Annotated in this window: 44 protein-coding genes and 2 riboswitches (1 of these 46 only partly in view); of the genes, 35 read left to right on the plus strand and 9 right to left on the minus strand. The window is 44.4% G+C overall.

All coding sequences use genetic code 11. The features are described from left to right. Positions 1–169: 169 nt before the first annotated feature. The 8 genes from AC4EHK_RS00285 to katG all read left to right on the plus strand — a co-directional run bounded on the left by AC4EHK_RS00285 (position 170) and on the right by katG (position 10,163). Positions 170–1,159, plus strand: a complete 990-nt coding sequence (locus tag AC4EHK_RS00285; RefSeq protein ID WP_490976803.1) for a LacI family DNA-binding transcriptional regulator — start codon at positions 170–172, stop codon at positions 1,157–1,159. A 90-nt stretch (positions 1,160–1,249) separates the two neighbouring features. Then, entirely contained in the window at positions 1,250–2,230 is a 981-nt protein-coding gene (locus AC4EHK_RS00290) for a substrate-binding domain-containing protein (RefSeq protein ID WP_490976804.1), read from the plus strand. A 64-nt stretch (positions 2,231–2,294) separates the two neighbouring features. Then, positions 2,295–3,809 (plus strand): sugar ABC transporter ATP-binding protein, encoded by a 1,515-nt coding sequence (locus tag AC4EHK_RS00295; RefSeq protein ID WP_490976805.1) that lies wholly within the window; start codon positions 2,295–2,297, stop codon positions 3,807–3,809. Further along, complete coding sequence (locus AC4EHK_RS00300; protein WP_490976806.1) at positions 3,802–4,776, plus strand: ABC transporter permease; 975 nt, start codon at positions 3,802–3,804, stop codon at positions 4,774–4,776. Before AC4EHK_RS00295 ends, AC4EHK_RS00300 begins: the two co-directional genes overlap by 8 nt. A gap of 11 nt (positions 4,777–4,787) precedes the next feature. Next, a complete protein-coding gene (locus AC4EHK_RS00305; RefSeq protein ID WP_490976807.1) occupies positions 4,788–5,846 on the plus strand; it encodes a Gfo/Idh/MocA family protein in 1,059 nt (352 codons plus the stop codon). Between the two features lie 153 nt (positions 5,847–5,999). Further along, positions 6,000–6,776 (plus strand): alpha/beta hydrolase, encoded by a 777-nt coding sequence (locus AC4EHK_RS00310; RefSeq protein WP_490976808.1) that lies wholly within the window; start codon positions 6,000–6,002, stop codon positions 6,774–6,776. A gap of 208 nt (positions 6,777–6,984) precedes the next feature. Then, positions 6,985–7,623, plus strand: a complete 639-nt coding sequence (locus AC4EHK_RS00315; RefSeq protein ID WP_490976809.1) for a Yip1 family protein — start codon at positions 6,985–6,987, stop codon at positions 7,621–7,623. A 293-nt stretch (positions 7,624–7,916) separates the two neighbouring features. Beyond that, on the plus strand, positions 7,917–10,163 hold the full coding sequence (katG, locus tag AC4EHK_RS00320; protein ID WP_490976810.1) for a catalase/peroxidase HPI: 2,247 nt from the start codon (positions 7,917–7,919) through the stop codon (positions 10,161–10,163). 97 nt (positions 10,164–10,260) lie between these two features. Here katG and solA read toward each other — a convergent pair whose 3' ends face one another. Further along, positions 10,261–11,430, minus strand: coding sequence for an N-methyl-L-tryptophan oxidase (gene solA, locus AC4EHK_RS00325; protein ID WP_490976811.1), 1,170 nt, complete (start codon positions 11,428–11,430; stop codon positions 10,261–10,263). A 224-nt stretch (positions 11,431–11,654) separates the two neighbouring features. Continuing rightward, positions 11,655–11,759, plus strand: a riboswitch (SAM riboswitch). A 189-nt stretch (positions 11,760–11,948) separates the two neighbouring features. Between solA and mmuM the strand changes: the two genes are divergently transcribed. The 10 genes from mmuM to AC4EHK_RS00375 all read left to right on the plus strand — a co-directional run bounded on the left by mmuM (position 11,949) and on the right by AC4EHK_RS00375 (position 25,454). After that, positions 11,949–12,884 (plus strand): homocysteine S-methyltransferase, encoded by a 936-nt coding sequence (gene mmuM, locus AC4EHK_RS00330; protein ID WP_490976812.1) that lies wholly within the window; start codon positions 11,949–11,951, stop codon positions 12,882–12,884. A 92-nt stretch (positions 12,885–12,976) separates the two neighbouring features. Then, a complete protein-coding gene (locus tag AC4EHK_RS00335) occupies positions 12,977–13,762 on the plus strand; it encodes a nucleotidyltransferase domain-containing protein (protein ID WP_490976813.1) in 786 nt (261 codons plus the stop codon). A gap of 423 nt (positions 13,763–14,185) precedes the next feature. Then, on the plus strand, positions 14,186–15,286 hold the full coding sequence (locus AC4EHK_RS00340; protein ID WP_490976814.1) for a diguanylate cyclase: 1,101 nt from the start codon (positions 14,186–14,188) through the stop codon (positions 15,284–15,286). Positions 15,287–15,448: 162 nt separating this feature from the next. Continuing rightward, the gene (locus AC4EHK_RS00345; RefSeq protein WP_490977899.1) at positions 15,449–15,901 is read left to right on the plus strand and encodes a helix-turn-helix domain-containing protein; all 453 of its coding nucleotides are present in this window, start codon (positions 15,449–15,451) and stop codon (positions 15,899–15,901) included. A gap of 180 nt (positions 15,902–16,081) precedes the next feature. Further along, entirely contained in the window at positions 16,082–16,579 is a 498-nt protein-coding gene (locus tag AC4EHK_RS00350) for an LURP-one-related/scramblase family protein (protein ID WP_490976815.1), read from the plus strand. A gap of 103 nt (positions 16,580–16,682) precedes the next feature. Next, positions 16,683–18,257, plus strand: a complete 1,575-nt coding sequence (locus AC4EHK_RS00355; RefSeq protein WP_490976816.1) for a histidine kinase N-terminal 7TM domain-containing diguanylate cyclase — start codon at positions 16,683–16,685, stop codon at positions 18,255–18,257. Between the two features lie 179 nt (positions 18,258–18,436). Next, complete coding sequence (locus AC4EHK_RS00360; protein WP_490976817.1) at positions 18,437–20,344, plus strand: PTS mannitol transporter subunit IICBA; 1,908 nt, start codon at positions 18,437–18,439, stop codon at positions 20,342–20,344. A 96-nt stretch (positions 20,345–20,440) separates the two neighbouring features. Next, positions 20,441–22,528 (plus strand): BglG family transcription antiterminator, encoded by a 2,088-nt coding sequence (locus tag AC4EHK_RS00365; RefSeq protein ID WP_490976818.1) that lies wholly within the window; start codon positions 20,441–20,443, stop codon positions 22,526–22,528. 6 nt (positions 22,529–22,534) lie between these two features. Then, complete coding sequence (locus tag AC4EHK_RS00370) at positions 22,535–23,683, plus strand: mannitol-1-phosphate 5-dehydrogenase (RefSeq protein WP_490976819.1); 1,149 nt, start codon at positions 22,535–22,537, stop codon at positions 23,681–23,683. Positions 23,684–23,954: 271 nt separating this feature from the next. Beyond that, entirely contained in the window at positions 23,955–25,454 is a 1,500-nt protein-coding gene (locus AC4EHK_RS00375) for a malate:quinone oxidoreductase (RefSeq protein ID WP_490976820.1), read from the plus strand. Between the two features lie 162 nt (positions 25,455–25,616). Here the strand turns inward: AC4EHK_RS00375 and AC4EHK_RS00380 are convergent, their stop codons facing one another. The 4 genes from AC4EHK_RS00380 to glcT form a co-directional block, all read right to left on the minus strand. Next, positions 25,617–26,159, minus strand: a complete 543-nt coding sequence (locus AC4EHK_RS00380; RefSeq protein WP_490976821.1) for an ECF transporter S component — start codon at positions 26,157–26,159, stop codon at positions 25,617–25,619. A gap of 146 nt (positions 26,160–26,305) precedes the next feature. After that, entirely contained in the window at positions 26,306–27,115 is an 810-nt protein-coding gene (locus AC4EHK_RS00385; protein ID WP_490976822.1) for an endonuclease/exonuclease/phosphatase family protein, read from the minus strand. A gap of 94 nt (positions 27,116–27,209) precedes the next feature. After that, entirely contained in the window at positions 27,210–29,246 is a 2,037-nt protein-coding gene (gene ptsG, locus AC4EHK_RS00390; RefSeq protein ID WP_490976823.1) for a glucose-specific PTS transporter subunit IIBC, read from the minus strand. A 167-nt stretch (positions 29,247–29,413) separates the two neighbouring features. After that, positions 29,414–30,256 (minus strand): glucose PTS transporter transcription antiterminator GlcT, encoded by an 843-nt coding sequence (gene glcT / locus AC4EHK_RS00395; protein ID WP_490976824.1) that lies wholly within the window; start codon positions 30,254–30,256, stop codon positions 29,414–29,416. A 329-nt stretch (positions 30,257–30,585) separates the two neighbouring features. On the opposite strand from glcT, the gene AC4EHK_RS00400 reads away from it, so the two are divergent. Then, positions 30,586–31,467 carry a Cof-type HAD-IIB family hydrolase gene (locus AC4EHK_RS00400; protein WP_490976825.1) on the plus strand — a complete coding sequence of 294 codons (882 nt, stop codon included), beginning with the start codon at positions 30,586–30,588 and terminating at the stop codon, positions 31,465–31,467. An 85-nt stretch (positions 31,468–31,552) separates the two neighbouring features. Here the strand turns inward: AC4EHK_RS00400 and AC4EHK_RS00405 are convergent, their stop codons facing one another. Further along, positions 31,553–32,812 carry a YeeE/YedE family protein gene (locus tag AC4EHK_RS00405; protein WP_490976826.1) on the minus strand — a complete coding sequence of 420 codons (1,260 nt, stop codon included), beginning with the start codon at positions 32,810–32,812 and terminating at the stop codon, positions 31,553–31,555. A 475-nt stretch (positions 32,813–33,287) separates the two neighbouring features. Between AC4EHK_RS00405 and mnmH the strand changes: the two genes are divergently transcribed. From mnmH to AC4EHK_RS00465, 12 genes are all read left to right on the plus strand, one after another. Further along, positions 33,288–34,346 carry a tRNA 2-selenouridine(34) synthase MnmH gene (gene mnmH, locus AC4EHK_RS00410; protein ID WP_490976827.1) on the plus strand — a complete coding sequence of 353 codons (1,059 nt, stop codon included), beginning with the start codon at positions 33,288–33,290 and terminating at the stop codon, positions 34,344–34,346. 348 nt (positions 34,347–34,694) lie between these two features. Then, on the plus strand, positions 34,695–37,850 hold the full coding sequence (locus tag AC4EHK_RS00415; protein WP_490976828.1) for a DEAD/DEAH box helicase: 3,156 nt from the start codon (positions 34,695–34,697) through the stop codon (positions 37,848–37,850). A gap of 95 nt (positions 37,851–37,945) precedes the next feature. Beyond that, positions 37,946–38,560, plus strand: a complete 615-nt coding sequence (locus tag AC4EHK_RS00420; protein WP_490976829.1) for an NUDIX hydrolase — start codon at positions 37,946–37,948, stop codon at positions 38,558–38,560. A 146-nt stretch (positions 38,561–38,706) separates the two neighbouring features. After that, positions 38,707–39,780: a branched-chain amino acid aminotransferase gene (locus tag AC4EHK_RS00425; protein WP_490976830.1), complete on the plus strand. Its 1,074-nt coding sequence runs from the start codon at positions 38,707–38,709 to the stop codon at positions 39,778–39,780. Between the two features lie 341 nt (positions 39,781–40,121). Beyond that, the gene (locus AC4EHK_RS00430) at positions 40,122–41,327 is read left to right on the plus strand and encodes a multidrug effflux MFS transporter (protein WP_490976831.1); all 1,206 of its coding nucleotides are present in this window, start codon (positions 40,122–40,124) and stop codon (positions 41,325–41,327) included. A 148-nt stretch (positions 41,328–41,475) separates the two neighbouring features. Then, positions 41,476–42,909, plus strand: a complete 1,434-nt coding sequence (locus AC4EHK_RS00435) for an alkaline phosphatase (RefSeq protein WP_490976832.1) — start codon at positions 41,476–41,478, stop codon at positions 42,907–42,909. A 25-nt stretch (positions 42,910–42,934) separates the two neighbouring features. Next, positions 42,935–43,579, plus strand: a complete 645-nt coding sequence (locus tag AC4EHK_RS00440; protein WP_490976833.1) for a DUF4352 domain-containing protein — start codon at positions 42,935–42,937, stop codon at positions 43,577–43,579. 224 nt (positions 43,580–43,803) lie between these two features. Beyond that, positions 43,804–44,805 (plus strand): hypothetical protein, encoded by a 1,002-nt coding sequence (locus AC4EHK_RS00445; protein ID WP_490976834.1) that lies wholly within the window; start codon positions 43,804–43,806, stop codon positions 44,803–44,805. Between the two features lie 278 nt (positions 44,806–45,083). After that, positions 45,084–46,520: a carbon starvation CstA family protein gene (locus AC4EHK_RS00450; RefSeq protein ID WP_490976835.1), complete on the plus strand. Its 1,437-nt coding sequence runs from the start codon at positions 45,084–45,086 to the stop codon at positions 46,518–46,520. 126 nt (positions 46,521–46,646) lie between these two features. After that, positions 46,647–47,894, plus strand: a complete 1,248-nt coding sequence (locus tag AC4EHK_RS00455) for a TerD family protein (RefSeq protein WP_490976836.1) — start codon at positions 46,647–46,649, stop codon at positions 47,892–47,894. Positions 47,895–48,316: 422 nt separating this feature from the next. Next, positions 48,317–49,087, plus strand: a complete 771-nt coding sequence (gene proB, locus AC4EHK_RS00460; protein ID WP_490976837.1) for a glutamate 5-kinase — start codon at positions 48,317–48,319, stop codon at positions 49,085–49,087. Between the two features lie 28 nt (positions 49,088–49,115). Beyond that, positions 49,116–50,393 (plus strand): glutamate-5-semialdehyde dehydrogenase, encoded by a 1,278-nt coding sequence (locus AC4EHK_RS00465; protein ID WP_490976838.1) that lies wholly within the window; start codon positions 49,116–49,118, stop codon positions 50,391–50,393. 48 nt (positions 50,394–50,441) lie between these two features. On the opposite strand, the gene AC4EHK_RS00470 is transcribed toward AC4EHK_RS00465, so the two are convergent. Together AC4EHK_RS00470 and mgtE are read right to left on the minus strand one after the other, a co-directional pair. Then, positions 50,442–50,855 (minus strand): DUF4395 domain-containing protein, encoded by a 414-nt coding sequence (locus AC4EHK_RS00470; protein ID WP_490976839.1) that lies wholly within the window; start codon positions 50,853–50,855, stop codon positions 50,442–50,444. 76 nt (positions 50,856–50,931) lie between these two features. Further along, complete coding sequence (mgtE, locus tag AC4EHK_RS00475; protein ID WP_490976840.1) at positions 50,932–52,290, minus strand: magnesium transporter; 1,359 nt, start codon at positions 52,288–52,290, stop codon at positions 50,932–50,934. A 125-nt stretch (positions 52,291–52,415) separates the two neighbouring features. Then, positions 52,416–52,504, plus strand: a riboswitch (cyclic di-GMP riboswitch). 46 nt (positions 52,505–52,550) lie between these two features. Here mgtE and AC4EHK_RS00480 point away from each other — a divergent pair. The 4 genes from AC4EHK_RS00480 (at position 52,551) to AC4EHK_RS00495 (ending at position 56,306) form a co-directional block, all read left to right on the plus strand. Beyond that, a complete protein-coding gene (locus tag AC4EHK_RS00480) occupies positions 52,551–53,420 on the plus strand; it encodes an amidase (protein WP_490976841.1) in 870 nt (289 codons plus the stop codon). A 187-nt stretch (positions 53,421–53,607) separates the two neighbouring features. Next, positions 53,608–54,654: a HEAT repeat domain-containing protein gene (locus AC4EHK_RS00485; RefSeq protein ID WP_490976842.1), complete on the plus strand. Its 1,047-nt coding sequence runs from the start codon at positions 53,608–53,610 to the stop codon at positions 54,652–54,654. After that, positions 54,651–56,090, plus strand: coding sequence for a glycosyltransferase family 2 protein (locus AC4EHK_RS00490; RefSeq protein ID WP_490976843.1), 1,440 nt, complete (start codon positions 54,651–54,653; stop codon positions 56,088–56,090). The genes AC4EHK_RS00485 and AC4EHK_RS00490 overlap by 4 nt, the downstream gene beginning before the upstream one ends. 72 nt (positions 56,091–56,162) lie before the next feature. Further along, complete coding sequence (locus AC4EHK_RS00495; protein WP_490976844.1) at positions 56,163–56,306, plus strand: hypothetical protein; 144 nt, start codon at positions 56,163–56,165, stop codon at positions 56,304–56,306. Between the two features lie 209 nt (positions 56,307–56,515). Here the strand turns inward: AC4EHK_RS00495 and AC4EHK_RS00500 are convergent, their stop codons facing one another. Beyond that, positions 56,516–57,671, minus strand: partial view of a hypothetical protein gene (locus tag AC4EHK_RS00500; protein WP_490976845.1) — the end only. It continues 2,048 nt past the right edge of the window; 1,156 of the gene's 3,204 nt are visible here — the last part of the coding sequence; its start codon lies beyond the right edge, outside the window; its stop codon occupies positions 56,516–56,518.

The raw sequence follows: 57,671 nt of genomic DNA on the forward strand, positions 1-57,671 counted from the left end.
TACCGTCATGTAAACCATTACATTCTTAACATATAGAAAAATTCGCTCTAAATCAATGATTTTTTCATTAAAAATTCTTTGTTGACAGATAATTCAGAATAATTTATGATGAAAATGTAATCGATTTCATTTCAACGCATGCGTGTCGTGTCAGAAAGAAGGAAGCAATATGGCAAACATCCAACAAGTGGCCAAGCGTGCAGGGGTCTCAGTTGCAACCGTCTCTCGGGTGCTCACCGGAAAAAATATTGTTACAGCAAAAACCAAGCAGAAGGTGGAGGAGGCGATCCAATCCTTAAATTATGAGCCAAGCATGCTGGGCCGAAACTTGCGGAATTCGGAAAGCCGCATTGTGCTGATCCTGATTCCGACCATTTCCAATCCATTTTATTTTGAAATCATCAAAGGAATCGAGAACATGGCACTCAGCCAAAACTACAGTATTTTGTTATGTGAAACGGATTCGAAGCCCGAAAAAGAGGAAATCTATTTCGACTTGCTGCGGAAGAAGATGGCGGATGGCATTATTTCAATGGATCCCGCTGTGAACGTAGAGACCTTGAAAGAACTGGCCGAAAACTACGCCATTATCCAATGCAGCGAGTATGGCGGCGGCATTGGCATTCCATACGTCACCATCGACAGCGAAGAAGCATCGTACCGTGCAGTCAAGCATCTCATCCAAATGGGACATCAAAAAATTGCGCTGATGAATTCAGATGAAAAGTTCCTCTATGCGCGTGAGCGGCGAATGGGGTACGAGCGGGCGCTCCAAGAACACGAGATTCCGTTCAATCCGGATTATGTTCTCTATACGCAAGAATTGGGTTTTGAACAAGGCCAGCAGGCGCTGAAGAAAATTCTGAAACTGAAAGATCGGCCAACAGCAGTGTTTGCCGTATCAGATTTATTGGCAATCGGTGCCCTTAAAGAAATTAATGCTGCGGGCCTCCATGTACCAAATGATATCGCAGTAGCCGGTTTTGATAACATTGATTTTTCCAATATGACCAATCCGGCACTGACCACAGTGGCTCAGCCAATGTATAAGATGGGAACCGTGGCAGCGCGGATGCTGATCGAGAAAATACAAGGAAAACCGGTAGACAGCGTCGTGCTTGGCTATGAATTGGTCGTCCGGGAATCGACTACCGGATAAGGTGGTTGAGATGGGCGCGCTGATTTTAGCCTTTAATGTAACCGTTTACATCTGCAGGAGAGCTTTAAAAAAACTGAAGGGGTGGATAAAGTGAAGAAGTTATGGATCATTTTATTGTCTTTCATCACCATTTTTGTATTGGCAGCATGCGGCGAGGAGGCAACAGAGGATGCCGTTTCGACCGATGAAAACGGAGGAGACGAACAATTGACAATCGGCATCTCTCTTCCTTCGGCAACACATGGCTGGATGGGAGCATTAATTGAAAGTGCAGAACAACAGGCAATGGAGCTGCAGGAAAGTGAAGGCATTGATTACGTCATGACCAATGCCGCCGACCCGAATACGCAGGCAAATGATGTGGACGATTTGATTGCACAGGAAGTGGACGTGATTGTCATGCTGCCGATCGAATCTGCGGCGTTGAGTCCAGTGGGGCAAAAAATTAAAGATGCAGGCATCCCATTGGTCATCGTTGACCGGGAACTTGAAAATGATGCAGCAACGGTAGTCGTTAAAGGAGACAATGAAGGAATTGGCGTCAATGCTGGAAAATATTTTGTGGAACAATTGAACGGCGAGGGCAAAATTGTGGAGATTACTGGTCCTCCAAGTTCGGTAACCGAACAGCGAGGTGCTGGATTCCAAGAAGCTGTTGCTGGCGAGCCAGGAATGGAGATCATCGCATCTCAAAGCGGAGACTTTTCTACGGAGACTTCCTTGGAAGTCATGCAAAACATTTTGCAGGCCAACCCAGAAATTGATGCCGTCTTTACACAGGATGATGGCATGGCGTTAGGTGTCTTGCAAGCCATTGAAGAGGCCGGCCGTACCGATATCCAATTTGTCACGGGCGCAGGTGGAGCGAAAGGCGTCTTTGAAGATATCCAAAACGACGGGCTCATGAAAGCGACTTTCCTTTACTCGCCGACGATGGTAGAAGATGCGGTAACGATCGCAGCCGATCTTGCACAGGGCGAAGAACCGGCTGAATCGATGGTCGTGAAAGAAGCGACGCAAGTAACAAGTGAAAACGTAGAAGAATATTACGATCCAGATTCGAAATTTTAAACGGACTGCCAGGAAATGCAGTGGAGTCATTGCATTTCCTCTTTTCCTATAAGGAGGTACCGACATGTCTTCCAATCCCTTTGTAACAATGACCAATATTGAAAAATCGTTTAACAGCGTGCCGGTGTTGAAAAAGGTAACGCTGGAAGTGGAACAAGGTGAAATCCATGCGCTGCTTGGAGAAAATGGGGCAGGCAAATCAACGCTGATGAATATTTTAGGCGGTGTCCACCAACCGGACAATGGACAAATTTTTGTCAAAGGAAAAGAAATCAGCATGGCCAGTCCGCATGTTTCACAGGCGCAGGGCATCAGCTTTATTCACCAGGAACTGAATATGGTCGGCGACTTGAAAGTGTATGAAAACATGTTTCTAGGTTCAGAAATTCGCAATAAAATCGGATTTTTGAACGTGGAAGAAATGTGCCGCCAAACCCGGGAAATTTTAGCGGAACTTGGCGTATCCATCAATCCGAAAGAGTATGTCCGCAACCTGGCAACTTCCTACAAGCAATTGATTGAGATTTCAAAAGCTTTGCTGCACAAGTCTCAATTGATCATCATGGATGAACCGACGACCTCGCTCGCCGAACATGAAGTCAGCCGGCTATTTGAACTGATGCGCAACTTGAAAAAATCCGGTGTTTCCATCATTTATATTTCGCATAAGTTAAAGGAAATCCAGGAAGTATGCGACCGCTACACGGTTTTGCGGGATGGCCAACTGGTCAAGACGGATGTCATGGAACATGAAAACCTGGAAGTGATCACCAAGCTGATGGTAGGGAAATCCATTTCACAGGAGCGGTATGTGCATGAACATAGCTTTGGAGACATGGCATTGGAAGTCCAAGGCTTGACGAGTGCCGGCTTGTTCAAAGACATCAATTTTACTGTGCAAAGAGGACAAATAGTAGGATTTACGGGCCTGGCGGGAGATGGCCGAACAGAACTTTTTGAAAGCTTGTTTGGCTACCGGAAAAAATACGCGGGTACGATAAAAGTGAAGGGCCAAGTTGTGAAGATTAATCATCCGCGAAAAGCGCTGCAGGCGGGACTGGGCTATGTGCCGAAAGACCGGAAAGAAAATGCCATTATCAAAGACTTGAGTGTTATCCATAATATGAGTTTGTCCTCAATGGGGAACTTCGAGCGCCTGGGGTTTATCCAAGATAAAAAAGAACAAGAGACATTTAACACGTACAAAAAGATGTTAAATATCAAAGTGCACAATCCGCGGATCACCATTGATAAATTGAGCGGCGGAAACCAGCAGAAAGTCATCATTGCCAAGTGGCTGGAAGCGGAAACGGATATCCTTATTTTCGATAACCCGACACAAGGCATCGACGTAGGCGCTAAGCAAGAGATTTATCAGCAGATTTTGGCGTTGGCGAAGCTCGGCAAAGCCATTATCATTTTGTCCTCGGAAGCTCCTGAAGTAATGCGGATTTGCCATAACATCCATGTCATGTATCACGGGGAAATCGCGGCGCATTTTACAGGCGATGACGCAAGCGAAGAAGAAATCATGCATTACGCCACTGGAGCGAAGAGGGAGGGAGAGAAAATTGGCTAATATCAATACAAAAGAATACAGTCCGGAATCTCCGAATATGAAAAGCCGGATGACCTGGCTGTGGTCGGAATACAGTGTCATTATCGCATTTGTCATTATTTTTATCGCGGCCACTGTGATGAATCCACGTTTTTTGGATATCAATAACCAATTGAATATATTGATGCAAGTGTCGATCATCGGGATTATCGCGCTTGGGATGACGGTAGTCATGTTGTCAGGTGGCATCGATTTATCGGTCGGTTCTGTTTTGGCCCTTGCTGGTGTTGTATCCGTATTGGCATTGAATGCATCTGGCAGTATTTTAGTGGGTGTTTTCACCGCACTTTTGGTTGGCTCGTTTGCGGGGTTCTTGAATGGCCTAATGGTTGCAAAAGGCAGGATTGCCTCCTTTATTGCGACGCTTGGCATGATGGCAGGGGCGCGTTCAATTGCGCTGTATATCGCAGAAGGCGGCAGTGTATCCGGTGAAGTCAGTGGATTTACCGCCATTGCCAACAGTGATTTTTGGATTTTTGATGTGCCGGTCATTATTTTCTTCGTAATGGCAGTCGTGATTTATGTATTGATGCACAAAACCCGCTTTGGCAGGTATGTCTATGCTCTTGGATCAAACGAAAAAGCAGCGATGCTGTCAGCAATTCGCATAGACCGCATCAAAATTGGTGTTTATACGCTCATTGGGACGCTGGTTGGGGTTGCAGCAGTCATCGAAACTTCTCGCCTGAATTCGATTTCTTCTTCCAGTTCGGGTGCGCAATATGAACTGGATGCCATTGCGGCTGTTATTATTGGAGGGACACGCATGACCGGCGGCCGAGGAAAAATAATCGGAACAATCTTCGGCATTCTCATTTTGGGCATCTTGAACAATATGATGAATTTGATGAATGTTTCGCCTCACCTTCAAGGATTTGTTAAAGGGTTGATCATCATCATCGCTGTTGTGTTCCAGAAAAGAGAATAGGGGGAAATGGAATGGGCATCAAAGTAGGCATCATCGGGTGCGGGTCCATTACAAAAATGCGCCATGCACCGGAATACACCGCCAATCCTTATGTGGATGAAATCGTTTTTTACGACCGCAACCTCGACCGTGCCGAAGCGATGGTGGAATTGTTTGGCGGAAGTCTTGTCCAGAGCGTCGACGAGCTGTTTAACGATCCCGACATCGTTGCCATCAGCGATTGTTCGTCGAATGAGCACCACCATTTGTTTTCGACTCAGGCGCTGTTGAGCGGAAAACATGTGCTGTGCGAAAAACCGATTTCGTTGACGGCAGAAAACGCACGCACCATTTTAGCTGCTCAGAAAAAGTCGGGTAAAAAGCTGATGGTGGATCATAATCAGCGGTTTACGCGTGCGCATCAAAAAGCGAAAGAAATCATTGCCAGCGGAGAGCTTGGAAAGGTCTTAACGTTCCGAACAGCATTTGGACATTCAGGTCCTGAAGCCTGGGGCATCAATAAAACCAAGTCCACGTGGTTTTTCAAAAAAGAGCGGTCAGGATTTGGCGTCGGCGGAGATCTTGGCATCCATAAAATCGATTTGCTGCATTATTTGCTCGACGATGAAATTGTTCAAGTGAGTGCGTTTCAAGGTGCTTTGCACAAAGTGGATGAACATGGTCAGCCAATCGGAGTATGCGACAATTTGGTATGCAGCTTGGCCACCCGAAAAGGGCGCATCGGAAACGCGGCGTTCTCCTGGACGTATTACGGAGAAGAAGACAATAGCACCATTGTTTATTGCGAGAAAGGCATCATGAAAATTTATCACAACGACCGGTATCAGCTGGAAATCATTATGCAGTCGGGTGAAAAAGTAAATTATGAGCTGGAAGCCATGCAGACGAATGACAACCAGACACCCAGCGGCGTCATCGATGCTTTCATTGATTCCATTCGATTGGATCAGGAGCCCATTGTTACGGGTGAAGATGCACTCAAGTCGCTGAAAGTGATTTTGGGCATCATGGAAGCTGCCGAAACCAAGCAAGTCATCACCATCGAACAAGAGTCGCTCCTTCATCAATAAGGAGAGACTCTTGTTTTATTTTAGTATGTACGGTTTTAAAACCTAGTTGACAAGTAAGTTTTAACTATAGTCTAATATGAATAAGCTTTTTCAGCAGGTCGATTGTAGGTGGGGAAACCTTCTTACCGTTAAATCAGGCAAAGGAGGATTCACATGGTTAATGAACATTATCCCGTCATCCCGCAAGCTGAATCATTTTTTCTAAAAGGAAACCACATTGGAATTTTGTTATGCCATGGCTTTTTAGGCACACCGCAAAGTGTCAGGGAGCTAGGGGAAGCCATTGCTGCGAACGGCTACACGGTTTCCTGTCCGAGGCTTCCTGGCCACGGCACGCATTTTAAAGATCTTGAACAAGTGACCCACAACAATTGGTTTGCGCGGATAGAAGATGCATATACCGAATTGAAGCAAACATGTTCAACCGTTTTCGTCATCGGCCAATCGATGGGCGGGACCTTGAGTTTGGATTTAGCCAGCCGCTATCCGGCTATTCAAGGAATAGTCTTGATCAACCCGGCGATCGACATCCCAGCATTTGAGACACACCGCAACCAGCCAGGGTTTGACTACATCTCAGAAGACCAGCCAGATATCAAAAGAACAGATGTGGTGGAAATCACGTATCAGCAATCGCCAGTTAGGGCGTATCACCAATTATTGGAATATATGACTGCTGTCGATGCCAATCTCTCAAATGTACGTTGTCCGGTTGTTTGTTTTCAGTCGCTCGAAGATCACGTTGTGCCGCCGAGCAATACCGATTATGTTCTCAGCAAGATTCAATCAAAGAACGTGTGGAAATACGAATTGCACAATTCATATCACATCGCTTCTATGGATTATGAATTGGGTTTTATTATTGAAAAAGCTATTGGATTCGTTGAAGAAACCCTCTCTTTGCAACAGGTGACGAATTATAAAAATTAAATAGAATTTATATTTTTCGTTTAGATCCATTGTGTTTATTGCCAAAGGGATTTTTCCATGCAGATGCTGCCTGGAAGAATCCCTTTTTTGTTATCTTAAAAAGAATTTAAGTATTTTTCTGATAATAAAAGATGAAAAGGGGAAATAAAAGAATGAAGAGATGCTGCCGCCGGACGTCATGGAAAACAAAAGAAAGGAGAGAGAAATCGTGGTCAGGGAAGATCGATTATCCAGAGAGTATGAGGTCAATCCACTAACGGACATTTGGCTGCGCACACGTTCAACCGTCCGCTTTGTCATTGATCGCAAGCCCGCCACATATATCATCTTGCTCATTGTTTTGACGGGATTTGCTTCTGGCCTGATTGGGCTCATGAGTACCCGGAATGCAGACATGGAAGTTTGGGCAGCCGTTCTCCAGGCACTGATTACCGGTCCAATCGGAAGTGCATTTGGCTATTTCCTAGGTGCCGCTGTATTAACATTGGTAGGTCGGTTATTTAAAGGCAAGGCAGACTATCAGGAAATGTTTAAGGCGCTTGCCACTGCGCAAATACCGCAAATTTGGCTCTTGCCATTGCTGATTGTCTGGGCCTTTGCGTCGCCAACCACCTTTTTTGCGGACCGTACGGATGTAGAAGGCGATCCAATTGTCGTCATCATGTCTATCGTAATGGCGGTGGTGTCTGTGTGGACATTTGTCATTGTTTGCAAAGCGGTAGGCGAAGCGCATCGTGTCTCGTCTTGGAAAGGATTTTTCATCGTTGTACTGCCGGGCATCATTATCACGATCTTTGTTCTGCTTATTGTTTTTGTCCTGTTCGCTTCATTCTTTAACCAGTTGTGATGTGGAGGTGCTGCTTCCTTTTGGATGGAGTGATGCACTAAGTAATCTTTGAAATGACGATTCTTAAGTTTTGCGTATCTTGCAGAGACATTGAGAAAAAATTGGGGCAGCTTTTCCGCGTTTGGACACCGCGAAAAAGAGTTGCCCCAATTCCGTCCTTATCACTGTTCAGTTCGTCTCTAGTTTAGTATAATTCTAATGTAAGAATGATTACATGCCGTCATCAATTAGTCGGTATCAATAAGTTAAGAACAATGTTCACTATTTTCATTATTTTTAGGAGGGTTTTAAAAATGGATAACAATGAACAAAAGCGTCACACAGCTGCATCCGATGCACAATGTCCGGTAACGGGCGGAGGCGGACAGCCAAGCAGCCAAACAGGCGGGCATAAAGACAGTGCCATTACAACTTCGAACAAACCAGGCAAAACCCAAAATAAAGACTGGTGGCCGAACATGCTGAATGTTAACATTCTGCATCAGCATGACAAAAAATCGAATCCTCTAGGGGAAGAGTTTGATTACAAAGCAGAATTCGAGAAATTGGATTATGATGCATTAAAGCAGGATCTTAACGATTTGATGACCAACAGCCAAGAATGGTGGCCGGCTGACTATGGCCATTACGGCGGTTTGTTTATCCGTATGTCATGGCATGCTGCAGGTACTTATCGTGCAACAGATGGCCGCGGAGGCGGTTCTACCGGAAACCAGCGTTTTGCACCACTTAACAGCTGGCCGGATAACGTAAACTTGGACAAGGCCCGTCGTTTGTTGTGGCCGATCAAAAAGAAATACGGAAACAAAATTTCATGGGCTGATTTGCTTGTTTTGACAGGTAACGTGGCACTTGAATCAATGGGCTTCAAAACATTCGGATTCGGCGGAGGCCGTGAAGACATTTGGTCACCGGAAGAAGACGTTTATTGGGGCAATGAAAAAGAGTGGCTGTCAGATAACCGTTATTCAGGAGATCGCGAATTAGAAAAACCGCTTGCTGCAGTTGAGATGGGCTTGATCTATGTAAATCCTGAAGGACCAAATGGCAAGCCGGATCCTCTTGGAAGTGCTTTCGACATCCGTGAGACGTTTGCACGCATGGGAATGAACGACGAAGAGACCGTTGCGTTGATCGCAGGTGGGCATACATTTGGTAAAGCTCACGGCGCTGGAGATGCTTCCAAAGTAGGCGACGATCCAGAAGCAGCCGTAATGGAAAATATGGGAATGGGCTGGAAGAGCACGCACGGTTCAGGAAAAGGCCGCGACACGATTTCAAGTGGTATCGAAGGCGCTTGGACTGCCAACCCGACACAATGGGACAATGGCTACTATGAGCAGTTGTTTGGCTATGAGTGGGAATTGACGAAATCTCCTGCAGGCGCTTATCAATGGACGGCAAAAGATTTGTCAGAAGAACAGATGGCACCTGATGCAGAAGACTCGTCCATCAAAGTGAAAACAATGATGACGACGGCAGATATGGCACTTCGCATGGATCCAGCATACGAAAAAATTTCACGTCGTTACTATGAAAATATGGAAGAGTTCCAAGATGCTTTCGCCCGCGCATGGTTCAAACTTCTTCACCGCGACATGGGACCAAAAGAGCGTTATTTGGGGCCAGAAGTTCCAGCAGAAGATTTGATCTGGCAAGATCCAGTACCAGCAGCACCAGGTACATTGAAAGACAAAGAACTGGATGAGCTGAAAGTGAAGATTCTTGAAAGCGGAATAAACCCGCAGCTATTGGTTAAAACCGCTTGGGCTTCTGCCAGCACATATCGTGATTCAGACAAGCGCGGCGGTTCAAACGGAGCACGCATCCGTTTTGCTCCTCAACGCGATTGGGAAGTAAACGAGCCAGAAGAATTGGCTAAAGTTCTTTACTTCTATGAGCACTTAAAAGCAAGCACTGACAACAAAATCAGCATCGCTGACTTGATTGTGCTTGGCGGGAACGCTGCAATCGAACAAGCTGTAAAAGCAGCTGGATTTGATGTTGCGGTACCATTTACGCAAGGCCGTGGAGATGCACTTGAAGAACAGACTGATGCAGAAAGCTTCGAGCCATTGGAGCCAATTTCAGACGGTTTCAGAAACTACCAGAAGAAAGAATACGCTACAAGCCCAGAAGAAATGCTGCTTGATAAAGCGAACTTGCTTGGCTTAACAGCTCCAGAAATGACTGTTTTAGTCGGCGGTATGCGTGCATTCGGTGCAAACTACCAAGGAGCAACAGAAGGAATCTTCACCGACAAAGTCGGCGTGTTAACAAATGATTTCTTCGTTAACTTATTGGATATGAACATCGAGTGGATGCCAGTAGAATTCAATAAATACGAAGGCAAAAACCGCACGACAGGCGAAGTTGTTCGCACAGCAACGCGTTTTGACCTCGTATTCGGTTCAAATGCGATTCTTCGCGCAGTTGCCGAAGTTTACGCACAAGACGACAACCAAGAAAAATTCGTTCGCGATTTCATCAAAGCTTGGAACAAAGTGATGAACGCTGATCGTTTCAACCTAGAAAACTAATAAGGAAAATCCCGGTCAGCACATTGCGCTGACCGGGATTTTTTTGTGTGGAATAAGGAGGTGGATTTTCGTCACTTCCACCTTTTTCAGAAACTTGTTATCGCGAGCCTTCCTGTGCTTCAGGCTGCAAACCAAATCTGTTGAGGGCGAAGATGGAAATATCCAGCTCACTTTCGCCTGTCATAGCCAGTTGGCTCAACACTTCTCCCATGACACTGCCAAATTTGAAACCGTGTCCGGAAAACCCGCAGGCAAAAATAATACGGCTGTCTTCCGGATGAACATCAACGATAAAATCATTATCGCTTGAAAGTGTGTATAGACACGTTTTGCCTTGCTCCAGTTTGCCATTTGCCTGAGGCAAGTAACGTTCCAGCCCTTCCCGCAAGTCGTTTTCATCTGTTTCGTATAATCCAAAGTTTTGCGTTTGACGATCTGGATCGATCGGCTGCCCACCATCGGATCTCCCAATTTTGACCCCGCCACCATTCAACTTAGGAAAACCATAAAATTTCTTATTCTGATCTTCTACAAAAAAAGCAGGGAAATTAACAGCATCGTACAAGTCGGAAGGTGCTTCAAACCAAGCAACAGCTTTGCGAGTGGGTTGAAGCGGCAGCGTTAAATCCGGCAACAGCTTTGCCGCCCAGGCTCCCGCCGTGACAATGACTTTCTTGGCATAAAATGTCGCACGTTCAGTGGAAATCTTGACACCTTGTTCATCATTCAGGTCTATGTGCTGAACCCTTGTATTTGGAACGAAGCTCGCACCATGTGCAAGAGCGGTTTCTTTATAGGCCAGAATGGCATTTTCACTGTACAGAATGCCCGACTGTGTTTCAAAGCAGCCAATAAAATGATCCGGTACAGAAAATCCAGGCCATCTCGCATTAACTTCCAAGCCCGTCATCAGCTCTAACAAAAGGTTATGCTTCTCCGCAGAAGCCATCATCTCCACTAAAAAAGGCGAATCTTCCGGACCCAGGCCGATTACGCCGGTATTTTCAAAAATTTTATATCCTGTTTGCTGTTCCAGTTCTTGCCACAATTGCTGGGCCCGTTTTACTAACGTTACGTACTGCCTGCCTTCCCCATACGCATGACGGATCAAGCGGGTATCGCCGTGATGGCTGCCATGGCTATGCGGCGGATCGAAGGCATCTATCAAGACAGTCTTTACTTTTTGCTGCGCCAAAAAAGCACCAGCCGCCATTCCCATCGTTCCTGCACCAATTATCGCCACTTCAAAAACAGCTTGTTTAGTCATTTTCTCGCTCCATTCTTTGTGGAAAAAAGTCAGTTTCAAAATAACAGCTTTATGAAAAATCGCATGTGAATTATTAATAGATCGTATGGAAGATTTGATGGATTGTCAATCGTTCATTGTGCGCCTTGCCCCTTCCATCCTTTAGACAAGTCCATATTTGAAGCAAAATGTGTTTGACAAGAGAGGCAATGTCCCATACTATCGTTAATATGCAAAAACTAAATAACTTATCAAGAGAGACCGAGGGACAGGCCCTATGACGTCCAGCAACCATCATTTGTATGAGAGGTGCTAATTCCTGCAGAGTGTTTTATTCTGAGAGATAAGAATTCGGCCAAAACCTCTTTCCTATTGGAAGAGGTTTTTTTATTTAACAAGAAAATTGCGTAGACACGCTACTCGGGACAGCAGCCGCGTGACTTGCGCCCAATTCCAAAGTGTACTTATTTGATAGACCGACAGCTTCTTTAGATCCAGAGTTGTTGCAATAAGCTTGAATGTGGAAAGGATGTTGTGGAATGAACCCGATCGAACAAATTTTAAATCACTTCCCTATTGTTATTGTTGATGGTGCAATGGCGACAGAGCTTGAGGAGTATGGCTGCAATTTACATGATCGTCTATGGTCGGCAAAAGTGCTCATGGAAAATCCCGAGCTAATCAAAAAAGTTCACTTGGACTATTTCCACGCCGGTGCAGACTGCGCCATCACCGCCAGCTACCAGGCAACGACTGAAGGATACAAAGAAAAAGGATTGAGCGAGGACGAAGCAAACAGCCTGATCGGAAAATCGGTGAAACTTGCAGCAGAGGCCCGGGATGAATTTTGGAGCAGGGTGGAAAACCGGTCGAACAGGCCAAAGCCAATTGTGGCTGCCTCTGTCGGCCCATATGGTGCTTTTCTTTCAGATGGCTCTGAATACCGCGGCGATTATGCGGTAAGCGAACAGGAACTAATAAATTTCCATAAGGAACGGATCCGTATATTGATCGATGCAGGTGCAGATATTTTAGCGTGTGAAACCATTCCTTGCTTGGCAGAAGCCAAAGCAATTGTGGCAGTATTAAAGGAATTTCCAGAGGTCTATGCGTGGTTCAGTTTTAGCGCAAAAGATGAACGTCATATAAGTGATGGAGACAAAATCTCAAAGTGTGCAGAGTGGCTGGACAAACAACCGCAAGCAGCCGCAATTGGCATCAATTGTTCAGCACCCCACCTAATCGAATCGCTGATTAAAGAAGTGAAAAGCCAAACGGCGAAACCCATCATTGTGTATCCGAATTCAGGTGAAGAATATGATCCGTCGAGCAAGACCTGGGGTGAAGGAACTTCAGTAAATCAATTTACCTTGAATACACGCCAATGGTATGAAGCAGGTGCCCACATGATTGGAGGGTGCTGCAGAACAACACCAGGAGACATTGCAGGCATTGCGGCCTGGGCGCGTGAATAAAGATTAAGATCCGTCGAGCTTGATCTTAAGATTTCAATTTCTTTTGATAACCGATAAACTTAATAGATACAAGCTCACAAAGGGGAATACATATGAATGAAATTATCCAGCAGAAGTTAATCGGCATAGAGGAAAAATTTAATGTGAAGGTGTTATACGCTGTTGAATCTGGAAGTCGGGCATGGGGATTTCCTTCAAAAGACAGTGATTACGATGTTCGGTTTATTTATATTCATTTGCCGGCATGGTACCTCTCGATTGATCCACAAGGAAGTGCTGTAAAGAGAGACGTGATTGAAGAACCGATTAGTGAGTTATTGGACATAAGTGGCTGGGAGTTGACTAAAGCACTTCGCCTGTTTCGAAAAAGCAATCCACCGCTTTTGGAATGGCTGCGAAGCGACATCATCTATTATCAAAAAGACTCGTTTATTGATCACATGCGCTCTTTGGAGTCAGATGTATTTTATCCGAATTCTATGCTATACCATTATTTAAACATGGCAAAAAACAATTACCAGGAATATCTTCAGGGGCCAGAAGTCAAAATCAAAAAATATTTTTATGTGCTGCGCCCAATCTTGGCATGCAACTGGATTGAAAAGTACAATACGACACCACCAATTGGCTTCAATGAATTAATGGAAGATATCGTTCCTACAGGTGAATTGAAAAAACAAATTGAACGATTGTTGAAACGTAAACTGGCAGGCGACGAAATGGATTTAGAGGATCGCATTGAGGTGATTAACGATTTTTTGGAAAGCGAAATGGAACGGCTCGAGGAGTATACAAGAAACCTTGTGGTTGAGGTAGAGGATCCGACGGAAATGCTGGACGAATTGTTTAGAGATACTTTGCAGGAGACCTGGAAATAATCAATTTATCGGATGAATATCTATTCCTAATAAATCAAAAAGAGATTTTTGGGGGAAACTGAGCCTCATTGAAATGGAAAGTTTATCAAGACAAACCCCGCAGCTGGAATAGGTATCCAAAAGATGACTTCGGTAGTTCACCGAAGTCATCTTTTTTTATAGTGTCCATCACTTGGAGGGTCAGTTCAGCTGGTGACTTTCTTTCTTTTCAAAAGTTTATGGATATGGCGGAAGAGAGGGGCTTCAATGTTGTTAATGAAATAAAGAGATATTGTGACAAAAGCCGAAAAGTGACTGTAAAAGATTCGAAAAGAGAATAATTGAACAATATTTATATGATATATTATTAAAATAAATAAAAAATGTGAAATTAATAGTTTTGTTGTAATATTATTCCAATAAACATAGGCGGAGGAAATCTTTTTGTTTGATCTTATTGATAACTTGTTCATAAATTTATGTGTTCTCATTGCCTTGATTTTTATTTATTTGCAACTTAGAAAGAAACTTGGATTAGATGAGTCTTACAGAAAAGCCGTACTGGCTGACGGAATAGCAGGGGGAGCATTAGGATTTTTGCTGATGTATTTCTCTATACAAGTAACAACTGAAACTATCGTAGATTTGCGATTTATACCGGTTATGCTGCTTGTCCTTTTTTTAGGGATACCCCAAGCTACTATCAGTGCAGTAGTTATTATATTTGGAAGGTTCATTTTTGGCCTGACGACATCAGCTTTTGCTGCCGCCATCTTAATGATCGCTTTAATCATCGGCTTCATCATTATTCATAAGCTATTTAAAAAATTTAGTGCTAATGCAAGTTCTTATAAAAAGGGTTTTGCGATGATTCTGTTTTCAAACATTGTCTTCAGCATAGTCATTAGCATTCTTATTAGTGATTTTCTTGTTTTGAAAAGTTTGATCCCTGTTTACTGGATTATTTCCATCATCGGTGGACTCATTTCGATTTTCTTTGTCGAGTACATTGGAAAAACACAGTACCTTTTAATGAAATATGAGCAAGAGTCCGTAACTGATTTTCTTACAGGTTTAAATAACGTCCGGCAATTTGATGCGGTATGGAATACATTAGTTGGAAGTGCAGCAGAAAAGAATGAAAAGCTCTCGTTGTTAATCATTGACATTGATCATTTTAAAAACGTCAATGACACATATGGCCACCCAGTTGGTGACAAAATCCTAAAAGAGCTTGGAAAAGTTTTAAAGAATACAAGCCGATCTTTTGATATTGTTTCGAGAAACGGTGGAGAGGAATTTTCTGTAATCTTGCCTGATTGCCAAAACGATCTGGCGGTAGAAATTGCTGAACGAATAAGAAAAGCGGTAGAAATTCACGATTTTAAAGTTTCTTCATTAGATTCTATCAACATTACGGTTTCGATCGGTGCAGCAACTTATCCAGAAACAGTAGCGGATACAAATCGCATAGTTGACACTGCTGATGAATGCTTATATAAAGCCAAACGTACTGGCAGAAATAGGGTTTGTGCCAGCTATTAATAAATAGAAAGAGATTGGGAATATTTCCAATCTCTTTTTTTCTTTCATCTGTTGAATTTTTAAATAAGCAAGCAGAGGTTGCAGCAGGGTGCGCCTAGAACTATCTTTACTTTATAAGTTTATTTCTTAATACTGAAAGTAGAAGGAAAGGCGATGAGTACGATGATTTTCAGTGAACGTTTGAAAAGCGAAAGAGAAAAAAAGGGGTGGTCGCAGGCGGAGCTTGCAGACAAAATTCATGTAAGCCGACAGTCCGTTTCAAAATGGGAAACCGGAAAAAATTACCCAAGCATTGAAGTGATTATCAATTTGAGTGACTTATTTGGCGTTACGATAGACGAACTGCTAAGGAGTGATGAAGAGTTGAAGGACAAAGTGATTCAAGACAGCAAGCAGCTGGCTCACCCAAAGTGGAAAGTTTTTTGCGATAGTGTGTTTATGTTAGGTGCCTTTTTGTTGGTGTCAAAAATCATCATTTTCGCGTCAAACTACTTTTTCGGAACATCCATTGTGATACCGGAAGGAGTGCCAAGATTCCTTTCCAACTTCCTGCCCTTATTTTTGATGGTGGCAGGCGGTATTGGATCGGATTATTTTAAGGACAAGTATATTTGAATAGAACCACCTAAAACCTTGCTGTTCAAGAGTTTTAGGTGGTTTTTTTAATTGGTGGAGTTTCAAGGCGCTCTCATATCTTTAGTTCCAGTGAAGGCATTTTCATATATTGTGTGGAATAAACTAAACAGAATCTATTTTGCAGACAACCATGTCAACTTACCAAAAGGAGACGATAAAATGAAACAACTCTACATCAAACAAAAAGCACTCAGCTTAAGCGGCAAATTCACGGTGAAAGATCAGCAGGAGAACGATGTTTATTATGTGGAAGGCAGCTTTATGCAAATTCCGAAGACCTTTTCCATTATGAATGCGGCAAGAGAAGAAGTGGCGCTCATTACGAAAAAGACGTTTAGTTTTCGGCCAAAGTTTTTTGTTGAAGTGAATGGCAAGGAACAATTGACGATTAAGAAAGAGTTTTCTGTGTTCAAAGCTCGCTATACAATAGAGGGCACAGGAATTGAGATTCGAGGAAACTGGTGGGACATGGATTTTCAAGTGGTGCAGTATGGAGAAGTAATTGGTCAGGTCAACAAGGAATGGTTCAAGTGGGGGGATAGTTACAAAGTCGAAATCCTGGATGAACAGATGCAGGAAGTTGTCATCGCAATAGTTGTCGCTATTGACTGCGTGAAAGCTGATGAAGCGGCATCAGCTTCGGCGGGTTCCATCTAGCCTCTAAGGCAGCCATTGGGATGGCTGTCTTTTATTATTGGAAAAATATCCACTTTTATTAGTAAATATGCTAAATTAAAGAAAAAAACTAGAGGAGAAAAATGTGGGATCCCAATTAACCGTTTATATCACATTGATTTGTACTTCAGGTGTACTCAGCTTGTATTTATGTGCTTCCGTATTTGCCGGAAGGCATAAATACACAAAAATCGCTTCCTTTTTTGTTTTTTACACTGCTTCTATCGCTATTTATTGTTTTGCGGCAGCCTTCGGCTTAGTGGCTACGAGCTTGGAAGAAATGAAATTCTGGACAGTCATCCAATACTTGGGCATGCCAATTTCTGCACCTCTTGGCTTGCTGTTTGTCCTGTATTATTTAGGCATTAAACTAAGTTGGCAAAGATGCGCTGCCTTGCTTACGATCCCTGTTGTCAGCTTTTTGATGGTGGCGACCAATGATTTTCATCATTTGCATTACCGCATCTTTGAAGTAGATCCGATTCTGGGGATTCCTTACATTCATCAGGAAATCGGCGTATGGTATCTGGTTCACGGTGGGTTTACTTTTGCTTGCATGCTAATTCCTACTTTATTTATCCTCTTCCGATGGCGGGAAACGACGTCGACATATCGTCCGCAGCTGGTCGCTTTGTTTTTCGGTCAATTTGTTCCGATGGCGACGGCGTTTATTTATTTACTTGGCTGGACGCCTCCTGGCATTGATCCCGTACCCATGGTGTTGTGGATGACTTCGCTCTTGTATTTATGGTCCATCAATTCATCGCGGCTGTTCAAAGTCATGCCGATTGCAAAAGATACGGTTTTCAACAGTATCAATGATGGCGTACTAGTATTAGACGAGGATCATCGGCTGATTGAGTTTAATCGGGCTGCGAAAAAAATGTTTCCGGAACTGGACAGGTCATTGCATGGCGCCGAGTTTGAAAAACTCTGGCTGGAGTTAACACTGGAAGTTCCTCCATTTAAAGTAGAAACAACAGAATCAATGCAAGAACTTCAGCTAACGAGGCAAAAATCGAAATACACCTACCAAGTCCGAATTTCTTCAATGGCTTATGTGGGCAACACCACTGGCTTTTTGTTGATTTTCACCGACATCACAGAGTTGAAAAAGCTGCAGGTACAGCTGGAGCGGCAGGCTTATTATGACGAGCTGACAGGTATCTTTAATCGTCGTGCCTTTTATACGCAATGTTCTCAGCAAGTTGAAGATGCACAAGCAAATAAACAGCCATTTGCTGTCGCTTTGATTGATATTGATCACTTTAAATTGGTAAATGATACGTATGGCCATCATGTTGGTGATCAAATGCTGCAACATGTTGTTGAGGTTTGTAAATTGCAATTGGGCGGAGAGGTTTTGTTTGCCAGATATGGTGGAGAAGAATTTGTATTGGCAATAGGAAACCATACAGTAACGGAAGGCTTCGAGATGGTTGAAAGGGTCCGTCAAAGTGTAGAGCAAACGCCTTTGACCGTAGGCGATCTAAGAATTGCTGTGACTATCAGTATAGGTGTCGCGTCACTTGAAAGCGGCGAGACAGCATCTCTGCAAGTTCTTCTGAACAACGCAGACATTGCACTGTATTCAGCTAAAGAAAAAGGGCGCAACCGAGTCCAAATGCATGCAATGGCGGAAGAAACAGTCGGAAAGTAAGCCATTTTCTAACTCATTTTAAGCTGTCGAGCCATCGACAGCTTTTTTACGTTGTGGCTGAAAATACACTTTTGTCACGACAAGCCCGACAAAGTTGACTTTCCTTACAGTTGAATACGCTTCCATATAAGGTCTATGATGGAGGAACATTACAACTATAGTTTGGAGGAGAAGATCACATGAACGATTCAAAAATGAAGATTCGCGTGCAAAAGTTCGGTAATTTCCTGAGCTCGATGGTGTTGCCGAACATTGGTGCGTTTATTGCATGGGGATTGATTACAGCACTTTTTATCCCTACCGGATTTATTCCTAATGAAAACTTGGCTTCACTAGTAGGGCCAATGGTTACTTACATGTTGCCGCTTCTGATCGGTTATACAGGAGGGCGTTTGATTTATGATCAGCGTGGTGGAGTAGTCGGAACCATTGCGACCATGGGTGTTATTGTCGGAGCTCCCGATACACCAATGTTCTTGGGTGCCATGATCATGGGGCCGCTTGGTGCTTATGTCATCATGAAATTTGACCAATTGATTGAAGGAAAAATTCGTACTGGTTTTGAAATGCTGGTTAACAACTTTTCTGCAGGTATTTTGGGTGGCGCACTTGCCATTCTTGCATTCCTTGGCGTCGGACCGGCTGTAAGTTCGTTTACAAGCGTTCTGGTTTCAGGTGTGGACTGGTTACTTGCTGCAGGCTTATTGCCGCTGACAAGTATTTTGATTGAACCGGCGAAAATTCTATTCTTGAATAACGCCATCAACCACGGTGTGTTAACACCAATCGGCTTGGAGCAAGTTCAGCAGACAGGGAAATCAATCCTGTTCTTACTGGAAGCCAACCCTGGACCTGGACTCGGAGTACTTCTTGGGTTTATGCTGTTTGGCAAAGGCATCGCGAAGCAATCAGCTCCTGGTGCAGCGATTATCCATTTCTTTGGAGGCATTCACGAAATTTATTTCCCTTACGTATTGATGAAGCCAATGTTGTTACTGGCTGTTATTTTCGGAGGCATGAGCGGAGTCTTTACACTTGTATTAATGGGTGGCGGATTGGTTGCTCCTGCATCACCAGGAAGCATCCTGGCTATTGCGGCAGTTACACCGCCTGAAGGCATGGCTTACTTGGCCAACTTCACTGCAGTCTTTGTAGCAACGGCCGTTTCGTTTGCTATCTCGGCAGTCGTTTTAAAAACTAGCAAGCAAACAGATGAAGATATGGACGAAGCAACAAAGAAAATGGAACAAATGAAAGGTAAAAAAAGTTCTATTTCCCGGGAAATAACGTCACCTGTAGGTGCTGGGACTGGCGTGTTCCCATCAAATGTACAAAAAATTGTGTTTGCTTGTGATGCGGGAATGGGATCGAGTGCAATGGGTGCTTCTCTTCTGCGCAAAAAAGTAAAAGAAGCAGGGCTGGGCGTATCGGTTTCGAATACAGCCATCAGCACGATTCCAACCGATTCTCAAATTGTGATCACACAGGAAAAACTGACGCCGCGTGCCGAAAACAAGGTGCCGGATGCGTACCATATTTCAGTTGATAACTTCTTATCAAGTCCGGAATACGATAAACTGATCGACCGTCTGCAAAATGATGGCACAAGTGATCAGCATGGATTGGTAGAAGAACAAGCAGCACCGCATAATGTAGAAGATGATCAGCTCCTATTGGAGGAAAACGTCTTTATTGGACAAAAATTCCGTACCAAAGAAGAAGCAATCCGATTTGCTGGCCAGGCTTTGGTCGATGCTGGATACGTTGAACCGTCTTATGTGGACGAAATGCTGAAGCGTGAGGAAATCACAACAACTTACATGGGCAACAATGTTGCAATTCCCCATGGAACAGAAGAAGCAAAAAAATCTGTCATAAAATCAGGCTTTACTGTCGTTCAGGTTCCAAATGGAGTAGACTTTAATGGAGAAAGTGCAAAAATGATTTTTGGCATCGCTGGCAAGGACGGTACACATCTGGAAATCCTTTCAGGAATCGCTGTCATTTGTGCAGAGCAGGACAATGTAGATCAGCTGGTAAATGCAAAAACGGCAAAAGAATTAGTAGCCATCATTAACAGCAATTAAATAGCAGCAACAGAAAGGCGGGGATTCCTGCCTTTTTGTTCTATCTGCCTTTTCCGGTCTTGAAGAAAGTATCCAAAAGCGAGAGGAGTGAGCCGCATGTTTATCACGTTTAGGGAAAAGTCCATTATAGAACTGATTGTCAGAACCTCTGGAAAACATACGGTGCATTCGCTGTCTTCGTATTTGGATGTCAGTGCCCGGACCATTCAGCGTGACTTAAAGTCGGTGGGGAAAATGCTGCAGCAATTTGAACTAACAGTGGAACGAACCGGGGATGAAGGCCTTTTCGTGGCAGGGAAAAATGAGCAGGTTTACCGTCTGATTCAAAATTTGGCAACAGCCAGTCCTGCAGACGAAACTCCTGAAGAAAGAAAGTTGAAATTGCTGGTGATTTTATTGCACGAAGGCCCATTTTTTAAACGGCAGATGCTGGCTGGCCGATTGGGCATCAGCACCGCTACCTTAGCTGCTTATTTAGATGACGTAACGGATTGGCTGCGAAAGTTTTCAGTAGGGGTGTCACGGACAAGAGGCGTCGGTGTGGAAGTGGATGGTGAAGAAGCCAACAAGCGGCATGCACTTGGCAGCTATGTTCTGGCTTATTTCTATGAAGAGATGATTGAGAGTTTGTATTTTTTGCAGCAAGGGAAAAACCAGGGAGAGAAAGTTCTTGGGTATTTTTCTCCGGAATACTTGGCAGCCGTGGATCAATTGGTGGATCAAAAAATCAATAAAGAACAAACCCGGCTGGCAGACAGCGATTATATGGGCTTAGTCGTCTACAGCTGCCTGTCTCTTCAACGGACAGAAGCCGGCTTTGTACTGGATCCGGCAGACCAAACAGCGAGTGATTCAGACAACGAATACCGGCTAATGGAGAATATGGGAAAAGAGTTGCAAGAGCGGCTTTCAGTTGCCTTGACTGGAGCCGATGTGCATTTTTTAACCATGATTTTAAAAGGCTCGAAAGTGCAGGCAGCGGATTTGGCGTATTATGACAGTGTAGTGCTCGGCAGAATGATCAAAAACCTGATACGCGATGTTTCAGAACAGCTGCATGTTGACTTGATTGATGACTTTTCGCTGTATCAGGGATTGCTTGCGCACATGGGTCCTTCCATTTTCCGTTTAAACCAAAAGCTCGAATCTTACAATCCACTGACGGATGAGATCAAACGGAAATACCCGGTGCTGTTTATGGCCGTTAAGCAGGGTCTGGAAAACGAGTTTAAGAATCTGGAGTTTTCACCTGATGAGACGGCCTTTATCGTGCTTCATTTTGGATCAGCTTTGCTAATGAAGGAAGAGAAGGTTCGAATTGATGCGGTGGTTATTTGCCCGACCGGCATTGGGACGTCGAAGATGCTGGCAAGCCGCATCCAAAAAGAACTGCCGGAAATCAATTCAGTGGAAATCCTGTCCATCAATGATTTTCAAACAGCCCATTTTCAGGACTACGATTTGGTGATTTCGACCATCCGGCTGCCGGTGACAGAAGTGGATTACATTATGGTGAGCCCACTGCTGAGCGATCGGGATATTGGCTACATCGAAAGCTATTTGCAAAATAATGTGGAAAAAATCACGCGCAAAAAGCAATACTTGAATCCAGGAAATCCAAGCGGCCACTTAATACCGAAAGGACGGCCCAATATACAAAATGTCTTGCGGGAGATAAAAGAAGTGCAGGGCAGCATAGATGCAATTTTGGCCAGTTTTAAAGTGATGCACAAACATCTTGCAACGGATTATTGGGAAGTCTTGCAAGAAGTGGTTGAACTGGCGGAAGCGGATGGATTGGTTACAAATGCCGCCTCTACGATGAACGAATTGAAAGAGCGTGAAAAAAAAGGCGGATTGGGGATTCCAAATACCAATATGGCTCTTTTTCACGGCCGCGATGATTCCATTCAACAACCTGTTTTTCAAATCGTCCATTTGGACAATTCGCTTATGGTCAAAGGAATGGACGGCGCAAGCATGCAGATGAAAAACTTGCTGCTGATGCTTGCGCCTGAAATGTTGACGGGCAGAGAGCAGGAGGTCTTAAGCTTAATCAGTACCAGCTTGATCGAAAGTGATGTATCGATGATGATTTTTTCGTCTTCCAACGAGAAAGTGATCCGCCAAAAACTAGAAGATATTTTCTTGGAGTATCTACAAAATAATTTGATAAAGGGATGATGATTAATGAAACAAGCCATTCATTTTGGAGCAGGAAACATTGGCAGAGGATTTATTGGCGCTTTATTTTCCGAATCAGGCTACCACGTGACATTTGTGGATGTGGCCGAGCAAGTAATCAATAAGTTGAATGAAGAAGGAAGCTACAAGGTAAATATGGCTCAGTTGCAGGAAGAATCGATCACCATTGAAAACGTATCGGGCATTAACAACATGACGAACGAACATGATGTTATTGACGCGATTCAACAAGCGACGTACTTAACGACAGCGATCGGGCCCAACATTTTGCCAAGAATCGCACCGCTGATTGCCCGTGGCCTGGCCAAACGCGTAGCAGCAACAGATGAAAAAATTTACGTCATTGCCTGTGAAAACCAAATTGGCGCAACGGACATCCTTAAGCAGCACATCATGGACAATCTTGACGAAGAAGCAAAGAGACAGCTGGATGGGAAAGTGTACTTCTTTAATTCAGCGGTTGACCGCATTGTGCCAATTCAGGACCAAAGTTCACTAGACGTTTTGGTGGAACCTTATTTTGAGTGGGTTGTGGAAACGACTGAAGACATTCCTCATGTAGCTGGCATGAAAATGGTCGAAGACCTTGCTCCGTTCATCGAGCGCAAATTGTTTACCGTAAACACAGGCCATGCCGTAATCGCGTATCTCGGTTACCTTGCTGGAAAATCCACCATCGATGAAACTTTAGCTGATGAAAAAATTGTGGACCAAGTTAGAGAAACCCTCAAAGAAACAGGGGCTTATCTGGTGAAGGAATACGGCATTGATGAAGAAGAGCATTTGGCTTATATCAACAAGAATATTGAGCGTTTTAAAAACGCCTATTTGAATGACGGCGTGACACGTGTTGGCCGTGCGCCCATCCGTAAATTGGGTCCTGAAGACCGGTTGATTCGTCCGGCTACACAAGCGCAAAAAGCAGGATTGCCATATAGCTACTTGGCCAATGCCATTGCAGCAGCACTGTTGTTTGATTACCCGGAAGACGAAGAAGCGATGCAAATTCAGGAAGAAATCCGGAAGTCTGGACCAGCTGCTGCGCTAAAAACGTTCAGCGGCTTGTCGGAAGACAACGAGATCACTAAAGAAGTGGTTCGCCAGTATGAATTGTTGCAAGTCCAAAAGCATTAAAATAACTGAAATCAAAATGACAGACATGCATCCGCATGTCTGTCATTTTGTGTTTTAGAAAGCTCTGGGGCTTAGCAGGGCATCTTACTTTTGTACTGGCACCGATTGGGTTATACTTGACAGGCAAAACCAGAAGAGTACAATCAAAAAATGTGATATAATTATACAATTGAAGCAGAAAAGGTGCGTTTCGATTGAGCCTGGCTTTTTGTATTATTTGATCAGGAGCAATAGCACCTATATGCAAATATACGGGATAAGGAAGGTTATAATGGACAACCAACAGAAAAAAAGAAATATCATATTAATCGGCGCGGGAGTCATGAGCGCGACTTTAGGGTCAATGCTTAAAGAACTTGCACCGGATTGGAATATTAAAGTATTTGAGAAATTAGAAAAAGCAGGATCAGAAAGCTCGAACGAATGGAACAACGCCGGAACAGGGCACGCTGCACTGTGCGAACTTAACTATACACCCGAGCAGGCTGACGGTTCTGTCGATATCAAAAAAGCTATCAATATTAACGAGCAGTTCCAGTTATCAAGACAGTTCTGGTCATTTCTTGTAAACAACAAACGCATTGCCAATCCACAGGACTTTATCATGTCGATTCCGCACATGAGCATGGTGCAGGGAGAAGACAACGTCCGTTTCCTGAACACGCGTTTTAATGCATTGTCTAAGAGCCCCCTATTCAAAGGGATGGAATATACAGCTGATCCGGCAAAATTGAAAGAATGGATTCCGCTTATTATGGAAGGCCGTTCTACCAATGATGCAATCGCAGCAACCAAAATCGATTCTGGAACTGACGTCAACTTCGGCGCGTTAACAGAAATGCTGTTTGATCACTTGAAAGAAGAGCAGGTCGAGATTAATTACAACCACGCAGTCAAAGACATTAAACGCAGCGGCGACGGCATGTGGGAAGTAAAAGTGGAAGATCTTGCAAACGATAAAATCGAATACCACAGTGCCGACTTTGTCTTTATTGGCGGCGGCGGTGGAAGCTTGCCATTGCTCCAAAAAACAGGCATTCCAGAATCCAAGCATATCGGCGGATTCCCGGTAAGCGGGATGTTCCTGGTCTGCAACGATCCGGAAATCGTCGAACAGCATCACGCAAAAGTATACGGAAAAGCGAAAGTCGGAGCTCCTCCGATGTCCGTGCCGCATTTGGACACACGCTTTATCGACAACAAGAAATCATTGTTGTTCGGACCGTTCGCAGGGTTTTCACCGAAATTCCTGAAAACAGGTTCGAACATGGACTTGATCGGATCTGTTAAACCGAACAACGTCTTTACAATGCTGGCTGCAGGCGCAAAAGAGATGTCTTTAACAAAATATCTGATCCAGCAAGTCTTGCTGTCGAATGAAAAGCGCGTAGAAGAATTGCGCGAATTTATTCCGACTGCCAAACTTGAAGATTGGGATGTTGTTGTAGCCGGACAACGTGTACAAGTTATCAAGGATACGGACAAAGGCAAAGGAACCTTGCAGTTTGGTACAGAAATTGTCACAGCTGCCGATGGTTCAGTTGCAGCGTTGCTTGGAGCTTCTCCAGGTGCCTCTACGGCTGTTCACGCGATGCTTGAAATCTTCAAAAAATGTTTCCCGGACGAAGTAGGCGGCTGGGAACCGAAAATTAAAGAAATGATTCCATCATATGGCGTATCCTTGTCTGAAAACCCTGAGCTTCTTCAGGAAATTCATACATTAACAGCGAAAGCACTTCAGCTGGACGAAAAAAGCCCAGTAGGAATATAAAATAATTGGTGCATGCCCCATTCATCCGAATCGATGAATGGGGCATTTTTTCTTGAAAAATGATAATGGAAAAAGTAGAGCCTGTCTCAAAAGTAAAAAAAGCGTACCTAAGTTTTAGGCACGCTTTTTTCCTTATAAATGTATCGTTTGTTCAAAGGTTGCTTATTTAAAGAAAGGTGTTTTCTTCAAGGCGATGGCCACTGGAATCGCAATAATCAGGCCAACTGTATTTTGGACAAGGTTGCCGGGAATGGAAGCTGCCGGGATGATCCAGCTGCTGAAAATGATGGCTTCACCGACATAGTAAATTGCGACCATTAATGGAATCGACACGATGGCAGCTAAAATATTAAAGCGTGTACTGCCACCGTTTCTACCGCCTGACCAGGCAATTTTTCCGACCAGGTAGCCTTGTAGGCCGCGTGCCACTATGGTAATCGGTGCCCACAAAGTCCAGCCAGAAACGAGGTCAAACAAGCCCATTCCGACCGCGCCAGCAATTAGTCCTTTTTTAGGACCGAAGAGGATCGCAATGATGAAAAGCATGGCAGTACCGAGGTGCACAAGTCCGCCGTTTGCCGCAATCGGCAGGCGGATGTTCAATAATAATGTAGCAACAAAGACAAGTGCAATGGCCATAGAAGTTAAAACTAAATCAAGAGTGCGGGAATTATTTGCAGGTGAGTAGCTAGTTGTTTTTTGCATCGTTGGTAACCTTCCTATCTTTTCTTTTTCAGATAAGATTAGCAGAGATGTGATCTAGTTAAAAGTATCAATTCTGAATAAAACTTAGGGGTCAGTTTTATTTTCCATTTATAAACCTGCTGAAGAAGAGCCATTTGCAGCAGGTTTCAGGACCCCGATAATTTGGGCATAACTACTTTCGCTTCTACACCAAAGTGATCCGAAATAACGGATTTGTTGCGGTTATTGAAAATGACTTGTGAAGATAGCACTTCGATGGGGCTGTTCGCTAAAATCAGATCGATGCGCAAATCCTCTTTGTTGTCATTCCACCCTGTGATTTTCCCTTGGACTGTTGTTCCCTTGTCTTTATGAGCTGCCAACTCATACGTATCGTAAAGTTTTTCATTGGTTAAGTAGTCATAGCCTTCGCGAGGCAGGGAAGCACTATTATTAAAGTCTCCCATCAGAAAGGATAGACCATCCTGTTTAATTTGCTCCAAAAGCCGGTCTGCCTGCTGTTTGAAAGGTTCTTCTTCGTCCACCCACCAGCCCATATGGCAGGAGTAAAAAGAGATCGGCGTATCTTGGTAATCGATTTGCACACCAATAATTTTTCGGGTTTTCCAGTAAGTGATATCCGTGCTTTGGCTGACGAAAAAAGAATTCTCAGCTGAAATCGGATGCTTGGTTAAAATGGCGACGCCTTCTTCATAAGTTCCGTAAACCAAATGGGAAAAGCTCCAGACAAGCGAGTAGTCTGCAACGCCGATCCTTTCAAGTTCCTTGAGCAGGACAATTCCGAAATTGTCTTCTTTGATGTCGTCATATAACAGCTCAGCGTTGATTGATTGGTTGACTTCCTGAAGGGCGATCACGTCATAATGCTTTTCTTTGATGGTTTCTGCCAAATGTCGGATTTTTTTGTATTGATTTTCTTCATGCCACGAATGGCAGTTCAAGGTTAACAAATTCATGTATTCAGCCTCCTGATTTATTGTTCTTATAGGAAAACCCAGCAAGCAGACGGAGAAATTCCGAATGCTGCTGGGTTTTAGGGCGTGCTTTACATCAAACGACAGGTTCGCCATGAATAATTTCCATGATGTCCTGATCCTTTGCTGCGATAGCGCCGGATTTTGTAAGTTTGATTGATTGGCCTTCTTCAAGATTCGTGAAGACAACTGGTGTAATGATTGATGCTGCATTTTTAGCGATGTAATCCAAGTCCATCTCCATTAGAAGCTGTCCTTGTTCAACAAGGTCGCCTTGTTCAATATGTGAAGTAAACCCTTCACCTTTCAAGTGAACCGTATCAATACCAATGTGGATCAGAATTTCCGTTCCGTTGTCTGCCGCGATGCCGATAGCATGCTTGGTAGGGAAGACGGTAACGACTTTACCGTTTACCGGAGAAAAAACTTTTCCTTCAGTTGGCTTGATGGCAAATCCGTCTCCGACCATTTTGCCTGAGAATACTTGATCCGGAACTTCTGAAATTGGTAGAAGTTCACCGGTAATCGGGCTGTTGAATTCCAACGGCGTTCCTGATGCTGATGCATTTTCATTTGGTGCCGCAACTTTGGCAGCTGGTCGAGGTGATTTGCCATTGATGATGTCTTGCATTTGTCCGCGCAGGCTGTCTGAAACAGGTCCAAAGATGGCCTGGATGTTGTTGCCAACTTCCATAACGCCTGAAGCGCCAAGTTTTTTGAGTTTCTTTTTATCTACATTGCCTTTATCTTCTACACTGACGCGCAAGCGTGTGATACAAGCATCAAGGTGTGTAATGTTTTCCTGTCCGCCCATAGCCGCAAGAATTTCATATGGAAGGTCGCCGATTTCTCCTGCTTCTTCTTCGCCTTCTTCATCGTCTTCACGTCCAGGCGTCATCAAGTTGAACTTTTTGATCGCAAAACGGAAACCGAAGTAGTAGATGACCGAGAAGACCAGACCCACAACAATAACCCAGAACCATTCTGTTCTGCCAGGAAGTACCCCGAACAGCAGGAAGTCAATCAGTCCGCCGGAGAATGTCATCCCGATCTTAACGTCGAGCAAGTGCATGGTCATGAACGACAGTCCTGCAAAAACGGCATGGATACCGAACAGGACAGGTGCTACGAACAAGAATGAAAACTCAAGAGGTTCCGTAATCCCTGTAAGGAACGAAGTCAAAGCACCTGAAAGCATGATTCCGCCGACAAGTTTCTTTTTCTCAGGGCGTGCACAATGGTAGATAGCAAGTGCAGCAGCCGGAAGACCGAACATCATGAATGGGAATTTACCAGTCATGAATGTACCTGCAGTAAAGTCAACGCCATCCTGCAGTTGAGCAAAGAAGATCCGCTGGTCGCCACGGATGATTTCTCCGGCAGTGTTTGTGTATTGGCCAAATTCAAACCAAAACGGTGAATAGAAAATATGGTGCAAACCAAATGGAATCAATGAGCGTTCAATGGTACCGAAAACGAATGCCGCAAGCGTCCGGTTTGTTTCCAGCATAAAGTGGGAAAGTGTGTTCAAACCTGTTTGGGCAAATGGCCAAACCAGGTACATCACGATTCCAAGGAAGACAGCTGAGAAAGCAGTGATGATTGGGACAAAGCGCTTTCCTGCAAAAAATCCTAAAAACTGTGGCAATTGAATATTAAAGAATTTATTGTACATGAAGGCAGCCAGCACACCGACGATAATCCCGCCGAAAACACCGGTTTGAAGTGTAGGAATTCCCAATACATTGGCGTATGCCGGGTCAGTGGTCATTTCCATGGTAATTCCGCCAAATGCTTTCATCGTAACGTTCATGATCAAGTAACCGATGATCGCAGCAAGTCCTGCTACGCCATCACCACCGGCTAGGCCGATCGCAACTCCGACAGCAAACAGCAAGGGCAAGTTATCAAAAATGACCCCGCCGGCTTCTGCCATAATGAATAGGAGCGATTGAATCCAATCGGCTCCCATAAACGGAACCGCTTCCAAAAATGAGTCTTGTGCAAAGCTGGTACCAAAAGCCAATAGGATCCCGGCAGCTGGCAACAATGCGACAGGCAGCATGAGGGCTTTACCTACTTTTTGCAATGTGCCGAACAAATTGAATGACATGTGATTTCCTCCTCGTTGGTTCGAATATGAGACATGAAACAGGCCAATTGAATACAAAAAAAGACATGAGCAGAAAAGGCAAAGTTGATAAGAGGGCAGAATCGTCCTAAGCGTCAACTTTAGCATCTTTTCATACTCATGCCTGATCGAATCAGTAACACGTATGGTCAGAATTTATGTGTCAAGCGTTGCAGATGAATTGTCAAATACATGACTTCAGCTTCATCTACAGGCTTATTCAATTGGTTTTGCATAACTTTAATGAGCTTCCATGCAAGATTATAGCACACAGGATATTCACTTTTCAACATCGCTGCCAATTTATTTTCTTCACCCAGTGGATCTCCTTTGTCTGCGCGGTCGATGGCGCGGTGAAGGTGCTGAATGAGACGGTGGTAATCAATATTGTCTTTTTTCAACTGGATTTCCAAGCTGTTTTCGATGATGCCGACCATTTTTGCAATCAAGGTATGGTAGCGGTTGATGTCGCGCAAGGACTTGTCGGTAACAGCACTGTGGACATGAAGCGCGATAAAACCAATTTCCCCTTCCGGAAAGGAAACCCCCGTCTGCGCTTCCACTTTTTGCACCACTTCTTTGGCCACCATGTATTCTTTCGGATACAGTGATTCGATCTCGAACAAAAATGGATTGGAGAATTGAATGTCTTTTTTTGCCCGACTGATGGCAAACGCGATGTGGTCTGTCAGTGCGACGTGAATATGTTCGTTCAGTTCTTTGCCCATTTTTTCCTCGATAAACAAGAGCAGCTCATGAATAAAAGCAATGAGTTTTTCTTCAATGTAAGGAAGCAAGTTGACGTATTGCTCCATTTCTTTTTCGTCCTGCAGCAAAAAGGTTTTATCTGCTTCCTCAAAAGGAACAGAATCCCCCTTTTTCCGGTTAAAGCCAAGGCCATTGCCGATCAATACAGCTTCTTTGTATGTATCATTGCTGGCAATAACCACGTTATTATTTAAAACTTTTTGTATGATTAAAATTTGTTTCATTTTAGCCTCCACCTGCCTCCGGTGTTTATTTCCGGTCTAACTGGCATCACGAACGATTTTTCTGCAATCTATATAGGCCGATCCCAATCAGCATTTTAAACGGGGTCAGAGGGCACATCTGGAAAACACTCTTCAACTGGACGACTTTGTGCCTCTGCTAAATAAAAATCTGAAAATTACTCTATCCCATATTCTAGCATTTCTTTTCTTTTTGCAATAGCCATTGAACTGGCTTCCTAAATAACAGTTGTTGCACATTCATTGAGTTTAAAAAAAGCAAGGCGTATACTGAGGCTAAATCGATTGTATTACTAGCAGGAGGTAATGGAGTGGCAATTAACCCTAAAGCCGTCTTTTTGGATATGGACGGAACAATTTTAAACCATACAAACGAAGTGAGCATGGATACGAAAGAAATCATAGATGAACTTCGAAGTGCTGGCGTATTCGTTTTTATCGCAACAGGAAGATCGGCTGATGAATTGGTAGAAATGTTGCCAGAAGGATTTGCGGTAGATGGTTTTATAACAGCAAATGGCATGGCCGGCTACATTGGCGAAGAAGTTGTATTCGAACATGCACTGCCGATGGATTTGGTGGAAACGGTTCTGGAGAAGGCGCGTGAACGTGAAATGTATTACGAGCTTTTCCCGCACAGAGAGGCACGGTTGGTGCTGAACCAAGACAAAGAGTTTGTGGAAGCGGCAGTTCGGGACCCAAAACCCGATTCCGTACAGACCAACGAATGGATTTCCCGCCAAAAAGCGATCCAAGAAGAAATTGAGTGGACCGATGAAATTACAGGCTCTCATTTTTCCAAGTTTTACTTTTTCTCAAGAACCCGCGATGACATCAACGACTGGAAAATCGAATTGGAAATGCTGCAGGAACATATGGAATTTACAATGACTCCTTCTTCTCCGCATAACGCGGAAGTAATGGTCGCAGGCGTCAACAAAGCATCCGGCATTGCCCAAATGTTGGAGCGCTTCGGGTTAACGGGTTGTGAAACACTGGCCATCGGAGACAGCGATAACGATGTGAAGATGTTTGAATACGTCAGCCACGCTGTAGCGATGAAAAATGCAGCAGGCCACATACAGGAATTAGTGGATGAAGTAACGGAGTTCAGCTGCGACGAAAACGGCGTCTACCATTACTTGAAAACCAAGGTATTGGCTCCTTTGGAAGCAAAAGCACCAAAAGCATAAAGTGAATAGCTCCAAAAAATCCCCCAAAACGGCCACCCTAAAGGTGAGCGTTCTGGGGGATTTGATTTGGATCGGTGTTTCATTGTCAGCAAACGGAATCGTTGGATTTTGGTACTGACAATCCGAACAGTGGACGCAAGTACAAGGCAACAAACGTACCGGCCAATGCCAAGATGCCCCAAATATAGCCGTGCAAGCTGAACGAAGCAATGCCGCCAAAGTAAGCGCCGATATTGCAGCCAAACGCCAGGCGGGCACCATAGCCCATCAACAGGCCGCCAATAACCGAAGCGAAGAAATTGCCAACTCGTACTTTCGTGAATTTGAACAAGCCGCCTGCAGCTGAAGCAACAAACGCCCCGATGATAACCCCAAAGTTCAAAATTGTGGTGGAATCGGCAAAGATTGAAGACTCAAGCATCGCTGCATTGGCACCTTGCCAATATCCCCAGCTTGCTACGTCAGCGCCAAAAAATTCAGCGATTTTCGATCCCCAAAGAGCAAAGGCCGACGTGATGCCCCAAGGTGTTCCGCGGACCATCAATGTTAATGCATTTAAACCAGCCAACACAATTGCAGCTGCGAACAACGGCCATGAACCGCGGAAAATCCGTCTCCATCCAGATGCCGAAGGAACAGGCGCCATTTTTGGTGCGCGTCTTTTTTTCTCAATCACAATGCTGATCAGCGCAATCAAACCGAAAATGATAATCGACACAAGCCAGGCACCGCCATAGCCAAGTCCAGTAGACGTTGCCAATGAAATGGGTTCGAATGCTGGAAGGTCTTCTGTCCAAAATGGCAAATGGTAAGCGCCGATTGTTGTTCCGATGATGAAGAATATCAACGTAACAAACATTACGGTACGTCCGCCGCCAATTGCGTACAATGTACCGGAAGCACAGCCGCCGCCTAGCTGCATGCCGATACCGAAGATAAAGGCACCAACAATCAGGCTGACGCCGACCGGCGAAACATAGCCGGCAACTTCAGTTCCGAAGAACGAGTAACCGTATGCCAAAATTGGCGCAAACAAGGTTACAGCAACTGCCAGCATCAGCATATGCGACCGCATTGCCTGTCCGTTTCCGACAGATGCCAAGCGCCGAAATGCTGAAGTAAAGCCGAAGCGTGCGTGAAATAATGTGTAACCGAGTGATAGCCCGATAATGAGCAGAATTGGCTGGGAAATGTGCTGAGTAGCCAACAAATAAACCATCAATAAGGCTGCAACGACCAATCCGCCGACAATTAATGGAACTTGCGGACTGTTTAAAGCTGTATCTTTTCGTGCAACGGGCTCTTGTGCATCGTTGACCGGTTGAACTTTGGTAATAGAAGTCATGAAATCATCCTTTTCTTAGTGAGTTAGTCGGGAATACTCCGTTATCATAATGCTTGAGCTGCCCGGTGTCAAAAGAAATTGTTTCGGAATCCTGGTTTGCAGGTGTTTTGGAGGAAAACTAAATACTATATTATGTTGTATTAAAGAAAACAGCTTTTATTCATTTCTTTGGCCTCTTTGGGCAGGGCTTCTGCAAAAACTAGGCAAGGGCAGCCTGTCTTCTTGCTTCGCCTCGCACTAAGAGAAGGAGTGGATTGAAAGCGAGTTTAGTTTTTTACTATGCTCCTAAAAAAGCATGGAGAAAATCGGCAGGCGAAAATCAGCAGCACAAGATATATAGAAATAATTTTGGCTGGTAAAACGGAAAAGTGGGAGTAAGCTCTTCTTATAGATAAGCACTTAAAAACGAAAAGCTCTTGGGATGGGTGTATACTTAAAAAATAGTTAAAACAAGTGCGTGTTTGGAGGAAATTGGATGTTCAATGATATCACAGTAAAAGAATTGATTCCTTTAAGTGAAGAAAAGAAAATGGTGCTGATCGATGTCAGATCGCCCTCTGAATTTCAAAATTTTTCAATTCCGAATAGCGTCAACATCCCGTTTTTCGATGATGCAGAACGTGCAGAGATCGGCACGCTCTACAAACAAGTAAGTGTCGAGGCGGCTAAAGCACGTGGCCTTGAAATCATTTCCGCCAAACTGCCGGCATTTGTTCAGCAGTTTAAACAAATTGCAGGCAATAAAACGGTGTTTTGCTGGCGGGGCGGAATGCGCAGCCGAACTACAGCCACATTGCTGTCCTTAATGGACGTTCATGTCAGCCGGCTGGAAGGCGGGATCCGTGAATACCGAAGATGGGTCATCAATCAACTGGAGCAGCCGGAAGCGCCGTTTAAAGCGTATGTATTGAACGGTTTAACTGGAACAGGAAAAACAAGAATTTTAAAAGCACTGGAAAAACAAGGCTACCCTGTTATCGACTTGGAAGGTTTGGCCAATCACAAAGGCTCTATTTTTGGCCACATTGGCGTCGAACCGAACAACCAGAAAAAATTTGACTCGTTGTTTGTCCAGCAATTCCGGGAACTCGAAAAGTCGCCGTTCGTGCTGTTCGAGGCGGAAAGTTCGCGAATCGGCAAAGTGGTAATCCCAAATTGGGTGACCGAACTGAAAGCCAATAGCGTTCAGTTCATTATCGAAATGCCGATGGAAGAACGAATCAAAGAAATCATCGCGGACTATCGCCCTGTGGAATACCAGGCGGAATGCGTCGCTGCTTTTCAACGAATCAAAACACGGATGCCGCAAGATATTTCAAAACAAATCGAATCGGATCTGGAATCCGGCGAATTTGATTCTGCTGTCCGCTTGCTGCTGGAGTATTATTACGATTCCCGCTACAAGCACACCAACCTTCAATACCCGGATACACAGAAAAAGGTGCTGCGGGTCCAAAACCTGGAAGAAGCCATTGAAGCGATCAAGAGCCATATTCCGGACATTGAGAAGTCTCCTGCGGGCAATACGGGTTGAACCAGAAGTATCTATTTTTCAACTCTTCAAAAGGTGTATGTAGGCGCTTTTCGCTCTTTTCTTGCTATATGTATCATTACAGCTTGATAAGGAAGCGAAGTATTTGTTTTCAAAGCATACTCCTTACTTATTTTGTAGTCAGAATCAGCAAGCGTGCAATAAAGGTAGTTAATTTGTTGCACAATCAAATTTTACTCCAAAAGAAAATCTCCTCGACCTCGTGTTGAAGGGATTTTCTTTTGTCTCGAGCAAAGTTGATTCGCGCTACGCAGTCAGAGATAATGAAAGAACGGAAAGAATTGTCGGACTGTCTTCAGAAATCAGGCATCTCAGGAGGGAACTGGCCTTATGAATTTCTCACTTAATGAAGCAAAAATAAAAAAACTATGCGGACAGGCTGCTTATAAAAAAGGTCGTGCTTTTATTCAGGCAGGCAAAATTCAACTGATTCCAGATTCCCATGATGATCGCTTTATGAAAGGCATTGTCACAGGCCGCAATGAATTTCATGTCAGTGTCAAGCAGGAATCCGATGGAGAAACTTTGGCTTCTTGCAGCTGTCCGCCGGTCGGTTTCGTGAAAACTTATTGCCATCATATTGCCGGTGTTTTGCTGGCGATTGATGACATGCAGCAGCGTGAAAATCCCACGGCAAAAATGCTGGATTTGTTTGCCCGGCAAACTGCAGGAACAAAAGGCAGACGGCAATATTTTGACAAGCGGCAAGTGCTTCAAGTGGAATTTAGTCTTTTGCCGGTCTTGCTGGTGGAAGCGGGTTATGTGTTCGGCTTAAGGCTAGCTGCGGGGATACAGAAACTTGAACCCATAGAGAATGTTGGGGATTTTCTGGCGGCGGTAAAGACGGAGGAAGCGTATACGGAATCTCCAGGATTCCACTATTCGCCGCAAGATCATCGCCTGCAAGAAGAAAGTGAACAGGTCCTTTCTTACTTGGCGAAAACTCGAACTGCCGGAACTGGTGAGAGGCAACAAGCCAGCCTGTTGGTCTTGGCGGCTTCGGACTGGGAGCGGCTGCTGCCTTTATTGCAGGCTGCGCCTATGGTCAAACTTGTCGGCGCAGGACGGATTACAGAAGGTATCCGCATTGAAAAAGAACTGCCGCTGTCTTTTCATTTTGATCAAAGCCGTTCCGGTGGGTTTCGGCTGGATGTGGAAGGATTAGAAGAAGTTCTAATTTTAAAAGCATATGACATGGCGATTGCAGAGGGCGCCTTGGTCTATTTGGCTGAAGAAGATGCCCGGCGTTTGGCGGAACTGAAAGAATTACTGCCCGGTTCGATTGACCAGCTGCTCATTCCGGCAGAAGACATGGATCATTTCATGGCCACGGTTGTGCCTGGATTGGAACGGGTAGGAAAAGTGCACATTGCCGATGCAGTAGCAGAACGGCTGGTGGAGACGCCTCTTCGCGCTAAGCTGTATCTTGACCGTATTAAACATCGGCTGCTGGCCGGGGTGGAGTTCCATTATGGGCATTTGGTCATCAACCCTTGTGAAGAACCAGAAGATGAATTCCGCCATTATCCCGGAATTCGCCGCCAGCGCCAGCAGGAACAGGAAATTCTCCAGCTCATGAAAGACAGCGTGTTTACACAAACCGATGGTGGATTTTATATGCAAGATGAAGAAGCGGAATACCATTTTCTGTACCATATGATTCCGGTGCTGGAAGAGCTAATGCAGATTTACGCGACGACAGCCGTTAAGCTGCGTGTTCAAAAAAACTATGGCGGTCCTAAAGTAAAAGTTGAAATTAGCGAGCGCACCGATTGGCTGGAGTTCCGCTTTGATCTTGGAGACGTGCCGGAAGCAGAAATCAAAAAGATTTTGAAAGCCTTGGAAGAAAAGCGTCCCTATTATCGAATCCCTAACGGTACGTTAATGTCTTTGGAAACTGCTGAATTCATGGAGCTAAACGATTTTTTGCGTGAATTGGATGTCACCGCAGCTAATTTTGGGCGAGAGGAAATTCGCGTACCGCTGATCCATGGGTTGCATTTAGCCGCTTCATTGGATGACGGGCAGCTGCTCGATCCAGGTGCCAGTTTTGCTCACTTGCTGCAAAACTTGAGTCAACCAAACGAACTGGCTGCGGATATACCGGAAAGTTTGAATGGGGTATTGCGCGATTACCAGGAAGCCGGATTCCGATGGCTCAAACTGCTGGCCCGGTACAAATTCGGTGGCATTTTGGCTGACGACATGGGGCTCGGCAAAACCTTACAAAGTATTGCTTTTATCGTTTCAGTGCTGCCGGAAATTCGCAAACAGCAGCAGCCAGTGCTGGTGGTCGCCCCTTCATCGCTCGTCTACAACTGGCTGAATGAATTGACGAAATTTGCGCCAAGCATCAAAGCCGGAGTTATTGATGGCAGTAAAACGCAGCGAGCCTCATCCATCCAAAAAACAAAAGGTTTGGATGTGGTTATCACTTCCTATCCGTCGCTTCGCATGGATCAGGTGCTGTACCGAAACCAAAGCTTCCACAGTTTGTTTCTGGACGAGGCGCAGGCTTTTAAAAACCCGGTGACGCAAACAGCTAAAGCAGTCAGGGATATTCAGGCAGATCACCGATTCGCACTAACTGGCACGCCAATTGAAAACTCGCTGGATGAATTATGGTCCATTTTCAATGTGGTGTTTCCAGAGCTGTTGCCGAATCGCCGGCTGTTCAGTGAAATGAGAAGCGACAGCATCAAGAAGCGCGTACGACCGTTTATCCTGCGCCGTATCAAGGCAGACGTGTTGACCGAGCTGCCGAATAAAGTGGAGACGATGCATTTTTCAGAGCTGCAGAAAGAGCAGAAAAAATTATATGCGGCATATTTGGCCGAACTAAAGCAGGATGCGCTGAAGCATTTGAATAAAGACAGCTTCCAGAAAAACCGCATCCGGATTTTGGCGGGTTTGACCAGGCTGCGCCAATTGTGCTGCCATCCCGCATTGTTTGTCGAAGGCTACGATGGCGGATCTGCCAAGTTTGATCAGTTAATGGAGCTTGTGGAGGAATGCCGTCTGTCCGGCCGTCGCGTGCTGGTGTTTTCACAATTTACGCAAATGCTTGGAATTATTGGCCATCAATTGGCAAGAGAAGGCGTGCCTTATTTTTACCTGGATGGCCAGACACAACCGATAGAGCGGGTAGACATGTGCCACCGTTTCAATGAAGGGCAAGGAAATTTGTTTTTGATTTCCTTGAAAGCTGGCGGGACCGGCCTGAATTTAACGGGAGCTGATACTGTGATTTTGTATGATCTTTGGTGGAATCCAGCGGTCGAACAGCAGGCTGCTGACCGTGCCCATCGCATGGGGCAGAAAAAAGAAGTCCAAGTGATTCGTCTCGTTGCCAAAGGCACCATTGAAGAAAAAATCAATGAACTCCAGATGAAAAAGAAAAATTTGATTGACGATGTGATCCAGTCGGGTGAAGAGCCGCTGAAAGCAATGACCGCTGATGATATACGGGAAATTTTGACGATGTAGCAGGTGGGCTCAGCCGCACGACGATAGCTGCCTCTTTCGAAAAGGAATTATTGCGCTGGGTTTGGTAAAATGAGTGAAAGAGATGAGGTGTTGAGATGGATCCGAAAAGCATGCTGGAAAAAGTAAAAAACCGAATTCCCGATGTATTGGGAAACAAAGATTTTTCAAAATATGCAATCCTATTGCCTCTTATTGAAAAAGACGGAGAAGTTCATGTCCTTTTTGAAATTCGCTCTTACGACTTAAGAAACCAGCCCGGTGAAATCTGTTTTCCCGGTGGAAGGATTGACTACGAGGACCAGACAGAAGAAGACACCGCAGTCCGGGAAACAATCGAAGAATTGGGGATAAGCAAAGCCGAAATTTCGGATATTTTTCCATTGGACTATATTGTTTCGCCTTTTGGCATGATCGTCTATACCTTTGCGGGCGTTATTGACCGGGAGGCTGAGTTTGTTCCAAATCCACCAGAAGTCGACAGCATCTTTACCGTGCCATTATCTTTTTTCTTAGAAAATGAGCCAAAAGTCTACCGCATCAATTTTGATATCCAGCCGGAGGAAAGCTTTCCTTATGATTTGATTGCTGGAGGAGAAAATTACAATTGGCGAACGCGTCAAGTGGATGAACATTTTTATATATACGAAGATAAAGTTATTTGGGGTCTGACTGCCAAAATCCTCGCACATTTTATTGAGATCATTCGCTGAATGGTCTTTTTGTTTTGGTAAAGAACGGGTCTTTTATCGCAATTTCGGAATTAGAGCAAGAGAAGCTTTAAAAGGACTGCAAGAACGTGTATAATTATTCATATTACTGATAATTAAAATTATTTTTACAAAAAGGAGTCCTGACGATGACGACGTATCAGCTTGAAGTTATTGAAAACAACAGCAAAAAAGAAAAGCCGGCGAAAGACCAAGTGCCATTCGGGACGACATTTACAGATCATATGTACATCCTGGAATACCATACCGAAAAAGGCTGGTACGATCCGAAAATTGTTCCATACGGCCCCATTACCTTAGATCCTGCAGCGATGATTTTTCACTACGGCCAAACGGTTTTTGAGGGAATGAAAGCCTATCATACAGAGGATGGACGCATCTTATTATTCCGTCCGGAAAAGAACTTTGAGCGTTTGAACCTGTCAAGCGAGCGCCTTAGCATTCCACCAATCGATAAAGAGCAGGCTTTAGAGCATTTGACGCAACTAATCAAGCTGGAGAAAGAATGGGTGCCGAAAACACCGGGAACTTCCCTATATATCCGTCCTTATATCATTTCAACAGATGCCAACCTTGCAGTTGGACCGTCTCAAACCTATAAATACATGGTCATCTTGTCACCGGTAGGCTCTTATTTCCCGGGCGGCCTTCAGCCGGTAGTCATTCATGTAGAAGATAAATTTACCCGTGCTGTAAAAGGCGGAACCGGTATGGCAAAAACCGCAGGCAACTACTCATCAGGCTACCAGGCGCAAGCCAATGCCAAGAAAGAAGGCAATGCGGATGTGTTGTGGCTGGATGGCGTTGAGAAGAAATACATTGAAGAAGTCGGCAGCATGAACATTTTCTTCAAAATCAATGGAGAAGTGGTAACGCCTGAGCTAAACGGCAGCATCTTAAAAGGCATTACCCGTATGTCCATTATCGAGTTGCTTGGCACGTGGGGAGTCACCGTAACCGAAAAGCGTGTTTCTATTGATGAACTGTACGAAGCATATGAAGCGGGCCAAGTAGAGGAAGTGTTTGGCACCGGTACAGCCGCTGTCATTTCACCAGTCGGAGAGCTCAACTGGCAAGGCAAAAAAATGATCATCAACAACCACGAAATTGGTGAATTGTCGCAAAAGCTATACGATACAATCACGGGCATCCAAACAGGAAAACTCGAGGATACACTCGGCTGGACCGTAGAGGTAAAATAAATCCACAGCGACCAATTAATTTTTTAGCCCATGGCTATCGGCTTATCTTTCCAGATAAGCTGATAGCCATGGGTTTTTAGCTATGCTATTAAATTTGAAGTTTAAAAATGAGGGTAAAGGAGAACATATGGAAAGAAAGAGGGAGGTATTAAATAATGGGAGGAAACAGAAATTTTACGGAGAGAAAAAATTACTTCTGGAATGAGCTATATGGGTTGCATTAATTATGGTTAATGGGTATTGTTATCCGGTGGATATTTCGCAAACCGAATTAGATTGATGATCTACATAGATTTTTTTAACTTATATAGTTTTTATAAAAGAAAAGAGGGTGTAAAGCATTGAAAAGCTCGACCGGTTTAAAACGCGTCCAATTTATTTTGCTGATGGGTGCACTGACTTCTTTAATCCCATTTACGATCGATATGTATTTGCCTGCTTTTCCAATTCTAGTGGATGTCTATGAAACAAATGCAACATCTGTCCAATTGAGTTTAACTGCTTGTTTGCTTGGACTCGCATTTGGCCAGCTGATCACTGGCGCACTTAGCGATGTGCAAGGAAGAAGAAAGCCGCTCTTAATTTCCCTCGTGGCTTACATCTTGGCATCAGTCGCCTGTATCTTTGCCCCGAATATTTACATATTTGTTCTTCTGCGTTTTGTTCAAGGGTTTGCGGCATCCGGCGGCCTGGTTATTTCCCGGGCAATCGTACGGGATGTCAGCAACGGAGCCGAATTAACCAGGTTGTTCGCTTTGTTGATGGTTGTCCATAACCTCGTGCCGTTGCTGGCGCCTTCTGTTGGCAGCGGGGTGTTGTTGTTTGCAGATTGGAGAGGGATTTTCCTTGTGCTGACGGTTCTTGGAATTATCCTGCTGCTGGTTTCAGCTTTCCGCCTAAAAGAAACCTTGCCGCTTGAAAAACGCGTACCAAGCAATTTGAAAGCAACATTCACCAATTTTGCAGGAATCTTAAAAAATCGACAGTTTACAGGTTATGCATTAGCGCAAGGGTTTCTGATCGGTGGGGTATTCGCTTATGTATCGGGTACACCTTTCATTTATCAAAATGTGTATGGCGTATCGCCGCAGACTTTCAGCCTTTTGTTCGGCATGAACGGCATTGGACTGATTATCGGCAGTTATGCTGTTGGCCGTTTTTCTCACGTCTGGTCTGAAAAACGATTTTTGGAAACGGCTCTTTATACTGCCACAACAGCCGGAGCCGTATTATTGGCGGTGGTTTTGCTGGATGGGCCCCTATTGGCAGTCGTCATTCCGATTTTCTTTTTCATCACTTCAATTGGCGTGGTGGGAACAGCTGCCTTTACTCTTGCAATGGAAAGCCAGGGCCATGTAGCCGGAAGCGCCTCTGCCTTGCTTGGCTTGCTGCCGTTTGTTCTTGGGGCAGCGACAGCGCCATTAGTCGGGATTGCAGGAGAAAATACGGCAGTTCCAATGGGCTTGGTCATTTTCATCATGTGCTTTATTGCATTGCTGGCATATATATTCCTTGTGAAAAATACATCTGCATCAACTGCTGAATAATTAAAAGCTCAGAATTTATTCTGGGCTTTTTGTATTGCGTAAAAATACCTGTTTTTACCAGTTTACAAAAGCTAAACAAACCCCGTGTCATTGCTTAACAATCGGATTCTATACTGAGCTTGTTCATCAATTGACTGGAGGGAAAAAAATGATACGCAAAAAAATGAGATTAAAGGTACTTCCGATTGCTGTAGCTTCTGCATTGGCACTGACGGGCATCACTTCTATTGCTCTTTCCGCTGATGCACAAGTGCCCGGCAAGAACCAAGGGAAATCGCCTGAACACAGCCAAGGCAAAGGCAAAAACAAAGGCAGCAAAAAAGACGAAGTGCAAAACATTATTTTCTTAATTGGTGATGGAGTGGGGACGTCTTATACATCCGCACATCGTTACTTGAAAGACGATGCTTCTACGAAAATGGTTGAAGACATGTCTTTTGATTCGTATTTGGTCGGACAGCAGTCGACGTATCCAGAAGATCCAGCACAAAACATCACAGATTCAGCTTCAGCAGCCACAGCAATGTCTGCTGGCATTAAAACCTATAACAACGCAATTGCTGTAGATAACGACGAAAGTGAAGTAAAAACGGTTCTTGAAGCTGCGAAAGAAAAAGGCAAAGCAACCGGACTGGTCGCAACTTCTGAAATCACGCATGCCACACCGGCATCATTCGGTGCGCATGACATTGCGCGGAAAAACATGAATGCCATTGCAGACGATTATTACGACGAATTGGTTAATGGCGAGCACAAAGTTGATGTTCTTTTGGGCGGTGGAGTCGATTTGTTCGACCGGACGGACCGTAACCTTACGGAGGAGTTCCAAGAAGACGGGTACAGCTATATTACAGACCGGGATGAGTTGTTAAGCAATAACGACGAGCAAGTGCTGGGATTGTTTGCACCAGCCGGTCTTCCAAAAATGATTGACCGTGATGACAGCACACCGTCATTAGCCGAAATGACAGAATCGGCCATCGATCGATTGTCTGAAGACGATGAAGGTTTCTTTTTGATGGTAGAAGGCAGCCAGGTTGATTGGGCAGGACATGACAACGACATCGTAGCTGCAATGAGCGAAATGGAAGACTACGACAAAGCATTCCAGGCAGCGATTAAGTTTGCTGAAGAAGACGGCAACACGCTTGTTGTTGCAACGGCTGACCATTCAACAGGTGGCTTCTCCATTGGAGCAGACGGCATCTACAACTGGTTCGGCGAGCCGATTAAAGCGGCTAAACGCACACCAGACTTCATGGCTCAACAAATCGTTGAAGGCGCTGGCGTGGAAGAAACCTTGAGCGAGTATATTGACCTTGACCTGACCACAGAAGAAGTGGATGCTGTGAAAACAGTAGCAGCAGAAGGCGAGTATACTGAAATCGATAATGCCATCGAAAAGATTTTCGATAAGCGTTCGCATACCGGCTGGACAACTGGCGGCCATACGGGAGAAGATGTGCCTGTTTATGCTTATGGTCCAGCAAGCAATCAGTTCACAGGGCAACTTGATAATACAGACCACGCAAAAATCATCTTTGATTTACTGAAAGCAAAAGTGGAAATAGACGATAAGTAAAACAGCAGCGAAATGAGGAACTGACATGAAAAAAACTCTTTATGTATTGGCATTCTCCGCACTCTTGCTCGGAGGCTGTTCAGAACAGGACAATTCGACTGTGACAGCTTCAGCTGCTGCTGTGCAAAATGAGATTCCAGCGTATTACGAAGACTATGTTACGAGTCCGCAAGTGACAGATGATCGCGTACTGCAGGAAACAGGGCAGCACAAGCGGGATGCTAAAGGAGAAGCGACAGCAAAAGCGGTGAACATGGACAAAGAAACCTATGAAATAGGTGGAGTGGAGCTGACTATAGCAGAATCGAAAGTTCTTCAGTTCAAGCCAGACTATAGCTTGATTGATTTTTTCCACTCCTATACACATGACCAGGAATTTGAAATCGTGAAAATGTTCGTGGAAATCACCAATACATCCGATCAACCGCTGCATTTTGCGCCAGTAGCCTTATTGGAGACAGATGCAGAGGAACTGAAGATTTGGGAAGATGATATTTACTTGGAGGAATTGAATGGTGAACTGGCCGCGGGTGAAACAAAGCGAGGCAATATCGGTTTTATTCTTGAAGACGGCAGCTTCGATTCGATAACAATCACCACCAGCGATGTCTATGACGGCCAGGACGAAAAATTAGCAGAGGCATTGGAATTCAATAGAAGCTTCGAATAATCACAAGCTGAAATCCAGCAGGCTCATGTTTATGAGTCTGTTTTTATGTTGCAAAAAGGTGATTTTAAAAAACTAAAATTCAGAAAAATCCATCTTTTTATATTTTTAAAATGAAAATTACGTTGTATGATAAACGCAACAAGGGACAAGAAGTTTGAAAACAATATGTGGTCGTATTCAGGTGCGGAAAAGCCCTATACAAAAGTGGAAAGGGGATGGTTTTCTTGAAGCTGATTGAACTGTACATCAAGGAAGTAATGAGGAGGCTTCCTGAAAAAAAGCGGGATCAAGTTGAAGCAGCGTTGCGGTCAACGATTGGCGAGAGGCTTCCGGAGGATTATTCAGAACAAGATGCTAAAAATATTCTTTCAGACTTGGGCCATCCTGCCGTTACGGCAAGTCGGTATGCGGAGAGACCAATGCATTTAATAGGACCGCGATATTATGACCTTTACCTCGAATTGTTAAAGCTCGTCCTTCCCATTGCCGTCACGGTGACAACTATTGTCGTACTGGTTGTCACAATTGCATCAGGAGCTGGAGAAGAGCCGATATTCTCCATTATCGGAAATTTGATTGAAAGAGTCATTTCGGGAATCATCACCACTGTGATTCAAGCGGTATTTTGGCTGACGCTGGTCTTGGCGGTTGTTGAGCGGGCTGAACATTCAAAATCAACACGGCCGCTGGCACTGAATTTTGAGGAATGGACACCGGATGACTTAAAGGAGTTGCCTGAGCGGCCGCATATCTCGAAAAAGAAAAAAATTCCAAAGAGCCAAATATTCGGCAGCCTGATTTGGACCGCAATTTGGACAACCGTTTATTTTAATGCGGGCAAGCTTCTCGGAATTTACCAGGAAGGTCAAAGAGGCGGATTGGAATTTACGACACCCGTCTTTAATCAGGCGGTACTGGTTTCCTATTGGCCCTTGATTATTCTGGTGGTGGTGCTCGAAATCACGTTAGCAGCCTATCAGTGGCGGGCTGTGCAATGGACCAATAAACTGGCGCTGTTCAACACCTTTGTTCAACTCACATCCGTGCTGGTGTTTGTGCTGATCTTTACTAACTCCAACTTGATCAATCAAGCATTTCGCCAAAGCGTTGAAGGTCTCTTTGGCAGTCTCTCAGCGCTTAATTGGCTGATTGGCAGCATCGTAGCAATTGTCATTATTTCTGCGGTAGTGGATGCCATCCAAGGCATTCGGAAAGCGAGAATTTGAAAAAGGCTGAACGCGCATGGGAGAAATATTGCCTGTGCGCGTTTTTGAAATTAATAACTAATTTGTATAATGTTTTTGTCTAATTTTTATGAAAAATATTATTGAAACATATGAAAAAATTCCTAAGTGGGTACAAAAAATCAGTAAAACTAGAATATAAATGATTAATATAGTTATTTTACAGTATATTTGGTTTTTTCTAAATATTATGTTTGTATATTGAAGAAACATGTTATCATAATTTATGCTCACAACACGACATCAGGAGGAACCGCCATATGATCACTTTTTTCGCCGCCTTGGCATTGCTAATTTTAGGTTATGTATTTTATTCGAAATTCATTGAACGGGTATTCGGCGTAGATGACAGCAATCCGACCCCGGCTTATTCCAAAACAGACACATTGGACTTTGTGCCAATGAGCTGGTGGAAAGGCAATCTGATTCAATTATTGAACATCGCCGGTCTTGGCCCGATATACGGTGCGGTGGCTGGAGCTTTATACGGTCCCGTTGCATTTGTCTGGATCGTCGTAGGCTGTATTTTTGCCGGCGGGGTGCACGATTACTTTTCCGGGGTTATGTCCATGCGCCACGGAGGCGCACAGTTCCCAACCTTGGTCGGAAAATACCTGGGCAAGAACGCAAAAGTATTTATCAACGGGTTATCACTGGTTTTGATGCTGCTTGTAACCGCAGCTTTTACCGCAGGTCCTGCACAATTGATTGCGCAAATTACGCCGCTTAACTTTATGACAGCTTTAGTTATTATTTTCTTCTATTTTATCCTGGCGACGATTTTGCCGATCAACAAAGTGATTGGCCGCATTTATCCCCTTTTGGGCGCGATTTTATTGTTCATGGCAGTGGCAGTGGCTGTAGCGTTGGTGTTCTCTGGAAAACCAATGCCGAACTTGACGTTTGCCAACCTGCACCCCGGTGATTTGCCGATTTGGCCATTGTTGATGGTAACCATTTCGTGCGGCGCGATTTCAGGGTTCCACTGTACGCAAAGTCCCATCATTGCACGGACGATGAAAAAAGAGACAGACGGACGGAAGATTTTTTACGGGGCTATGATCATTGAAGGCATCATTGCGTTGATCTGGGCCGCAGCCGGCATGACGTTCTTTAATGGCACGGACGGACTGGGAGCGGCACTTGCTGCTGGAGGCCCATCAGGTGTTGTCAATGAAATCTCAATTTCCTTGCTGGGTACGATGGGCGGATTGCTTGCTATCTTTGGTGTCATTATCCTGCCAATTACAACCGGCGACACGGCACTTCGTTCTTCTCGAATGATTTTGACGGATATCCTTGCAAAATTTGTTAATATGGATGGCAAAGTGAAAATCCTGCTAGTGACCATTCCGCTGGCGATTCCAACATTTTACATGGCGACGATCGACTATACGTTCCTGTGGAGATATGTTGGCTGGACCAACCAGCTGGTAGCAACATTTATGCTGTGGACAGCTGCGGTTTATCTATTGAAAAACTTTAGATTCCATTGGGTGGCTGGAGTCCCTGCTATTTTCATGACCGCCGTGGTATCTATGTATATCTTCTACGCACCAGAAGGCTTAAACATGGATTATCAGCTTTCTGCGATTATCGGAGCTTGCATCACTTTGGTTGTATTGCTATGGTATATCGCCCAAATTTTGAAATACAGAAGCTTGAAGCAGCTGGAAGAAGATTATCGCCCACTTTAATAAAACTCACAATCCCACTTGGTCAAACCAAGTGGGATTGCTTTTGGAAAAAGCAATAGAATAGGTGGAAATAGGATAATTTTACAGTATAGTTAAAATAAATAATTTTTTTAAGGAGGAAAACAGATGGTTGTATTGGTTAAAGGACAAAAAGTGGATTTAACAAAAACACATCCAGGATTGCAGCAATTGAAGATTGGCTTAGGGTGGGATACCAGCCAGACAGATTCATCAATTGACTTAGATGCAGTGGCGTTGCTGGTAGATGCAGAAGGAAACGTTTCCGGGAAAGAAAACCTTGTCTTTTACAACAATTTGACTGGCGGCGGAACAGCGGTAAGGCTGACAAAAGACAATCGTACAGGTGCGGGTGCAGGAGATGACGAACAGCTGACGATCGATTTGGAGAAAATTCCGACCGGCATTAAAAAAGTTGCCGTTGCGATTACAATATATGATGGCGCTGCTAAAAAGCAGAGCTTCGGACAAGTTTCAAACGCTTACGTAAGAATTGAAGACGGCCAAACCAAAAAAGAACTTTGCCGATTTGATTTAGGCAAAGAATTTAATGCTGATTTAACGCTGTTGGCAGGAGAAGTTTACCTGCACAATGGAGAATGGAAGTTTTCAGCCATTGGCCAAAGTGTTTCGGGAGACCTCAAAGAGTTGTGCAAACAATTTAATCTCGAGCTGCCGGCGGATGTCTTCACCAAAACGCCTCCACCTGAAAAGAAAGCAGCAGCCAGTCCAAAGCCGGCGGCGGTCAATTTGAAGAAAGTGGAACTGAAAAAAGCAGGGGATAAAATCAACCTCAGCAAAACCGATTCGCCATTAGGGGAGATCGTTGTCAATTTGAACTGGACACAAAAAACCGGCGGCGGCTTTTTGTCATCCATTTTAAATGCCAGCAATTCGGTAGACTTGGATTTGGGCTGCCTATTTGAGCTGGAGGATGGTTCCAAAGGCGTTGTCCAGGCGCTTGGCAATGCCTTCGGAAGTTTAAAGCAACTACCGTATGTAGCGCTGGACCACGATGACCGGACGGGTACATCTAAAGGCGGGGAAAATCTTCGAATCAACGGAGACCAGCTCATGAAGTTCAAGCGGATTCTGGTTTACGCCTTTATTTATGAAGGCGCCGCAAATTGGGCAGAAGTGGACGGAGTTGTGACGCTGCAGCAAAAAAATGGACCGGATGTTGAGGTTCGGCTGGATGATCACCGCAAAGGCAAGCGGATATGTGCCATTGCCTTAATTGAAAATGAAAAAAATCAAACCTTGAGTGTTAAAAAAGTAGTCGAGTATTTTTCCGGGCACCGGGAAATGGACAAAGCGTTTAACTGGGGAATGACCTGGAGCGCGGGTTCTAAATAAGCACAGAATGAAAGCATGGATTTTTGAATCCATGCTTTTTTATTGGGCTGAATCTGTAGAGATTTTTTACCTAAAGTTCTTGTTGCTTAACGCCAAACTCAAACTTTCTTCTAGTATCAAATCATTTCAATCGTTATTCTCCAGGCTTCCCTCGAAAACGCTCAGTAAACAGAAAGAGACATTTAAAAGTTTCACTACTCCGTATAATTATTCACTTATATCGTATATAGAATAGAATAAAATACTTTTATAGAGGAAAAAACACTTTATTAAATTGACTTAAAATACAAAACAGTGCATAATAACTCTATTAAACGGATTCGGTTAAAACTAGGGAAATAATTTCATGGAGGCAAGGTTCTTCCGTTTTTGGATAAAATGGAAGAAGTTTTTTATTTATCAAAATCGGGTGGTGACTGCATGTGGAGAAGAAAAGAATTGTTGTGAAAATAGGCAGCAGCTCGTTGACGGATGAGCAAGGCAAGTTGTCGATTGAAAAACTGCGTGAGCATGTGGATGCACTGGCTCGCTTAAAAGAACATGGCCACGAAGTGATCTTGATTTCATCTGGAGCAGTTGCGGCAGGGTGTACAGGAATGGGTTATTTATCGCGTCCGGATACAGTGGTTGATAAGCAGTCAGCCGCCGCCGTAGGCCAGAGTTTATTGCTGCAAGCATACGCAGACGAATGCAAAAAACACAGCATCATTGCTGCACAATTGCTGCTGACAAAAGATCTTTACAAAAATGCCAATGCGACCATCTCCAAGCTATTGGAACGAAACGTCCTCCCAATTATCAATGAAAACGATTCGGTGTCAGTAGAAGAGCTGACGTTTGGCGATAATGATATGCTGTCGGCACTGGTCAGTGGCCTTGTCCTCGCCGATTTTCTAATCATCCTCACAGACATCAATGGCATCTATCAGGATAACCCAAGAACCAATCCACAGGCGCAGAAATACCTTCATCTTCAAGAGATCCCCGATGAACTAGTGGATGCTACATCTTCAGACGGCTCGACTGTAGGAACAGGCGGCATGAAGTCAAAAGTTGAAGCAGCACGGACAGCTTTGTCCCTGGGAGTCCAAGTATTTATCGGTTCTGGTACAGGCAGCGAAAAACTGGTGGATATTTTTCAAGGCAAAGGCGATGGAACCTATATCGGCGTGAAAGCGAAAATGGGTGTTTGAACAATGGAAATCGAAAGGGGTATCAGGAATGACGGAACTTCTTCAAGAACAGCAAACCGAAAAAAGTGAACTTCTTCAAAAGGCGATCCAAGCGAAACAGGCTTCGGCGGTATTGGCTAAGTCGACAACCAAGCAAAAAAATAATGCTTTGCGTGCTATTTCTACACATTTACTGGAAGAACAAGCTTATATTTTAGAAGAAAACAGCAAGGATGTTGAAGCGGGACGCCAAAACGGCATGAGTGAATCTTTAGTGGACCGCCTTCAACTGGACCAATCCCGTTTAAAAGATATGGCGGACGCCTTGATTCAATTGACAAAGCTGGCCGATCCGGTCGGTGAAGTGTTGGAGAAATGGGAGCGTCCAAATGGGCTGACAATGTCCAAAATCCGTGTTCCTTTAGGCGTTGTCGGCATGATTTATGAAGCACGCCCTAATGTCACGGTTGATGCATCCAGCCTATGCTTAAAAACCGGCAATGCCGTAGTTCTGCGCGGCAGCTCAACGGCAATCCATTCCAATAAAGCTATTGTGGCTGTTATTCGCGATGCGCTTGCAAAAACCGAATTACCGGTTGAATCGGTGCAATTACTGGAAGATACCAGCAGAGAAGCAGCCTCGCATATGTTCAAGCTGAATCAATACTTGGATGTGCTGATTCCTCGCGGCGGAGCGAAACTTATTCAGACAGTTGTCCAAAACTCTACCGTGCCGGTATTGGAAACGGGAGCAGGAAACTGCCATATTTACATCGACGAAACAGCAGATATGAAAATGGCAATTGCCATTTCGCTGAATGCCAAAACGCAGCGTCCTTCCGTCTGTAATTCCTGTGAGAGTATTTTGGTCCACGAAGCTTGGGCTGAAAAGCATCTACCCCAGTTGCTGGCAGCTTTACAGGAGCAGCAAGTGAAAATTCATGGCGACAAAGAAGTTCAGAAACTCTCCCCTAATGTAATACCTGCAGTGGAAGAAGATTGGGGAACTGAATATTTGGGGTTGGAAGTGGCGTTGAAAACCGTGGAAGGTGTGGATGAAGCCATTCACCATATCAACACATACGGAACCAAGCATTCGGAAGCCATCATTTCATCCACTTCTGAAAACGTCGATCAGTTCTTTATGGAAATCGATGCAGCAGCAGTTTATCATAACGCCTCTACTCGGTTTACGGACGGCTTCGAATTCGGCTTTGGCGCCGAAATTGGCATCAGCACACAAAAGCTCCACGCCCGCGGACCCATGGGCTTGCCTGCCTTGACGTCAACCAAGTATATCGTACGCGGCAACGGCCAAATAAAATAACGATTTTTCCATAAAAAAAGACCGGAAGCAGTCGCTTCCGGTCTTTTTTCATGCCTGTGCTTTTGTTCGGTTGTGTTTCCACATCATGTAGCGATAGCGGATGGTGCAGCCAATGCAATAACCCATAAGCGCAACTCCTGCTGCGATAATGACCATGATGCTGAAAGCATAAGCAAGAACCGGCATGCCGAGTGCAAAGAACACGAGTGACAAGCCTAAACAAATGGTCGCAATCCATTGGTTGAACAATTGTTGCTCCCTATCTTCCTGCTGATATTCTGCCATGGGTTTTTTCAAAAAGCGGCGGCTGAATAGGATTACAGGGTTTTTCTTTGTCATCAATGTATAGGCTCCAACAGCAAACGGCAATAACAAGATCGCTGGGTGGAGCAAGAGCGCCGCTAATACGGTAACGACGATAAACGCTTGATTGGTTTGGACAAGGGGTTTTGGGATTGTCATGAACTCGCCTCCTAGGATTTCCACCTATTATACCGAGTAACTTACTGGGAATAAAGATAATTGCTTAAAACATGAATTACATCAACTGAGAAATAAACAGAGTGGCCATGCCAAAGTATATTAACAGCGATAAAATATCATTGATGGTGGTAATTAACGGACCGGATGCGACAGCCGGATCAATATTTAACCGGTAAAGAATGAGTGGGATAATGGTGCCTGCTAAAGTTCCGATAATCAACGTCATCAACAACGAACCACCAACTACAATGCCCAGCACAAAATTTCCTTGCCATATGTATGCAATCAGTAAGATGAGAACAGAACAGATGGCGCCGATAATGATGCCGACCCATAACTCCCTAATGATGAGGTTGATGGTTTGTTTGGCGTCCAATTTCTGTGAAGCCAGTCCCCGGACCACGACAGACAATGATTGGGTGCCTGTGTTTCCGGTCATGCCGGCAATCATTGGCATAAAGAAGGTCAAAGCGACCACTGTCTGCAAGGTGTTTTCAAAACGGCTGATGATCCCGCCCGAAAACAGCCCGATGAACAGCAAAAGAATCAGCCAAGGCAAGCGACGATAAGCTGCTGTTAAAGCAGGCGTGTTAAAATCGATTGATTTACCCGAAGCGGACAGTTTTTCAATGTCTTCGTTTGCTTCCTGCATCACTACGTCAATTACGTCATCGACCGTTATGACACCGACAAGGGTATTGTCTTTTTCGACAATCGGCAGCGTAACAAAGTCATAGCGGCTGATCAATTGGGCTGCATCTTCTTGATCGGTCAACACGTCGGCTTTTACAACGCGATTGTACATAACTTCCTCGATTTTGTCATCGAGATTTCCAAGAATCAAATCCTTATAGGAAACAACGCCCACCAATTTTTTATCTTCATCCACCACGTAAAGGTAGTTGAGGTATTCGGCCAATTCGGCAAAATGCTTAATTTTGTCAACGGCTTCCCGGATGGTGTAATGGCGCGGTATCCACACATACCGATTATTCATCAAGCGGCCGGCTGTTTCAGGAGGATACGTCATGGTGTTCTGGACAAAACGGGAATCGTCCTGGTTGATCTGCGACAGCAGCTCTTCGATTCGCTCGGGCTCCAAATCTGCCAACAACAAAGCCAGGTCGTCATTGTCCATGCGGTCAAGGACCTGTGAAGATTTTTCCAGCCCTAATTTTTGAAGAATATCGATCTGCTCATTTTTGGGAAGTTCCTGCATCAGGTCGGTCAATTGGCGGATCGTCAGAAACAGCAAGAATTTATTGCGGTGTTTGTCCGGCAGATGCCGGTACTGTATGGCTATGTCATATGGCTGGAGTTCATCCAGGATGTCCTGAAATTCATTTACTTTGCCTTCTTTTAAGGACTTGATCAACGCCAGTGTAATTTCGTCTTCACGTAATGCTATAGACATTTGGTTCACTCCTTCTGTACAGGAAATACAGGAATCCTATTGTTGATTATTGCGTTAAATCTACTATTTGAAAAGGATTAAAAAAAAGATGGTAAAATTGAATTATTTAACATATAATATAAAAAATCTGAAAAAGGCAAACTTCACCGAAAGGGAAGGACGCAAAGCCATGAGCCTAACCGCCTGAAAAGCGCAAGGTTGTCAGGTTGCCTGGGTCTCGTTCTGTGAGCCACGGCTAACAGAACGGGAGGATAAGGAAAATGAGAAAAATAATGATAGCAGGTGTGTGGTTGTTGTTTATGCTGACACAAAATGGTTTTGATGCCCAGGCTGCTGGTGTAAACACCAAAGCAACTTGGCTATGGAACCCTTGGATGATCTATAGTGACGAAGCGGGAACGCTCGATTTTTTGGAAAGCAAAGGGGTCAACAAGGTTTACGTGCAAATTGATGCTGATATTCCATCGGGTGTTTATGAAAGTTTTATCGTAAAAGCAAGAGCCGGCGGCATGAGCGTTTATGCGCTGGATGGAGCGGCTGACTGGGTAGCGCCAAAAGGATTCACTAAACAGGATCGGTTGATGTCCTGGCTATCAACATATCAGAAAGAGGCTGCGCCGGCTCAAAGATTTGCCGGAGTCCACTTGGATGTTGAACCTTATCTATACAGTGGTTGGAATACCAACCGGGCAGCAACCGTTAAATCTTATCAGGCCTTGCTGACAAAAGCTAAGTCCAGTACGGCGGCATTAAACCTTCCGCTGGAAGCCGACCTGCCTTTCTGGTTTGATGAGATTTCCTACAAAAATACCTATGGCAAAGGAGTACTCGCTGAATGGGTAATTGCCAATACGCACAGTGTCACCTTGATGGCTTACCGGGATTCAGCAACAATGATTACAGAGCTGGTAAAAAACGAAATTGCATACGGTGAAAAGCATGGAAAACCGGTGGTGGTAGGAGTTGAAACCGGCCAGACTGATGAAGGAGACGCCATTTCTTTCTATGAAGAAGGAGAGGCCTTCATGAATGGCGAGTTAGCTGCTGTATCCAATTATTATACAGGAGCAAAAGGATTTGGCGGCATTGCGATTCATCATGTCGACAGTTGGAAGACGATGGCTCCTTAAGGAAGTTCTATAGAAAATATGTGAAACAGCAAGGTAGGCCAACTTGGTCACACCTTGCTGTTTTTCTGTCAATAAACAGAGAGTGGATATGATATAATATCCATAAATTATCAGATCTTATAATTTTTTTGAAATATTTGTATGTGTACAAAACGATGAGGAAGCTCTGAAAAAGGAGAGTTGTTTGATGATCGAAATGTTTATCTGGATTATCTTTAGTTTATTGGCGATTCAACTGCTGATATTGGCTTTGTTAATTGGTTGGAAAATGAACAATCTAGCCGAAGAAAAGGAAATAAGAGGAATGATGGAAACCTTGAAGCCACAGTTTCAGCAGTATATTGAAGGAACAGAGCTCATCGAGCCCATTTTGCCTGCAACAAAGAAGAATCAGTTTAAGTTGATGGAAATCATGCTTGACGAATTTTTAGCTGAAGATTTAAGAGAAGAGCAACAAGCAAGAGTTCAACTGCTGGCCGATAAATACTTGGTAGCACATTACCGCCGTACATTAAAAAAAGGGCAATGGGCGGAGCGTGTCAATGCGCTGTATTTTATTGAGGACTTCAAGCTCTTTTCTTTAAAAGAAGATGTCTATCAGCATTTCTCAAAAATTACAAAGCGGGATGAAGAGTTTCGCCAATGTTTACGTGCCTGCGCGACACTGCAGGAAGTGCGTTTGATGGATGCGGCCATTGAGAGCAGAAATTTGTCGTTCGGAATGATTAAAGAACTGTTGTACCGTTTGGATGAAAACCTATTGAAAATGACGCTGGAGCGAATGCAATTAAAAGAGGACATTTCGAAGAATATGCTTTATGCCTTTATCAGCTTCAGCGGAGAACACGGGCTTGACGTGAGTTTTCCTTTTGTCGAAAAGAAAATACGGGATGAACGCAAGGAAGTCCGCTTGAGGGCCATGAGCAGTTTATGCAATTATAAAAAAATGACCGACCCGTCTATTCTCTCCGAATTCTTTGATTCAGAACATTGGCAAGAGCGAATGTATGCCGCCAAGCTGACAGGCGCATGCCATTTTGAGCAGTATAAACCCAATTTAATCTATTTGCTGTCAGACAATATTTGGTGGGTCCGTTTTGCAGGGGCTGAAAATCTTAAGGTCTTCAAAGGCGGAAATACAGTCCTCGAGCAGGTAACGACTGATCATGCAGATGCGTATGCCAGGGATATCGCCAAGCACATGCTGACAAGGGAAGGCGGGAACCTCGTATGAGCGGAACTGGAATTACATTATTCATCGAAATTATTTCCTGGGCAATAATTGGCTACATGCTAGCAGCCGGTGCGATTTACTTGGTCCTGTTTCTAGTCGCCAGCCCCAAAATAAGCAAAGAGAAAAAGTTGAACCGCCAAGAACAAATTGAGGAAATGTCCATTAATAAAGACACGTATCCAATTTCTATCCTGGTTCCTGCCTACAACGAAGAGGCGGGAGTGGTCAGTACGGTGCGTTCCTTATTGAACTTAAATTATCCTCAATACGAAATCATTGTAGTCAATGATGGATCTACGGATAAGACCAGTGAAAAAGTATTGGCTCAATTTAACATGGAACCAATTGACTTGGCGATCCGAACTCATTTCAAAACCGGAGAAATTAAGCGGGCTTATCGCTCAAGTCTCCACCCTAATCTGTTCTTGATTGAAAAAGAAAATGGCGGTAAAGCAGATGCCTTGAATGCTGGTGTCAATTTCTCACGGTATCCATATTTTGCGGCGATTGATGGCGATTCAATTCTCGAACAGGATGCTTTGCTTAAAACTATGAAACCCATTGTAGATTCCAGCGGAATGGTGACAGCAACGGGTGGGACAGTAAGAATCGCAAATGGCTGCAAAATCAATCGTGGCGTTATCGAGCAGGTAGCCTTGCCGAAAAAACCGCTGGAAGTTATGCAGATTATTGAATACTTTCGAGCATTTCTAATCGGCCGTCTCGGCTTCAGCCGGGTCAATATCTTGCTAATCATTTCCGGGGCGTTTGGTGTGTTCGAGAAAAGCCGCGTCATCAAAGTTGGCGGCTATAAAACCGATACCGTTGGGGAAGACATGGAACTGATTGTCCGCTTGCACCGATCCATCAAAGACGAAAAATCAAAACAGCGCATTGAATACATTCAGGATCCGGTTTGCTGGACCGAAGCTCCGAGCACGGTTGCTTCCTTGCGTGCGCAGCGCATACGCTGGCAAAGAGGATTAGCGGAAACATTGTGGACGCACCGAGGAATGCTGTTCAACCCAAAATATAGAGGAATTGGATTGTTTTCGATGCCTTATTACGTCTTTATTGAACTGTTGAGCGCCATTTTTGAAGTGGCGGGCTATTTCATCATTATTGGCGGTTTCGCCTTTTCCTTTATTGAAACGGATATCGCCATAATTATGCTGCTGGTGATGGTGTTGTACGGCTCGCTGTTGTCCGCACTTGCCGTATTGCTGGAAGAATGGACATACCACAAATACCCGACCGTCAGAAGCATCCTTGTGCTCTACGCCTATGCGTTGACCGAAACATTTTGGTACCGAATCCTGATGAATTTCTGGCGCGTTAAGGGACTTTTCTATGCATTTAAGAAAAAATCAGTATGGGGAGACATGGAACGAAAAGGTGTTTTCTCCGATGACGAACAAAAAGAAGGAAGCCTGTAAGTATCTAACGAAGTAGAAGAATGACATTAAATGAGGAAATAGGGTCGTACCATTAAAATAAGGAGGGATTGTGTGGAGGTTTTCGGAATTATGGGATTCATTTTTGGAATGTCAGGATTCACTTTTGGTATTATTGCTTTTACAACAGCGTTGAGTAGTAATAATAATGTAAAAGAACTTGAAAAAAGATTTAATGATTTAGAGGGAAAGTTGTGAACGATGTCTCAAGTTAACGAGACTGATTCGTTTAACGAGCATCAGAAAAAATACGATTCATTTTGACTCAGTTCTAATAGAACTGGGTCTTTTTTCGCAAAAAAAAGCACCGCAAAATGCGGCGCGATTTCGTATGGATTGTTAGGTTAGTGTTGGATACGTAAGCCATTGTTATTATTGGCTTCCTTCTTTTTATTGTTTAATCACCGTTACTGTGTCTCGCCAAAGGTCTTTTGAAGAATGTCGTACGATTGCTTTAGCCGTTCTTCTGATTGTGGCATGCCCCATGTGTCCCATGAGTACTGGGCCTCTTGAGTAGTACCGAAAGTTTCAACCGCTTGGCCGTCCTGGCCGGTTAAAGCAGCCGTGACATCCAAGCCGTCAATTATTTGGGCAGCTTCGATGCCGTCTTCTTGAAGGTCGCCGACAAATTCACGTTTTGCGGGATCTCTGGCATTCAGCAGCATCCACGGAATCCGGATTTCCATAATCCCAGTTTCTTTGTCGTAATAATAATCATTCAGGGAATCATAGTCTTCATGCTCCGGATTAGCGATGCCAAATCGGAAGATTCCGGTTTCGTATGAATCGAAGGGATACAATTCGCCAGTATCGGGGCGAACGAATGCTTTGTTCAAAGCCAGGCGAATTGGATGGAAGGTTGATTCGATGTTTTGTTCTGCTGGGATCATCTCCAAACGCTCGTGATAATCGTAGTAGAAAGTATCGTAATCACCAGCGACCAGTAATTGTGCCTGCTCCAATTCTTCGATTTTCAACTGGAAGTCTGCCAAAAATTCGCTATTGTCCAGAGCATCAACGACAATGCCCTGGTTTTCGCGAACACTGAAGTACAAATTGAAATCCTGTTCGTTCCACCAGGTTTTATTGGACGAATCAAACTGAGCTTTAATATAGACATAGCGCTCATCCGAATCCATTGTTAGCGATTTGAGTGCTCCGCTATCTTTTTCGTAAAGGGTTTGGCCATCTGTCCAATCATCATTTTCGCCATCCACTTTCACTTTATGGCGGTCAAAGCTCAATAGGCCGAATTGCTGCTCGTTGGTTTGGGCATTTGACCAGAAAGGCCGTTCGTTGGGATTGTCATAATCCATCGTATTCCATGTCCGCTTGAACCACTCGTCCTGCCAGGTGAAAACCATTCCGCCCAGCATGCCTTCTTCGAGAATATCTTCGTAGAGATGGCTGACGATTTCACCTTGCTGCCGTTCGGAAATAAATCCTTGGTTCCAGCCAAACGGATTTTCGTGGGTCATGCCGCGTGAAGCCGGAACGCCAAACTCAGCGATGACGATCGGCATCTCATGAGAGTCATTTAAATCTTTCAAGTAACCGGCGTAG

The organism is Planococcus sp. TJ-307, from assembly GCF_058268435.1.

Bases quoted from the DNA above. Each gene is read 5' to 3' on its own strand.
- AC4EHK_RS00285 (WP_490976803.1), top strand. From the start codon at position 170: ATGGCAAACATCCAACAAGTGGCCAAGCGTGCAGGGGTCTCAGTTGCA.
- AC4EHK_RS00295 (WP_490976805.1), top strand. From the start codon at position 2,295: ATGTCTTCCAATCCCTTTGTAACAATGACCAATATTGAAAAATCGTTT.
- AC4EHK_RS00305 (WP_490976807.1), top strand. From the start codon at position 4,788: ATGGGCATCAAAGTAGGCATCATCGGGTGCGGGTCCATTACAAAAATG.
- AC4EHK_RS00310 (WP_490976808.1), top strand. From the start codon at position 6,000: ATGGTTAATGAACATTATCCCGTCATCCCGCAAGCTGAATCATTTTTT.
- katG (WP_490976810.1), top strand. From the start codon at position 7,917: ATGGATAACAATGAACAAAAGCGTCACACAGCTGCATCCGATGCACAA.
- solA (WP_490976811.1), bottom strand. From the start codon at position 11,430: ATGACTAAACAAGCTGTTTTTGAAGTGGCGATAATTGGTGCAGGAACG.
- mmuM (WP_490976812.1), top strand. From the start codon at position 11,949: ATGAACCCGATCGAACAAATTTTAAATCACTTCCCTATTGTTATTGTT.
- AC4EHK_RS00335 (WP_490976813.1), top strand. From the start codon at position 12,977: ATGAATGAAATTATCCAGCAGAAGTTAATCGGCATAGAGGAAAAATTT.
- AC4EHK_RS00345 (WP_490977899.1), top strand. From the start codon at position 15,449: ATGATTTTCAGTGAACGTTTGAAAAGCGAAAGAGAAAAAAAGGGGTGG.
- AC4EHK_RS00350 (WP_490976815.1), top strand. From the start codon at position 16,082: ATGAAACAACTCTACATCAAACAAAAAGCACTCAGCTTAAGCGGCAAA.
- AC4EHK_RS00360 (WP_490976817.1), top strand. From the start codon at position 18,437: ATGAACGATTCAAAAATGAAGATTCGCGTGCAAAAGTTCGGTAATTTC.
- AC4EHK_RS00365 (WP_490976818.1), top strand. From the start codon at position 20,441: ATGTTTATCACGTTTAGGGAAAAGTCCATTATAGAACTGATTGTCAGA.
- AC4EHK_RS00370 (WP_490976819.1), top strand. From the start codon at position 22,535: ATGAAACAAGCCATTCATTTTGGAGCAGGAAACATTGGCAGAGGATTT.
- AC4EHK_RS00375 (WP_490976820.1), top strand. From the start codon at position 23,955: ATGGACAACCAACAGAAAAAAAGAAATATCATATTAATCGGCGCGGGA.
- AC4EHK_RS00380 (WP_490976821.1), bottom strand. From the start codon at position 26,159: ATGCAAAAAACAACTAGCTACTCACCTGCAAATAATTCCCGCACTCTT.
- AC4EHK_RS00385 (WP_490976822.1), bottom strand. From the start codon at position 27,115: ATGAATTTGTTAACCTTGAACTGCCATTCGTGGCATGAAGAAAATCAA.
- ptsG (WP_490976823.1), bottom strand. From the start codon at position 29,246: ATGTCATTCAATTTGTTCGGCACATTGCAAAAAGTAGGTAAAGCCCTC.
- glcT (WP_490976824.1), bottom strand. From the start codon at position 30,256: ATGAAACAAATTTTAATCATACAAAAAGTTTTAAATAATAACGTGGTT.
- AC4EHK_RS00405 (WP_490976826.1), bottom strand. From the start codon at position 32,812: ATGACTTCTATTACCAAAGTTCAACCGGTCAACGATGCACAAGAGCCC.
- mnmH (WP_490976827.1), top strand. From the start codon at position 33,288: ATGTTCAATGATATCACAGTAAAAGAATTGATTCCTTTAAGTGAAGAA.
- AC4EHK_RS00415 (WP_490976828.1), top strand. From the start codon at position 34,695: ATGAATTTCTCACTTAATGAAGCAAAAATAAAAAAACTATGCGGACAG.
- AC4EHK_RS00420 (WP_490976829.1), top strand. From the start codon at position 37,946: ATGGATCCGAAAAGCATGCTGGAAAAAGTAAAAAACCGAATTCCCGAT.
- AC4EHK_RS00425 (WP_490976830.1), top strand. From the start codon at position 38,707: ATGACGACGTATCAGCTTGAAGTTATTGAAAACAACAGCAAAAAAGAA.
- AC4EHK_RS00435 (WP_490976832.1), top strand. From the start codon at position 41,476: ATGATACGCAAAAAAATGAGATTAAAGGTACTTCCGATTGCTGTAGCT.
- AC4EHK_RS00440 (WP_490976833.1), top strand. From the start codon at position 42,935: ATGAAAAAAACTCTTTATGTATTGGCATTCTCCGCACTCTTGCTCGGA.
- AC4EHK_RS00450 (WP_490976835.1), top strand. From the start codon at position 45,084: ATGATCACTTTTTTCGCCGCCTTGGCATTGCTAATTTTAGGTTATGTA.
- AC4EHK_RS00455 (WP_490976836.1), top strand. From the start codon at position 46,647: ATGGTTGTATTGGTTAAAGGACAAAAAGTGGATTTAACAAAAACACAT.
- AC4EHK_RS00465 (WP_490976838.1), top strand. From the start codon at position 49,116: ATGACGGAACTTCTTCAAGAACAGCAAACCGAAAAAAGTGAACTTCTT.
- AC4EHK_RS00470 (WP_490976839.1), bottom strand. From the start codon at position 50,855: ATGACAATCCCAAAACCCCTTGTCCAAACCAATCAAGCGTTTATCGTC.
- mgtE (WP_490976840.1), bottom strand. From the start codon at position 52,290: ATGTCTATAGCATTACGTGAAGACGAAATTACACTGGCGTTGATCAAG.
- AC4EHK_RS00480 (WP_490976841.1), top strand. From the start codon at position 52,551: ATGAGAAAAATAATGATAGCAGGTGTGTGGTTGTTGTTTATGCTGACA.
- AC4EHK_RS00485 (WP_490976842.1), top strand. From the start codon at position 53,608: ATGATCGAAATGTTTATCTGGATTATCTTTAGTTTATTGGCGATTCAA.
- AC4EHK_RS00490 (WP_490976843.1), top strand. From the start codon at position 54,651: ATGAGCGGAACTGGAATTACATTATTCATCGAAATTATTTCCTGGGCA.